Source organism: Collinsella sp. CLA-ER-H3 (assembly GCF_040092425.1).
GTDB lineage: Bacteria > Actinomycetota > Coriobacteriia > Coriobacteriales > Coriobacteriaceae > Collinsella.
This window is the reverse complement of sequence record NZ_JBBNLP010000005.1, coordinates 115,344-170,961: the sequence shown is the minus strand read 5'-3', so window position 1 is coordinate 170,961 and position 55,618 is coordinate 115,344. Positions and strand designations below refer to the sequence as shown.

46 protein-coding genes, 2 tRNA genes and 2 pseudogenes (1 of these 50 running past the window's edge) are annotated in these 55,618 nt (G+C 57.9%); 45 read left to right on the top strand and 5 right to left on the bottom strand.

Annotation, left to right across the window (positions count from 1 at the left end; genetic code table 11):
• Positions 1–98, top strand: a 98-nt coding sequence (locus tag AAAX32_RS05990; RefSeq protein WP_349100292.1) for an IS3 family transposase, incomplete at its 5' end; no start/stop codon positions are given.
• A gap of 490 nt (positions 99–588) precedes the next feature.
• Here AAAX32_RS05990 and AAAX32_RS05985 read toward each other — a convergent pair.
• The 3 genes and pseudogenes from AAAX32_RS05985 to AAAX32_RS05975 all read right to left on the bottom strand — a co-directional run.
• Positions 589–966, bottom strand: a pseudogene (locus tag AAAX32_RS05985) (hypothetical protein); the annotation flags it as partial.
• Between the two features lie 985 nt (positions 967–1,951).
• A complete protein-coding gene (locus AAAX32_RS05980; protein WP_349100288.1) occupies positions 1,952–2,122 on the bottom strand; it encodes a hypothetical protein in 171 nt (56 codons plus the stop codon).
• 198 nt (positions 2,123–2,320) lie between these two features.
• On the bottom strand, positions 2,321–3,154 hold the full coding sequence (locus AAAX32_RS05975) for a hypothetical protein (RefSeq protein ID WP_349100287.1): 834 nt from the start codon (positions 3,152–3,154) through the stop codon (positions 2,321–2,323).
• 85 nt (positions 3,155–3,239) lie between these two features.
• Between AAAX32_RS05975 and AAAX32_RS05970 the strand changes: the two genes are divergently transcribed.
• The 5 genes from AAAX32_RS05970 to AAAX32_RS05950 all read left to right on the top strand — a co-directional run bounded on the left by AAAX32_RS05970 (position 3,240) and on the right by AAAX32_RS05950 (position 9,344).
• Positions 3,240–4,166, top strand: a complete 927-nt coding sequence (locus AAAX32_RS05970) for a DUF4238 domain-containing protein (protein ID WP_349100286.1) — start codon at positions 3,240–3,242, stop codon at positions 4,164–4,166.
• A 168-nt stretch (positions 4,167–4,334) separates the two neighbouring features.
• The gene (locus AAAX32_RS05965) at positions 4,335–5,285 is read left to right on the top strand and encodes an Abi family protein (RefSeq protein WP_349100285.1); all 951 of its coding nucleotides are present in this window, start codon (positions 4,335–4,337) and stop codon (positions 5,283–5,285) included.
• Between the two features lie 356 nt (positions 5,286–5,641).
• Complete coding sequence (locus AAAX32_RS05960) at positions 5,642–6,574, top strand: restriction endonuclease (RefSeq protein WP_349100284.1); 933 nt, start codon at positions 5,642–5,644, stop codon at positions 6,572–6,574.
• Between the two features lie 232 nt (positions 6,575–6,806).
• Positions 6,807–8,129 (top strand): hypothetical protein, encoded by a 1,323-nt coding sequence (locus AAAX32_RS05955; protein WP_349100283.1) that lies wholly within the window; start codon positions 6,807–6,809, stop codon positions 8,127–8,129.
• Between the two features lie 282 nt (positions 8,130–8,411).
• Entirely contained in the window at positions 8,412–9,344 is a 933-nt protein-coding gene (locus AAAX32_RS05950; protein ID WP_349100282.1) for an Abi family protein, read from the top strand.
• Positions 9,345–9,364: 20 nt separating this feature from the next.
• Here AAAX32_RS05950 and AAAX32_RS05945 read toward each other — a convergent pair.
• Positions 9,365–9,577 (bottom strand): annotated as a pseudogene (locus tag AAAX32_RS05945) (transposase); the annotation flags it as partial.
• Between the two features lie 223 nt (positions 9,578–9,800).
• Here AAAX32_RS05945 and AAAX32_RS05940 point away from each other — a divergent pair.
• The 14 genes from AAAX32_RS05940 (at position 9,801) to AAAX32_RS05875 (ending at position 28,539) form a co-directional block, all read left to right on the top strand.
• Complete coding sequence (locus tag AAAX32_RS05940; RefSeq protein WP_118098464.1) at positions 9,801–10,973, top strand: DUF262 domain-containing protein; 1,173 nt, start codon at positions 9,801–9,803, stop codon at positions 10,971–10,973.
• Positions 10,963–11,550, top strand: a complete 588-nt coding sequence (locus tag AAAX32_RS05935; RefSeq protein ID WP_118098466.1) for a HEPN domain-containing protein — start codon at positions 10,963–10,965, stop codon at positions 11,548–11,550. Before AAAX32_RS05940 ends, AAAX32_RS05935 begins: the two co-directional genes overlap by 11 nt.
• Before the next feature lie 843 nt (positions 11,551–12,393).
• A complete protein-coding gene (locus tag AAAX32_RS05930) occupies positions 12,394–13,281 on the top strand; it encodes an Abi family protein (RefSeq protein ID WP_349100281.1) in 888 nt (295 codons plus the stop codon).
• Positions 13,282–14,183: 902 nt separating this feature from the next.
• The gene (locus tag AAAX32_RS05925; RefSeq protein ID WP_349100280.1) at positions 14,184–15,401 is read left to right on the top strand and encodes an ATP-binding protein; all 1,218 of its coding nucleotides are present in this window, start codon (positions 14,184–14,186) and stop codon (positions 15,399–15,401) included.
• 1 nt (position 15,402) lies between these two features.
• The gene (locus tag AAAX32_RS05920) at positions 15,403–16,071 is read left to right on the top strand and encodes an RloB family protein (RefSeq protein ID WP_349100279.1); all 669 of its coding nucleotides are present in this window, start codon (positions 15,403–15,405) and stop codon (positions 16,069–16,071) included.
• 346 nt (positions 16,072–16,417) lie between these two features.
• The gene (locus AAAX32_RS05915; RefSeq protein ID WP_349100278.1) at positions 16,418–18,556 is read left to right on the top strand and encodes a DUF4118 domain-containing protein; all 2,139 of its coding nucleotides are present in this window, start codon (positions 16,418–16,420) and stop codon (positions 18,554–18,556) included.
• Positions 18,553–19,458, top strand: a complete 906-nt coding sequence (locus AAAX32_RS05910; RefSeq protein ID WP_349100277.1) for a hypothetical protein — start codon at positions 18,553–18,555, stop codon at positions 19,456–19,458. Before AAAX32_RS05915 ends, AAAX32_RS05910 begins: the two co-directional genes overlap by 4 nt.
• Complete coding sequence (locus AAAX32_RS05905; RefSeq protein WP_349100276.1) at positions 19,455–21,335, top strand: DUF2194 domain-containing protein; 1,881 nt, start codon at positions 19,455–19,457, stop codon at positions 21,333–21,335. Before AAAX32_RS05910 ends, AAAX32_RS05905 begins: the two co-directional genes overlap by 4 nt.
• Positions 21,332–22,759, top strand: coding sequence for a GT4 family glycosyltransferase PelF (gene pelF / locus AAAX32_RS05900; protein ID WP_349100275.1), 1,428 nt, complete (start codon positions 21,332–21,334; stop codon positions 22,757–22,759). The genes AAAX32_RS05905 and pelF overlap by 4 nt, the downstream gene beginning before the upstream one ends.
• 3 nt (positions 22,760–22,762) lie before the next feature.
• Positions 22,763–24,307 carry an exopolysaccharide Pel transporter PelG gene (pelG, locus tag AAAX32_RS05895; protein WP_349100274.1) on the top strand — a complete coding sequence of 515 codons (1,545 nt, stop codon included), beginning with the start codon at positions 22,763–22,765 and terminating at the stop codon, positions 24,305–24,307.
• Positions 24,297–26,066, top strand: coding sequence for a CotH kinase family protein (locus AAAX32_RS05890; protein WP_349100273.1), 1,770 nt, complete (start codon positions 24,297–24,299; stop codon positions 26,064–26,066). Before pelG ends, AAAX32_RS05890 begins: the two co-directional genes overlap by 11 nt.
• Positions 26,053–26,844 carry a polyphosphate polymerase domain-containing protein gene (locus AAAX32_RS05885; protein WP_349100272.1) on the top strand — a complete coding sequence of 264 codons (792 nt, stop codon included), beginning with the start codon at positions 26,053–26,055 and terminating at the stop codon, positions 26,842–26,844. The genes AAAX32_RS05890 and AAAX32_RS05885 overlap by 14 nt, the downstream gene beginning before the upstream one ends.
• A 3-nt stretch (positions 26,845–26,847) precedes the next feature.
• Positions 26,848–27,513: a DUF4956 domain-containing protein gene (locus AAAX32_RS05880; protein ID WP_349100271.1), complete on the top strand. Its 666-nt coding sequence runs from the start codon at positions 26,848–26,850 to the stop codon at positions 27,511–27,513.
• A 33-nt stretch (positions 27,514–27,546) separates the two neighbouring features.
• Entirely contained in the window at positions 27,547–28,539 is a 993-nt protein-coding gene (locus tag AAAX32_RS05875) for a PLP-dependent transferase (protein ID WP_349100270.1), read from the top strand.
• A 288-nt stretch (positions 28,540–28,827) separates the two neighbouring features.
• Here AAAX32_RS05875 and AAAX32_RS05870 read toward each other — a convergent pair whose 3' ends face one another.
• Positions 28,828–29,175: a LysR family transcriptional regulator gene (locus AAAX32_RS05870; RefSeq protein ID WP_349100269.1), complete on the bottom strand. Its 348-nt coding sequence runs from the start codon at positions 29,173–29,175 to the stop codon at positions 28,828–28,830.
• Positions 29,176–29,367: 192 nt separating this feature from the next.
• On the opposite strand from AAAX32_RS05870, the gene AAAX32_RS05865 reads away from it, so the two are divergent.
• From AAAX32_RS05865 to smc, 25 genes are all read left to right on the top strand, one after another.
• A complete protein-coding gene (locus AAAX32_RS05865; RefSeq protein WP_089571691.1) occupies positions 29,368–30,879 on the top strand; it encodes an IMP dehydrogenase in 1,512 nt (503 codons plus the stop codon).
• 370 nt (positions 30,880–31,249) lie between these two features.
• Entirely contained in the window at positions 31,250–33,826 is a 2,577-nt protein-coding gene (gene leuS / locus AAAX32_RS05860) for a leucine--tRNA ligase (protein ID WP_349100268.1), read from the top strand.
• A gap of 258 nt (positions 33,827–34,084) precedes the next feature.
• Positions 34,085–34,579: a ribosome maturation factor RimP gene (gene rimP, locus AAAX32_RS05855; RefSeq protein WP_128620602.1), complete on the top strand. Its 495-nt coding sequence runs from the start codon at positions 34,085–34,087 to the stop codon at positions 34,577–34,579.
• A 1-nt stretch (position 34,580) separates the two neighbouring features.
• The gene (nusA, locus tag AAAX32_RS05850) at positions 34,581–35,828 is read left to right on the top strand and encodes a transcription termination factor NusA (protein WP_006234042.1); all 1,248 of its coding nucleotides are present in this window, start codon (positions 34,581–34,583) and stop codon (positions 35,826–35,828) included.
• Between the two features lie 91 nt (positions 35,829–35,919).
• Entirely contained in the window at positions 35,920–38,634 is a 2,715-nt protein-coding gene (gene infB / locus AAAX32_RS05845; RefSeq protein ID WP_349100267.1) for a translation initiation factor IF-2, read from the top strand.
• Positions 38,635–38,645: 11 nt separating this feature from the next.
• Entirely contained in the window at positions 38,646–39,056 is a 411-nt protein-coding gene (gene rbfA, locus AAAX32_RS05840; RefSeq protein ID WP_196025342.1) for a 30S ribosome-binding factor RbfA, read from the top strand.
• The gene (locus AAAX32_RS05835; RefSeq protein WP_099431635.1) at positions 39,049–40,092 is read left to right on the top strand and encodes a DHH family phosphoesterase; all 1,044 of its coding nucleotides are present in this window, start codon (positions 39,049–39,051) and stop codon (positions 40,090–40,092) included. The genes rbfA and AAAX32_RS05835 overlap by 8 nt, the downstream gene beginning before the upstream one ends.
• A gap of 15 nt (positions 40,093–40,107) precedes the next feature.
• Complete coding sequence (gene truB, locus AAAX32_RS05830) at positions 40,108–41,040, top strand: tRNA pseudouridine(55) synthase TruB (RefSeq protein ID WP_349100266.1); 933 nt, start codon at positions 40,108–40,110, stop codon at positions 41,038–41,040.
• Positions 41,037–42,044: a riboflavin biosynthesis protein RibF gene (ribF, locus tag AAAX32_RS05825; RefSeq protein ID WP_349100265.1), complete on the top strand. Its 1,008-nt coding sequence runs from the start codon at positions 41,037–41,039 to the stop codon at positions 42,042–42,044. The genes truB and ribF overlap by 4 nt, the downstream gene beginning before the upstream one ends.
• Entirely contained in the window at positions 42,037–44,145 is a 2,109-nt protein-coding gene (gene dnaG / locus AAAX32_RS05820) for a DNA primase (RefSeq protein WP_349100264.1), read from the top strand. Before ribF ends, dnaG begins: the two co-directional genes overlap by 8 nt.
• A gap of 110 nt (positions 44,146–44,255) precedes the next feature.
• Positions 44,256–45,605 (top strand): RNA polymerase sigma factor RpoD, encoded by a 1,350-nt coding sequence (gene rpoD / locus AAAX32_RS05815; RefSeq protein ID WP_349100263.1) that lies wholly within the window; start codon positions 44,256–44,258, stop codon positions 45,603–45,605.
• A 164-nt stretch (positions 45,606–45,769) separates the two neighbouring features.
• Positions 45,770–45,844 (top strand) — tRNA-Asn (locus AAAX32_RS05810).
• Positions 45,845–45,878: 34 nt separating this feature from the next.
• Positions 45,879–45,953, top strand: a tRNA-Asn gene (locus AAAX32_RS05805).
• 161 nt (positions 45,954–46,114) lie between these two features.
• Entirely contained in the window at positions 46,115–46,504 is a 390-nt protein-coding gene (locus tag AAAX32_RS05800) for an Asp23/Gls24 family envelope stress response protein (RefSeq protein WP_187361832.1), read from the top strand.
• 27 nt (positions 46,505–46,531) lie between these two features.
• Positions 46,532–48,193, top strand: a complete 1,662-nt coding sequence (locus AAAX32_RS05795; protein ID WP_117765715.1) for a DAK2 domain-containing protein — start codon at positions 46,532–46,534, stop codon at positions 48,191–48,193.
• Positions 48,194–48,203: 10 nt separating this feature from the next.
• The gene (gene recG / locus AAAX32_RS05790) at positions 48,204–50,381 is read left to right on the top strand and encodes an ATP-dependent DNA helicase RecG (protein WP_349100262.1); all 2,178 of its coding nucleotides are present in this window, start codon (positions 48,204–48,206) and stop codon (positions 50,379–50,381) included.
• Positions 50,378–51,022: a 16S rRNA (guanine(966)-N(2))-methyltransferase RsmD gene (gene rsmD / locus AAAX32_RS05785; protein ID WP_349100261.1), complete on the top strand. Its 645-nt coding sequence runs from the start codon at positions 50,378–50,380 to the stop codon at positions 51,020–51,022. Before recG ends, rsmD begins: the two co-directional genes overlap by 4 nt.
• Complete coding sequence (coaD, locus tag AAAX32_RS05780) at positions 51,015–51,512, top strand: pantetheine-phosphate adenylyltransferase (protein ID WP_349100260.1); 498 nt, start codon at positions 51,015–51,017, stop codon at positions 51,510–51,512. Before rsmD ends, coaD begins: the two co-directional genes overlap by 8 nt.
• A 68-nt stretch (positions 51,513–51,580) precedes the next feature.
• Positions 51,581–52,078 carry a hypothetical protein gene (locus AAAX32_RS05775; RefSeq protein WP_022094019.1) on the top strand — a complete coding sequence of 166 codons (498 nt, stop codon included), beginning with the start codon at positions 51,581–51,583 and terminating at the stop codon, positions 52,076–52,078.
• Positions 52,078–52,632: a YceD family protein gene (locus AAAX32_RS05770; protein WP_349100259.1), complete on the top strand. Its 555-nt coding sequence runs from the start codon at positions 52,078–52,080 to the stop codon at positions 52,630–52,632. Before AAAX32_RS05775 ends, AAAX32_RS05770 begins: the two co-directional genes overlap by 1 nt.
• 64 nt (positions 52,633–52,696) lie before the next feature.
• The gene (rpmF, locus tag AAAX32_RS05765; protein WP_022094017.1) at positions 52,697–52,876 is read left to right on the top strand and encodes a 50S ribosomal protein L32; all 180 of its coding nucleotides are present in this window, start codon (positions 52,697–52,699) and stop codon (positions 52,874–52,876) included.
• A gap of 87 nt (positions 52,877–52,963) precedes the next feature.
• Positions 52,964–53,983, top strand: a complete 1,020-nt coding sequence (gene plsX, locus AAAX32_RS05760; protein ID WP_349100258.1) for a phosphate acyltransferase PlsX — start codon at positions 52,964–52,966, stop codon at positions 53,981–53,983.
• Between the two features lie 124 nt (positions 53,984–54,107).
• Entirely contained in the window at positions 54,108–54,350 is a 243-nt protein-coding gene (locus tag AAAX32_RS05755) for an acyl carrier protein (RefSeq protein WP_349100257.1), read from the top strand.
• A gap of 3 nt (positions 54,351–54,353) precedes the next feature.
• Positions 54,354–55,079 carry a ribonuclease III gene (rnc, locus tag AAAX32_RS05750; RefSeq protein ID WP_349100256.1) on the top strand — a complete coding sequence of 242 codons (726 nt, stop codon included), beginning with the start codon at positions 54,354–54,356 and terminating at the stop codon, positions 55,077–55,079.
• A gap of 10 nt (positions 55,080–55,089) precedes the next feature.
• Positions 55,090–55,618, top strand: partial view of a chromosome segregation protein SMC gene (gene smc / locus AAAX32_RS05745; protein ID WP_349100255.1) — the 5' end (the start) only. The gene runs 3,008 nt beyond the window's last position; the window shows 529 of its 3,537 coding nt (coding positions 1–529); its start codon is at positions 55,090–55,092; the stop codon falls past the right edge of the window.

Genomic DNA, 55,618 nt, shown 5'->3' with positions numbered 1-55,618 from the left:
TCGAGGCCTACCTCGTGTACTATCGTGAGGAGCGGATCAAGAAGTCCCTCGGGTGGCTGAGCCCGATGGAGTACCGCAGGAAGCTTGGATACGCCTAGGCGCGGTCCAAGAAATCGTCCGCACCCCCATTTGTAAGAATTTTACCGTGAATTTGAATGTTGCAATCCAAGTAGTGCTGGTTTGTGTGGTGACTATTGATGCCGATTTTAGCTTTGCTTGTTCAATTTCGGTCTTCCACTCCCTCTGGTTCATCGCATGCGCAACAATTCCGTTCTGAATCCCCGAAATACTCGGCGGGAAGGACTGGTTGTCGGCAGTAATGGAAAAGCTCTCTTCCCTGGCGTCAAGGTGCTGCTGAATTCGGTCGGCATACTTCTCGGCCCATTCATCGGCCTTGCCATTCCGCACAAAGTAATTATTTGACAGGTCGGTCGAGCGGTAGGCGTAGCCGGCCTTTTGATAGTTTGCCGTGTGGTCGGAGTGGGCGATTGCCATGAGCTCGTCGGTCAGGCCAAAGTACAGATGGCGCTGGTCCAGGTCTCCGTACCAGTTGTCGCTGGTGTCGTCCCAGGTTAGGTCCATCTGGCACCATTTGCCGTCGATCTTTACGGCGTTCCAGGTGTGGCCGTTGCCTGTGATGCGGCCGTTGGCGATGCCCGCGGCGTCAAAGAGCTTGGAGTAGATGCGCTGATAGCTCTCGCAGGTGCCCTGGTGGCGCGTGAGGCCGCTTTCGGCCGAGCACCAGTTGAGGCTGTGGTCGTACTCCAGCTGGTCGAGCGTCCAGTCGTGGAGCCACAGCGCCATATCGTATTCCGAGCCGTTTGTCTCTTGCCTGCACTGGGCCACAGCGCTGTTGACGATCTGCGTGACGCTTGGGCGGGCGGCGTCGTTTACGGTCACCTCCGCCGTGGTGCGCAGGTAGTAGACCCCCTTGTCGTTTTGGGGGTCGTTTCTGTCGTTGTCCATAAAGTAGAAGTAGATGCGGTACGTGCCCGATGCCGTGAAGTCAAAGGTAAAGTCGTGGCCCGTGGTGCCCAGACTGTAGTAGCTGGCCCATGCCGGGCGCGACGGGTCGCAGACGCTCTCATGGCTACCGTCGTCCCAATAGGTGGGCACGTCCATGCGCGCCTTGGCCTGGGACGAGCCGTTGGTCTGGGTTACGTGGAAGGTCGTCGTGGTGTCCGCGGGGGCGTAGTTCCACGAAACGGTGAAGGTGACGCCGTTTTGGGTTGCCGTGGCGGAGTGGACGTAGGTGGTTTGTGACGCGGCGGAGATTGCGGCGGGCGTGGGGGTGGCTTGGGCGCGGAGGGATGGGGCGGTGGTGCCGGCTGCGGCGGGGGTGCCGTCAGCGCTTTCCGTGTTGACAGCGCTGGTGCTGGTGAATGTTGCAGTGCCGTCCTCTACGGTATCTGCTGTCGCATTTGTGTTGGTGCCGTCTTCCGCCTTGCCTGTGTCGTTGCTCGTGGCGTCGGCTTGCTCCTGCTGCTCTGCGGTTGCCCGAGGCTGCACGGCTTCTGCGATGGCTGACATAGGCAACCTCGCGCTGACCATGGACGTGCACGCGATCGCGCAGAGCAGGTAGTAAAGGGGTCGTTTCATAGCGGAGCCTCTCGGTGAGCGGCCAATAGGGTCCGAAGGCAGCTCCAGGCCAGCACTCCGCACATATTTTGTTGGGTTTATTTTACGGGAACCCCAGTCAGCACCAGCGAACTTTCTGGGAAATGTTGGGGAGGGGGGTGCTATGGGAGACGGCTTTGTGGGCGGAAACAGCATTAATAAAAAGCGCGTCCCATTTAGCATCTGCTCGAAGCGGTCGTACCGCGCGATGCCGGTCCAGCCGTCGGCGCACCTGAACCCATCGATCAATCACCCGGTAATCATGATGGTGTTGTCAACGTTGTCACCCCTTTCACAGCATGGACATGCAATAGATCGGCATGAGCCAGTTGGCCTAGATGTCTATCCCATGCGATAAAGACGCTTCCAATAGATCGCTCTGCTCGTTGGGTAGATTATGGTGGCGGCCGGCCGCGTTTATATAGAGTCGCCCGTCCATCGGGTTTTCGATGCGCGCCTCTTTGGGTGCGAACTTCAGAAGGTAGGGGATGTCGTCGTTAGGCATAGTGTGTTCTCATTTGGGCGATGACGGCTCGGACCGCTTCGTGTGCCCGGGATGCTTGCTGTCGAAGCGGGGGCTCACGGAGCCTTCGTGTTGGATTGGCGTGGCGTTCGTGGCTGTCTTGTCCGTGTCTCTGGAATGTACGTTTGGCTTGCCGATGTCCCGCAATTGCTCTAGGTTTTTGTGCGATCTGCCTTCGCTTTAATGTCGCTGTTTTGCACCAATCAAAAACAGCATGATGCTTGCCTGAATCTCAATTAGTTCGGGGTCGGGTTCCATACTGCCGAGGTCCATTAAGTTATAAAGATGCGCCCCGTAGCCAACAACGGTTAAGGTGCTGGGGTTAATACCGCCAGCATCCAAGATTACTTGCGAAGAGCCGAGGATGCTCATGCGATACAGGTCAAATATCTCAGCTGCGATTGCTACATTTTCTGTGCCGGAAACTGATTCGTATGCGCTTTTCTTCAACGGATTTATCGGAGGGTTCAGCGTTCTTGCGAATTGCATAGCAGCAATATTGTTCAAGATGGCAATCTGTCGGTAGGTAAGCTGTTCGGCGAGTTTGATGAGGTGGTTTGCAGTCGGCCTGCTGATCTCTGGATGAAAGAGAATATTTGCATACAGTCTTGCAAGGTAAACTGTCTTTTTCTCCTCGTGCTCTCTTTGTGCGGCCAACAATGTGCCCTCAAGGAGCTCCTCGCTTGCCGGTCGGCTGTTACTGTCTTTAACGAAGAAATTATCGTTTCGGGGGGTCTTTCCCTGGGCGATCTTTTCCTCAATGAGCTCCTTCGCCTTGGCGTATACGGTTCCAACCCTTTGCTCTTCCAATGGCGCGAGGGTACGTTTCTTTATCTCGCTTCCCATGTTTTGAAACATGTGCTCTATGGCTGTTGCCGCGACGCTTCCCGCAGCCGCTCCTTCTGGACCACCAATTGCTGCGCCTATGAGTCCTCCGGCAACTGCGCCTGCGGCGCTGCCGGCATATTCGCCAACGTTGTCAATGAGGGTCTTTTTAATTTCATCTTGTTTCATGGTTTCTTCTCTCTGAAGGGGTGAGGTCACATTTAGGATTTGGGCTATTGTCTAATTGGGGTTCGCAAGGTTTCAAGGATGATGGATGCATGCGTTCTTGGGTATCGATTATCTCGGAAGTGATGACATGTCTGACGTTAAGAAGCAACACTATGTTCCGCAGTTTTATCTTAGGTCGTTTACCGATGATGATGGTTTTCTTTATGCTGTGAGGCGCGGTACGAATGGGGTTGGATCTGTCTTTAAAACCAGGACCGACGGTGTCTGCGCCGAGAGGTACCTGTACGAGGTCAGGAGACGGGTTCCAAAAGCTGAAGACGCATTTGTTAAAAAAGGTGCAGCAGAACACACGCTCGGTAAGAACGAAAAAATATTAGCGTCGAAGTACGAGTCACTGCTTGGTTGCTTGGATGTCCGAAAGTTTCCGAACCGAGATGTTACGTGTGAGATTCTGGATCATTTGATTTGCTTAATTTCGATGCTGATTGTGAGAAACCCCGTCTATCTAAATGCTGAGAGGGGCAGTGCGGATGACTTTGCCAATCAATTAAAGGCGTCCGGCTTCCTCACTGAGGAGGATCGGACTGCGCTCAAAGCGGAAGGATTTGAGGGCGAATTCAATTCGCTTGTTGAGTTCGTTTTGCAAGGTATTGTTCTTTTTAACTTAACCGATGACACGCCGCTGCTTTCGCTTGTTTCTTTGATGCGTGGGATGGATTGCTGTTTTTGCGTGGCACCTGATGGGTCAGAATTTATAACCTCTTCGTATCCCGTTTTTGCCGAGTGGGCGGATCTGAAAGATGCCGATCCCTATAGCATTTACTTTCCGTTAAGCCCTCGCTATGGCGCGGTTTTTAAGCGTAAATCAGATAGCGAACGCTTGGTAAGAATCTCCTCGATCAATAGCTCCATGGTGGATACGCTCAACGATGCGCTCGTTAATGGTAACGATGCGTGGGACTGTCTCATTTCAAGAGACCGCGAGCGTTTGGAGGCAATTACGGTGCTATGAGGTAGTGGCCCATTGTTGACCAGATAACTTCCATTAGCGTTCCGATATGTTATTGATTACCTAATAACGCAGCTGGTCTTTAACCTAACGGGGCATTTGCCTTACAAATTTTTACTGCCAGTTGTTTGATATTCTGTTCTTTAATAAAGAATGACCGTTGGGGGCGTTATGCACGATAAGCCATGGCTTACTCCTGAACAACAGATTGAGCATTTGGAACGTAAAGGCGTAGCGTTCAAATTGATGAACAGACAAGAAGCTCTAAGTTATTTAAAACATAACAATAATTATTTTAGGCTCCGCTCGTATCGGTGCGGTTTTGATAAGGTTGTTGGTGGAGTAAATGATGGCAAGTATATTGGTCTCGATTTTGCCATGCTCCAGGATCTGTCTGTTATCGACTATGAATTGCGGCAAGTCTTACTGCCCATGACAATCGATATTGAGCACTTTGCAAAAGTCGAGCTGTTTGAGAGGCTTGGGCGCGACTCAGTTGATCCTTATGAGATTGTGGAGTACTACCTCAGAAGCAAGAAGGGTTCGCAAAATGATTGCATGTCTGGCGGAAGCGTGACACGTGAGATTGATTCAAGGTTAAACAGCTGCTATATCAATGGTCTTATTTCAGCCTATAGGGAAACTGGCTATCCGGTCTGGGTTTTTACAGAATTAATTACCTTCGGAACCTTTATCGATTTTTGGTTCGCGGTTTCTCACTATCTTCATGATGTGGAATTTAGAACACGCGCCTATGAACTGCAGGCTGTGAAGGGCCTTAGGAATGCCTGCGCGCACAACAACTGCATTATTAATGATCTGAAGTCGGGCAAGCCCAGGTATAACGTTTCGTATGACGTAAGAAATGCTGTGACGGGACTTAAGCTCCAAGATGTGAATGTTAAGGCTAAGCTATCAAACGAACGTCTACAGCATATTGCGACTACGTTGTACCTTCACAGCACTATGGCTTCAACCGGGGTAAGGGCTAATAAAGGAAAACAGCTGCGCAGGCTAGTTGAAAGAATGTACCGCAATGAGAGCTACTATCTTCGTAATGATCAGATAAGAACCGGTTTCGCATTTATCAGCGGCTTGATTAATGGCTGGTTTGTGAATTAGAAAAAAGTTCTTTTATGGGGACGTGTACATAACTATACTATACGCTCACAATACAAAGAAGGCTGGTTGTCTTCTTATCGGGGACGCATCCTCTGGGTGTGTCCCCGTTTTTCTTTTCATTGAGTAAGACGGACTGTCTGAATGAGACGGGGAACTCCTCATGAGTTCGGTGCTTATCGTTGCGACCCGATTATTCAATATCCACGTTGGTAGGCTTTTTTGGACATGATTGCTATTACGCGTGGGCACTAGGGCCAGTGTGGGCCCCTGTAAAACCCGATGACTATTATTTCTTAAGTTCTCTTATCCTTAATATGTTGTTTCATCGCGTTGACGTTGATTGAAGGTTGTTGCATATGGTCTTTCAAGGATTTCCTGTTTCCGATCCTCCGGAAAACTGGAAGGAGATGGAGAAGTCCGTTGCGCAGATTCTGTCAGCTTCTGGAATGGATGCTGAGATTCAGAAAACTATTAACTTGGCGCGAGGAGCTGTAACCGTTGACGTTTATGCTCAGCCCAAAAAGAGCCTGTATGGGCCAATTATATGCGAATGTAAATATTGGAACACAGCTGTTCCTCAGGAAAAGGTGTTTGCATTTAGTCGGGTAGTTGGTGATAGTGGCGCTTCTCTTGGGTTGTTGATTTCGCGATTTGGATTTCAAGAGGGAGCTATTAATGCTGCGCGATATAGCAATATTAAATTGCTTTCATGGCCTGAGTTCATTGAGTATATAAAGCCCTTTTGGCTCTGTGAGACAACAAGGCGTTGTTTGGGCTTTGGGCAGATTTTGCTGAGATATTCGGATCCCCTGGATGTTCCGACTCATCTTATTGGCGATCAAGGGCGTGCGGAATATAAAAAGCTCCTTTCGAAATATCGCGGGCTTGTTCAATTGCTGTCTTTGCTGAATATCGAGGTTATTTCTCAGGTAGAGTATCCTGCAATGTTGCGAGATGGTGACATTGTGTGCGCTGCTGATGCTTTTGTAAGCAACTATGCGGACGTGCTTGCGGCAAGGACTGCGGATCAATTGTTCACTTTCCTTGTCGATACTTGCGATCAGGCAATTAATGAATTTGATAATGTTTTTAACGGATTCGATTTGGATGATACTCCCTATGAAGAAGTTGCTAAATATGCGGACGATTTGATCGAAGCGCTTTTCCCAGAAGAACATTCTTCATCCAGAGAATATGGCGAAAACGAAGTCTCGCGTATTAAATTTGAACATCAAAATGCAACGACGGATTTAATTAGATGGATAAGGAAGACGGTAAGGACAACGTGACGCGTAATTTCATTCGCAAATTAACAACCGCATAGCGGAGCACGGCCCGCGCCCCGCTATATAATTTCTAGCCGCTAAACAATTAATTAATAGCGCAGGGGGCGCGGGCCGTGTCCGCGATCGCCGCATCAGTCGACGAGGAGGCGTCCGAACTCGTCGGGGCAGAGTCTGGATTCAACATGGCTAAGGAGGGGCTTTATTGATCTTCAGTAGAGTCCAATGGGTGGTTGCAATGCTCATCGGACAAATGGATAACCGTGAATATGCGTCAATAATATTGATAGGTCTTTTTGCGATTTACCTTCTGGCTAAGGGTAAGTTGTTAAGTGTTGTTAAATCGTTTGCCGATGTTGCCAAACTTGTGCTAAATCCTAAAATTCTGATTCCTGCGCTTATGCTTGTAGCGTACTCCTTGCTTTTGATATATGGTGCGCTTGTTTGCGGGTTTTGGAATACAAGCATCTTGCTCGACACGATTCTTGAGGTTGTATTTGTCGGGTTTCCCTCCATGCTAATTGCGTCCAAGGCCACATCGGTTACTTCTATTAAAAATGAATTGATTGTTCCCGAGGTCGGTTATGGCGCGCTAACGTCTTTCTATATCAACTTGGTTTGTTTCCCGATTCTGGTTGAGGTTGTTCTTCAACTAGTCATTTTGTTTTTGGGTATTGGTTATGCTCTATTTTCATCCAAGCGTGATCTATCCAATCTACGCCTATTTGAAAACGCGAGAGCTGTTTTGGGCATCATAATTTTTGTTGCAGCAACGCTTCTGCTCTCAAATACTTGGTTTTCTATGGACTGGGGCGTTGAATTAAGTTCGCTATTTCTTTCAATTTGGTACCCGGTATTTATCATGCCTTATGTTCTTGCCCTTGCTTATTATGCCTCGCTTGAATCGATGGCCATGCGGATTAAAGTTTCGGAAGAGAACCTGCCTACAAAGGAGTTTATTAAGATTGCAATGGCGTTGCTTCCAAACTTTCGATATATCAGGCATTTCAACGGATGGAATGCCCATGAGTATCTAGAGTGTTTAAACCCGTCTGAAAAAGCTTGCTACTTGGGTACTTTTAAGCGCGAGATCGACACGGCCGCCGCTAACGCCAACGCTAAGGTTAAACGGTTTGAATCGGGTAAGGGGAGTAGCGGGTTTGATGAAGATGGGATATGGCTTGACTGGACACATCTGGAAGAGATGAAGTCCTTTCTTTGGACAATTGCAAGCTTGGAGAATCGGAGTTGGATGGAATCCGGTGCTTATTCGTCTTTGGATGAGGCGTTTAACTGCTTCTTGCCTAAAGGCTGCAATGGATCGTTGTTGCTTTCTCGCGGAGAGGATACATACGTCTGTTGGGTAATCAATTCATCAGGTTTTGTGTTTGCTGCCGGTTCTAGAGATGGTGCTTTTCCTTTTATGAAATACGAGGGCGATCGCTGCCCAATTACTGACGGGTCGGATATGCTCTCTGAGTTTGTTGATGACAGCGGGGATGCTGATACGCGACTTAAAAACTGGCACTTCAGCTTTTATGTTGATAAATCTTACTTGTGATTACGCTTGAGACTGGATGATTTAACGATGCTTCTCTCTGCGGACCTCGGTGCTCTTTTGTTGCGGCGTCTGATTGACCTGCACCTATTTCGGTGCCTATTTGTTGCTATCGGCCGACCTCGCAGCGCTGGCGTATGTCGGTCTCGCTCAGATTGGTGATATCGGATTGACGGACCCCGAGTTTTCCCTTAAAGTAATCGTTGTGATGAGGCCTTGCGACGGTACGTCCGGCTTGGTCCGTGGGAACCGCCGAAAGGCGGTTTTCGCGTTTAAGGGGTCCAAATGGATAAACCATTTAAATCTATTGATGAGCAGATTGCTATTCTTGAAAGCCGTGGACTCGAATGCGATAACAATACTCGTTTAGTTTTGGAGCGCGAGGGATACTATCCGGTTATTAACGGTTACAAGGATTTATTTCTCGACCAGCGCGGAGATTCTTGCCACGAGCTATTCGTAAAAGGTACGAAGTTTTCTGATATATATCGTTTATTCGAATTTGACCGTTCATTGCGTCTGCTCATGTTTGAGTACTTTAACAAGGCGGAAGCGATTCTTAAAACCGTCTGTTCTTATCGTTTCGCAATGGCCCATAAAGATAGCCCGGAAGCATACCTGGATAGAAGATCTTACCGTGTCGATGCTGGTTATCGAAAAAAGATCGACACGCTCATTGATGATTTCGAGAAGGTGCTATGTAGGTCTCAAAAATGGAAAAGCGATTATAAAAGGGACTATATTCGGCATTATGAGAATAATCACGATAATACGCCGGTATGGATTCTTATGAATTATTTGATGCTTGGTCAGGCATTCAAGTTCTACGAGTTTCAGCCAGAAAGCATGAGAAATTCCATTGCCAAGTCGTTTTCCGATCTCTATTCCGAGACGCATGAAGTCGATAAGCGCATCAGCCCCCGAAGGCTAAGGCTCGCATACGATCACATCAAAGATTTTCGAAACATCTGCGCGCATGACGAGCGTCTGTTCTGCGCGAGGGTGTCTCCGTCTCGCGATGTCAATCTAGTAGGGGTTTTAAGCGATCTTGAGCTAGTGCTGACTGAGGATGACTATAAGATGTTACGCCGAAACATACTGCTTGATGCACTTAAGTTGAGTGACGAGCTCAGCAACGATGCCAGCGCAAAAGTGCTTTTCGCTATGGGCGTTAACGATTTGCCGAGCGTGTTTCCTAAGGAAATATTGGGGTCGTAATCGACGCGAGCGATGAATTTACGGTAGCGCTCGATCACGTCGTCCGGGAAGAAGCTGCCGGAACGGAGCTTCGGGATGCGCAGCGTCAGCGTGCCGAAGCAGGTGGCGAGCGGCCTCTCGCGGTAGCCGTTTCGGCTGTTCGCCCTGCCTCCGCACAGCTGGTCAGCCTCGGCGTCCATCACTGCGTTCGCGACCTGTTCTGGCGCCTTGTCGAGTAGGTCGTGAACGCCGATGTGGAAGTAGAGGCCGACAGGCTGTGCGGCGAGGTCGCCAACAATGTTGCGCTGAGTCCCGAGACTGTTGCAATGAAAATGAGAATTAAGAGTCTGAAACAAACGCCGGTTCACATGTCCATGAGCTTCATGTTTATTGGGCATACAATCATAATTACTTAATAATGGGATTATTAGAATAAACGTTGTTGATTGACGTGGAGGGCTTGGCAAGTTGGACGTAATGGCTGTTATAGACGATAATTTTAACATTGAAGATGAGGATGATTTTTTCTCCTCTATTTCGGACTATCGTGATTTATCCCTTTCTTCTTCTGACTGGACAGTTGAAACTTTATTTGGTCAAATGAAAAAGGGAAATATTGATGTCTCACCAGAGTTTCAGCGAAGGCAAGTTTGGGACGCGAAAAAACAAACCGCTTTTATTGAGTCTTTAATTCTTGGTATTCCAGTTCCTCAAATTGTGATTGCTCAGAACAAACAAGAGCGGGGTAAATATATTGTCCTTGATGGCAAACAGCGCCTTTTGAGCATAATGCGTTTTTATGATGGCGATCTCCGTTTGGGAAAGCCTGAGCTACTTGAGGAATTAAAGGGGCTCACTCGCGGTGAGATGGATGACGTTTACCGTGATGCCATCGATAACGCTACGATTAGAGCCGTTAGGATATCCGGATGGAATAACGAGTCGGTTCTATACACTATATTCCATCGATTGAACAGCGGAAGCGTTTCTCTGAATACGCAAGAGTTGCGATTTGCATTAATGCCTGGTCCATTCACTAGGTTTGCTTCGTCTTTTACAGACTTTGACTTTGAATTTGCCCGTCTGTTTAGCGAATCAGCCGATGGCCCTGATTTCCGAATGCGCGACATTGAATTACTTACGCGTTATTGTGGGATAGTGCATAGGCCCGATTTGTACATGGGCAACCTCAAGGAGTTTCTCGATCAAACCACGGCATGGCTAAATGACTTAGACTCTGAGCTCACTTACCAATCGTATGCTGGTGATGCGGTTAAAGCTATATCCCTCTATAGGGATGTTTACGGCTTGATTGAAGCGAGCTACGGTGAAAAGATGGCTCCCTTTACACTTTTGCAAGGTGGAAAGAAGCCGCGTTTTAACCGTGCGGTTTTCGACGCTCTCTGTTTTGTAGCGCAGGACGTAAATATACGAGCGGCAATTGCCTCTAACAAGAAGAATGTGGCGGCTGAGCTTGGGCGAGTACTTTCCTCTCCCGGGTTTATAGAGGCATGCTCTGTTTCCACTAAAACCAAGAGGTCTCTGATCGCAAGGATTGAGATCTGGAGCGATGCGCTATCTGCGCTTTTGGAAATACCGGTTAAGAAATTGGCTCTTGATAAGGATGGGAAAGTAATCGTTGACCGCTAGATTTGATCGTCTGCATTCAAGGACCATTTCTCTTAGAGATCGATATCTGCCCGAGAAGCCAAATAAAATCGGTGACTATAGCGAGGAACAGCAGGATGATGCGCGTGCTTGCATTTTGCTTGTTCATGCTGAAGTTGAGTCTTATCTAGAGGGACTGGCAGAGGAGCTTTGCGCCCATGTCCGGGAGCTCATTGCTAAAGAGCACTACGATTCATTCACAAGTTCTTTCTTGTTTTTTTATGGGGCCAAGGCTAATGAGCTTAAAGGAGCTGGGTCTTTAGAAGACGTTGCAAAGGGGGCCGTTTCCCTGCACTTAAAGGTGCTACATGGCAACAACGGAATCAAAGGCAAAGATATTTCTAAAATGTTCGACCCTTTTTTTGTTGGCGGTATCGATTTGGATTTGCTGTTGGAGCAGGCTCTTGATTCATTTGGGACATTACGCGGAAAATGTGCCCATTCTTCTTTTATCGGCATTAGCGAGGAGATAAATTGTTATGAAATTCGCGAGCAGGTGATTTCCTTGCTAGGGCTTTTGGATCAATTTGATTCCCAGTTTAATGATTTCGCGCGGTAGCGATACGTTTTTACGGATCGGCAGTTCGAAGGCGATTGACATTGGTGCCTTCATGGCTCTTTCCCAATTTGATATAACCGTCCTCGTGCCCGCGCTGGCATATTCCTCTGCCTTCTTGATCAGCTCGTTCATCTCTTCCAGTTTATATATGTCGAAGCGCCTCCTTATGCCTGTTCATGCCCCACTATGCCCCATATGTACTCCATCGTCGTTTTCAGTGTGGGTGACTGAGTTGCCGCCTGGGAGGGTTTCGATGGCTCTTGTCCTTATCCCGGCGATCGCGTCGGAAGCGTTGGTGTAAGGGTGACGCCCTGGAACACGTTTAGCGACGAACATCCTTCGTCCTAGAATTTGAAATCACCACAACAACTGGTTCTGGGAAAGGGTGAAGACTCCATGAAAACTTAATCAGGCCTGACGCCGGACATGATCGCCATGCCCCGGTTCGACGTCAACGCCATCAACATGCTGGGATGCTTTGATATCGCGCCGAGCTGGTCGCAAACGCCTCGATGGACGCCGATGCCGACCGGCATTGCGGCGGCGCGGCGAACAGCCGAAACGTCTGCCGGGAACGCAGCCTGATTGCGCGTTTGCGATGCGACGCGACAGAATTGGCGTTGCTTCATATATGAATAAGGACAGTCCATTGGCACGCTTTTGTGGCCGGAGAACATATTGGTCCGTCTTTCCATGTTCTACTGGTTGCTATGCTGCGGCGGATATGAGCATGTTCAATTTCAGCTCCGCACCTAAGGATTCATGATGAAAACTCTCAATGGCCTCATGAAGCATCTTAGGGATAAAGAAATAGAGATACACGGCCCTATCCATAAAAGATAGATGAAGAATTACGGCTATTACCATGGCTACAAGGGGCACCGTTTTGTGGGCAACTCTTCCAACTGCTTGGATTTAACGAGCTTCGATGAAGCAATTGCCTTAAATGAGTTTGATATGGCGGTCAAGGCGCTCTTATATCCAAGCGTAATGTTTATTGAAACTGCGCTAAAGAACTATACGCTAGAAGCCGTGCTTGAAGATTCTCACTCGTTCGTGCTGGAGGATATTTTCTCTCAAACGCTCGTGGCGTACCGTGATTACCCTAGAAAAAGTAAAGACTATAGCGCTGCTATGAAAAAGCGCCTGGGTCTGCGCGCGGAAATCAATAGATTGATTCAGTACAATTATTCCAAGAACCCTGTTGTTAGACATTTTTATGACAGCGATAAACCCTTGCCTATTTGGGCGCTATTCGAGGTCATGACTCTAGGAAACTTCGATGTTTTCTATTCGTGCTTAAAGGGCTCGGTTAGACAGAGCATATCCGATGACCTAAAGCTTCCGAACAATTACGACGGCCCCGGGCTTCTCGAACGTACTATCTTTGTGCTCAAGGATCTCCGTAACGCGATTGCTCATAACAGTGCCGTTTATGACGTTAGGTTTAAGAGGGCAAAAGTGGGAAATCAGCTTTGCCAGATGCTGTCATCCGAGGTTGGCGTTCCTTCGATAGACTTTTCAACTATTACTGACTATGTCGTCCTAATTGTCTATCTGCTCAGAAAGATGATGGTTTCCAAAACTGTGTGCTATCAGTTAATTCGGAACTACTCTAGCGTGCTGGAAGACTTGCACGGCTCTCCGTCTTCCTCAGATTGTCACAAAATAGTAAAGACTGGGGCCAGGAGCAAGATGGATGCACTTCGTGGCCATATTGCTGCAACTTAAAAATCGGCGCCTAAAGATGAAGATAGTTTTCACTTGTGGCAGGGCCCGTAGACAAACATAGGATATCGACTAAAATATAGTCAATTGCGGTGGAAGCCTTCGGGCGACACCTGAAGAGGGTTGATGCGTCGGCCCTCTTTTTTTGACGATTTTTACAGCATGCTTGATATGGCTGCACGGGGCCGTGCGGGAGCATTCGTGCAGGGAACGTCGCCTCCAGAATTGATCTTGCGATTCAACTGCCGCTCGACGTGGTCATATCGCAAGATACCGATCTGGCGTCGGTGCTCCTGTACCCATCGTTTTTTCGCGCGGTAATCACGACGCTATTGTTTGCGATCTTGCCCTCTTGCTCCGTGAACATGCAGTAGATCGGCAAGATCTATTGTCCATCGTCGCGACGGAAGAATCCGCGCAAGGGATTCCCATGGCCACGACCCCTTCCCACCGAGGGGATGAGGATTCGGCTCCATAGCGATAACGGCCCGTAATGGTGTGCCCACTGTCGCTAAATGATTTCTTCATTGTGGTGAAGGTTGCAATCGATACTGTCGATTCGATATTCGCATTGGAACGCATATTTGGCCGTTTTGAAAACGAGGTTGTCCGGTATGGCGCTTCACTTCATTGAGGTGTATAGAATATAGCTAAATACAACAGCTCTTCGGGAGCTTTAAAGGCGACGCTTTCTGTTAGAGAGTGTTGCCCTTTTTTCATGCATGTAATGTGCGACGTGCTTGCTAAACGCCATTCCGGCAATGGGATGGTCGAGTATGGGCGGTTTGCACCTTGCGCCTGCTGTCATTGGTGTAGCAAGAACTTGATTTAGCCTACTTAAAGTCTATAATCAAAGAAAAACACTGATATACCTTTCTAAAACAATGAAAGGAATGTTGAGTACCATGCTTTGCCAGTTCACCTTCAGGAACTATAGATCCTATCGCGACGAGACCGAGCTTTCCATGCAGGCAACATCGATGAGGGAGTTCGAGCGCTCCCTCATAGAGTGCCCTGACGGGCAGAGTTTTCTTCCGGTGGCTGCGGTGTACGGGCCTAACGCTGGCGGCAAGTCTAACCTGCTCGAGGCGCTTGACTACATTCGTTCGGCGGTGGCCAGGCCGATCAGATTGCTCTCTGCCAGCACTGATGCGCCAGAGGGTAACCGTCCTTCGATACCCCGTTGCTCTGCGTTTGAGTTCGATGAAGTGTCGGCTGCTGAGCCCGCCGAATTCGAGCTCTATTATCGCGCGGCTGAGCACGAGTACCGCTATGCCCTGTCCGTGCATGCTGACGAGATCGTGTCCGAAGGCCTGTGGCGGCGAAAATTGGGAGCGTCACGCACGGCGATGCTGTTCGAGCGTGAGGGCGCAGAGGTTGAGCTCGGTCCCACGCTGCGTAAGCTCGTGACGGCTGCGAGATTCAACCCGAGGCTGCCGTACCTGTCGTTTCTCTGCATCAACTTTGACGCGCCGGTGGTCAAGGAGGCTGCCAGCTGGTTTCTTGACGGGGTGTTCCTGAACTATAACAGCTCCTATCTGGAGCAGATGCTCGAACAATTGCTCGATGAGGATGACTCACCCGAGGTCACGCGTTTTTTGCGCGCCGTTGATGTACGTATTGATGGCTTCAGAGTGGAGAGGGCGCCGGAGTGGCGCGGCCAGCGCGTCTTCGTGAGGCACGAGGTGGGCGGCAAGGCGTACGAGCTGCGTTTATCCGAGGAATCTGCCGGAACCCAGAAGCTCATGGGGTTGGCTGCGTATCTGATGACAGCGCTTGAGCGTGGTGGCACCGTTGTGGTAGACGAGCTCGACGCCAAACTGCACCCGAAGCTTCTTCGCTATGTGATTCTGCTGTTTAAGGATCCTGGGGTCAACAAGAGTGGCGCGCAGCTCATCTTCTCGTCCCAGGATGTGTCAACCATGCGAAACGATGTGTTCCGCCGTGACGAGATATGGTTCGCTGCGCGCGGCGAGGGGGAGGCGAGCCAACTGTGGTCTCTCGCCGACATCCACGAGGCAAACGGTAATCTGGTAAGCAAGAACGCGGCTTTCGACAAGCAATACCTGTCCGGTCGCTACGGCGCCGATCCGTATCTCACCCGCATCGAGGAGTGGGATTAGCATGGTGGCGAAGAAGTCGAAGGGCTGGCGTAGCGGCAAACGAGAGGGCCGCTCGCGCATGGTTCAGATGACGCGTCATCTTGTAGTGAGCGAGGGCAAGGAGACCGAGCCTCGCTACTTTGAGGGTGTGCGTGCGGCGTTGGGTGCGGCGAACGAGCGTAAGGTTGCCATTGTCGTTAAGGGGACCGGCAAACACACACTTGACCTACTTGACTTTGCCGTCGAACACTGCCGCTATGCGCCCGAGACATTCGACCATGTGTGGCTCGTGTATGACAAGGATGACTTTCCTGCGTCCGACTTTGACGCGATGGAGCGCAAATGCGACGAGCTCTCCGATGGTTCGAGGACCTTCCATGCGTTGTGGTCGAACCCCTGCTTCGAGCTGTGGCCTCTTCTGCACTTTCGCTACACGACCGCGCATATGTCCGCGTCCGACTGCCAGCATGCCCTCGCGCAGGAGATGTCGAGAGACCTGAGCATCGAGTACCGCAAGAACTTGGACGGGCTGTTCGAGGTGGTGGACGGCAAACGAGGCGAGGCATTGCAGCGTGTTGGGCGCCTCGTCACATACCATAGGGGGCTGGGTAACGTTAAGCCATCTGCGCAAAACCCTGCAACTAAGGTGGGCGAAGTTTTCGATGTAATCGGGCCGTATCTGGTTGGCTAGTCGAGTCTGTGGATTGGCTTTTCGGTTAGGGCGATTGGCGGATTGTGATGCGCTCTTGCAAATCCGGTGCGTAGGAGAAGTGCGGAGAAAAATCGAAACTCGCCGAGCATAGCCCGATTTCAGGCAACAAAACCGCAGGTCGCGGGTGCCCAAAACTAGGGTCTGGTCGACAGGTCTCGGTTTTTCACCCCACTTCCGAATTGGTCGCTCATTTAGCACTCTCGATGTCCCCACATCCTCTAAAAAAGTTCTTAAAACAGCCTTAAAGGCGTTCCAACTCGCGTTGACAGCGTAAAATACGCATGTTTGACTATGACAGAAGTGGATTTTAGGGGAGGAGTACGCCATGGAGGTGCTGGTTGTTGGCAACACCGCATATGTTGACGATGACTTTTGCGCCAAGGCATTCCCCGGGGACCACGTTAAGGTTGTAGCCGCGCAGGAAGCGCGCCGCGATGAGTCGTCGCCCCATGCTTCGTGGAAAGAGCTCCTCCAGCACCTGGATCAGGCCTACGAGTTCGACCGCGTGGTTTACCTGTCTAATTACCTTACACCGCATACCGATTCCGTGGGCGATATCGAGCTGCTGCGCTCGGTCTTTCGTACGTGCGCGGGTCGCCGGGTCCAACTACTGTATGTAGCGGGGCCCGCGGGTGCCGAGGGTGCCGCCGATGCCGTGGGGCGAACGGGCAAGGGCATTATCGCGCACGCAGCCAACGACCTGTGCCGCTACTACGCTGCTCGCGAGGGCGTTCAGACCAAGATCCTGCGCGTGCCGTTCCTGTATACCGCGTCTGCCGCGCTGGAGGACCCGTTTTTGGTGCCGATGTTCGACGCATGCTCAACCGGATCGGCCGCTCTGCAGGGCGCGCAGGATGCGGCGTTTCCCCTGCTGTGTGCCGAGGAGCTTTCGGTGCTGGTACGCTGTATCTTCGACAGCTGGAATGGTAACTTTGAGACGCTCGACGTAGCCGATACCTTCCATCACACGGTGGGTGAGGTGGGCGAGGCCCTTCAGGCGCTGTTCCCAGGGCTCTCAGTTGCCTATGGCGAATCTGCCGGCTACGCCCTGCCCGCCAGCGACGTCGCTCGCGTGCGCTATGGCTGGTTTCAGCGCTACGACTTGCTACGTGACCTCTCGACCATTCAGGCTCGCTGGGATGCTGGTCGCGCAAAGAAGGTCAACCCCTTGCGCGCGGCCATCGACCGCATCCAAATGCACACGCTGCCTATAAAATGCCTGGAGACGGGCGTTGCCTGGGTTCTGTTCGAGATGCTGGAGCGCTTGTTCTCCCAATCGGCCCAGCTCAACGTGCTCGATTATCGCCTGCTCTACGTGGTGCTGATCGGCACGCTGTATGGCTTGGACTTTGGCCTGGTTGCGGCGCTGCTGGCGTCGGTGGGTTTGGCCGCGAGCTACTTTACTCAGTACGGCTATACCTTCCAGGGCCTTTTCTACGAGCCGTCCAACTGGCTGCCGTTTATTGCGTACTTTGTTGTGGGTGCCGTGTGCGGCTATGTGCAGCTGCGCAACAGCGAAGCCATTAGGGCGGAGCGCGATCAAAACGAGCTCGTGCGCAACCGCAATACGTTCCTTACGCAGCTCTACCACGACGCGATCGAGGACAAGCGCGCGTACAGGCGCCAGATCGTGGGTCGCCACGACAGCTTTGGCAAGATCTTTGCCGTGACGCAGGAGCTCGACGTGTTCAACCCACGCGACATCTATCGCAAGTGCTGCGAGCTTCTGGGCGAGATCCTCGAGAACGATTCGGTGGCGATCTACCATGTTTCGGGCGGGGCATTTGCACGCCTGGTGGCAGCAAGTCCCGCGATTGCCGAAGATGCCGCACGCTCGCTCACGCTTGAGCAGCTTGCACCTCTTCTGGGCGACAGGGATCGTTCGAACCTGTGGGTGAACCGCGAGCTGACGCCGGGGCTTCCCATGTTTGGATACACGATCGAGCGCGATGGGGCACCCGCCGTGTTGATCTTTGTGCGTCGTGCGGCCGAAAACCAAATGACGCTCTATTACCAAAACCTGTTCCGCATCTTGTGCGGCCTGGTCGAAAGCGCGCTGGGCCGTGCCTTTGACTATGAGGCGGTTGCGCAGGATAAGCGCTGCGTTGAAGGTACTTGCGTGCTCAAGCAGGCTGCCTTTGGCCAAGAGCTCGCGGCGGAGCAGGCGCTGGCAGATGGCAAGATGGGGAGTTTTTTGCTCCTGCGCGTGGTACCGGGCATGGAGCCTGTCGGCGAGCTGGTGGGCGCAATTGGGTCGGCAATCCGCGAGAGCGACGCGGCGGGCTTGGTCGATGGCGACGTGCTCTACCTGCTTATGCGCCAGGCAAAGGCGTGCGATCTGCCCATTATCCGCGAGCGCCTGAGCGCAAAGCAGATTGCGGTGGAGCCCGTCGACGGCGAGGACATCGTGGCGTTACTGCAGCACATCGCTTGCACCGGTGACGGTGAGGGGGGTGCCGCTTGATCTCGCTTGTCGTTGCCGCCGTCTTGTTGCTGATTCATGCTCTGGTTTGTCTGATGCTGTGGACGCTCATGAAGTTGGGCCTGCTGCCGGTGCGCGGGCATATGCTGGCTGTGATAGTGCTGGTGCCGCTGTGGGGCCCGTTGCTGGTGGTTCTGCTATCGGTCCGCGGCGCGGTGTTTGGCGAGGGGCTGAAAGAGTCTGCGCTGGAGTCGCTGCGCTTCAACGACGACCTGCATCGCAGCATCCTAGTGCACGAACGTGATGCCGATGCAGGCGTAGTGCCGCTCGAGGAGGCGCTCATCGTCAATGACCCGGCAGAACGGCGCCGCCTAATGCTCTCCATGCTCACCGAGGAGCCCGACGCGTACCTGGCGCAGCTGCAGGCGGCTAAGCTTAACGACGACGTTGAGGTGGCTCACTATGCCGCGACGGCGGTGGCGCAGATCTCCAAGGAGTCCGACCTTAAACTGCAGCAGCTGGAGCGTGCCTTTAAGACGGACCCGAGCGCGCAAAACCTCAACGAATACTGCGATTTTCTTGGTGAATACTTGGGCTCGGGCTTGGCCGAGGGGCGCGTGGCTCAGATTCAGCGCCAACAGTACGCGCGCCTGCTTGCGCGTCGCTGCGAGCGCGAGGACACCCTTGAGCTTCGCATTCGATACGCGACGGCGCTGGCCGATGCCGGACAGATCGACGAGGCGCAGGCCGTGACCGACCAGCTGGTGCTCGACGTGCCCGAGGGGCAGGAGGTTTGGATGCTTTGCCTGCGCCTGGCGGTGATGCGCCGCGACGGTGACGAGGTCCACCGCGTGATCGATGCGATTGACAAACAGCATGTATACTTGAGCGCCGCCAACCGCGAGGAACTGGCGTTTTGGCGCAACGGAGAGGAGGCCCGATGAGCGTGGTACAGCATATCCGCGACCGTGCGGGCCATTTTCGCTGGATGGGGCTGCTTGTGGTGTGGGCGGTCTTTATTGCCATGGCGGCCGTGCTGCTGGTGGAGCGCGCCGGCGTACAGTACAGTGCGGGCCAGCATAAGCTGGGGATGCTTGCCGCCAACGATGCGCTGCCGGCTTCCTCGGCAATATTTGGCCAAAAGCCCACGTGCCTGGTCATTACCGATTCCGATCAAGCTGGCGTCGAGGATGTAAAGGAGCAGTTCGACCAGATTCTGCTCGACATGAAGATCGCGCACCGCGACGTGGACCTTGCCCTGGACGGCGCGGATGCCATTCCCTCGCTGACCTCCTACGATCGCGTGATTTTGCTCATGCCGTCGCTCGATGGGCTCGGTACGCACCTGAGCGACATTATGAGTTGGGTGAGTGCCGGCGGTTCGCTTATGCTCGCCATGCCGCCGGATAACTCGGGCTATCTGCAAGTGATTGCTCCCAAGCTTGGCATTGAATCTGCCGGATATGACTATGTAAAAGCCGAAAGCATTGTGCCGAGTGAAGACTTTATGCTGGGCGGGGGAGAGCGCTACGAGCTCTCGGACCCCTTTGATTCGTCGCTTTCGGTTTCGCTGTGCGAGACGGCTCGTGTGTGGGCTAAGACCGGCGATGCGGGCGCCCCGCTCATTTGGTCGAATGACTGCGGTAGCGGTCGCACCGTGGTGTGCAATATCGGTATCTATGACAAGGTCATGCGCGGCTTTTACGCCGCGGCGATCAGCCTGCTGGGCGATGCCACGGCCTATCCGGTCATCAACAGCGCTGTCTTCTATCTGGATGACTTTCCCAGCCCCGTGCCCTCGGGCGACGGCACCTACATCAAGCGCGACTACGGGCTTTCCATTGCCGACTTTTATACCAAGGTCTGGTGGCCCGATCTGCAAAAGCTCGCGCAAAAATACGGCATTCGCTATACCGGCGTGATGATCGAAAACTACGAGGACACGGTCAACCAGACCGAGCCCGCGCGCCAGGCCGATACCACGCAGTTCCGCTACTTTGGCGGCATGCTGCTGCAGATGGGCGGAGAGCTGGGCTTTCACGGCTACAACCATCAGCCGCTGGCGCTCTGGGACACCGACTATGGCACGCTGTACGACTACAAGACGTGGAAGAACAAGGAGACGCTCGTCGCATCGCTCAACGAGCTTATAGCCTTCCAGGACGAGGTGCTGCCCAACGCGCACGGCTCGGTCTATGTGCCACCGTCGAATATCCTTTCGGCCCGTGCGCGCAAGCTTATCGGCACCGACGTGCCGCGCATTAAGACCATTGCCAGTACGTACTTTGAGGACGGAACCGACCTGCCCTACGTGCAGGAATTTGGCGTGGCGAGCGATGGCATTGTGGAGCAGCCGCGTATTGTCTCGGGCGGCATGGTCGACGATTCCTATATGCGCCTAGCCGCCGTGTCCGAGCTCAACATGCACTACGTGAGCACGCACTTTATGCATCCGGACGATCTGCTGGATCCCGATCGCGGCGCTAAGGAGGGCTGGGAGGTCTACAAGGGCGGCCTGACCGACTACCTGGACTGGCTAACCAAGTCTGCGCCCGACCTGCGGCGCCAGACCGGTTCGGAATGCTCGGGCGCCATCCAGCGTTTTTCGTCCGTGACGGTGGGCGTGGACACAGGCGCGGATGCCTGGACGATCAGCCTGGGCAATTTCCACGACGAGGCGTGGCTCATGTTCCGCGCCAACAACGGCGAGCCGGGTGCAGTCACGGGTGGCGAGATTAAGCATCTGACGGGCGATCTGTACCTGGTTAAAGCCACGGACAAGACGGTGACCATTGCACGCAAGGAGGGTGGCGACAAATGAGAATCTGTTTGGTACTCGAGGGTTGTTACCCCTATGTGCACGGCGGCGTATCTACCTGGATGCATGGCTATATCCAGGCCATGCCCGAGCACGAGTTTGTGCTGTGGGTGATCGGCGCGCATGCTGCCGACCGCGGCAAGTTTGTCTACGAGCTGCCCGGCAACGTGGTCGAGGTGCACGAGGTGTTCTTGGACGATGCCCTGCGGCTTTCGGGCGAGCAACATGAAGCCAGTTTTGACGACCGCGAGCGCGAGGCGCTACGCCGCCTGGTGTCGCTCTCCAATCCGGACTGGGACGTGTTGTTCGATATCTTCCAGCGCCGTCGCGTGCATCCGCTCTCGTTTTTGCAGAGCCGCACGTTTATGGATATCTTTCGCGACGTGTGCCTGGCCGAGTACCCCTACACGCCTTTTGCCGACGCATTCCACACCATGCGCTCCATGTTGCTGCCCGTGCTCTACCTGCTGGGCAGCGAGGTGCCGGTGGCCGATGTGTATCACGCCATCTCGACCGGCTACGGCGGCCTGCTCGCCTGCCTGGGCTCAAGCGTTCACCAGGCTCCGGTGCTGCTGACCGAGCACGGCATTTATACCCGCGAGCGCGAGGAAGAGATCATTCGCGCCGACTGGGTCGTGCCGTCGTTTAAGGACCGCTGGATTCGCTTTTTCTACCTGCTTTCGGAGGAAATCTACCGCCGCGCCTTCCGCGTGACAAGTCTGTTCCACAACGCCCGTAAGACGCAGATCGATATGGGCTGCGATGCGGACAAATGCCTGGTTATCCCCAACGGCATTCAGTTCGACCGCTTTAAGGACATTCCCTTAAAGCCCGATGACGGCTGGGTGGACATTGGCGCGGTGGTGCGTCTGGCGCCCATCAAGGACGTTAAGACCATGATCTATGCCTTCTTTGAACTGCACGAGCGCCTGCCCAAGGTGCGCCTGCATATTATGGGCGGCGTGGACGATGAGGAGTACAGCGGCGAGTGTCATGCGCTGGTGGAGACATTGGGCGTGCGTGACTTGATCTTTACCGGCCGCGTCAACGTGGTCGAGTACATGGAGAAGCTCGACTTCACCATTTTGACGAGCATCTCCGAGGGCCAGCCGCTCAGCGTGCTGGAGTCGCTTGCCGCGCGCCGTCCCTGCGTGACGACCGAGGTAGGCTGCTGTCGCGAGCTGCTCGAAGGCGCTCCGGGCGATGACTTTGGCGTGGCAGGTTTTGTGACGCCGCCCATGTATCGCAAGGGCTTGGCCGATGCCATGGAGCGCATGTGCACAAGCCGCGCCCGCCGCATTGAGATGGGAGAGCGCGGCCAGCGTCGCGTCGCCACGTACTTTTTGCACGAGCAGATGCTCACCAACTATCGCGCGCTGTACGACGAGACGGCGCGTGCGTTTGACCTGCCCAGAGAGGGGGAGTAGCCGGTGGCCGGAATCGGTTTTGAGCTCAAACGCCTGTTTAGGCGCAAGGGTCTGTTTGCCACGATGCGCGCCTATGGCTACGCCGGCATTGTGTGCACGGGCCCCATGCTGCTGGGCGTGCTGCTCCAGGTGGGTATCTTGGTGCTGTGCGGTCTGTGGGGTGTGGGGCGCGCCAACCAGGATCTGCTGGTGTGCATGGTGACCTATACGCTGCTGGCATCGCTCACGCTCACAAGCTTTTTCTCCATGCCGGTCACGCGCTTTTTGGCCGACATGCTCTTTGCCGAGTGCGAGGATGAGATCCTGCCTTCGTTTTGGGGATCTAATGCCATCATGCTCGTTGCGGGCACGGTGCTCTACGGCGTCTTTTTGCTGTTCTCGGGCGCCACGCTGCTGCAGGGGCTGCTGTGCCTGTGGCTGTTCAACATTATGATTGTCAACTGGAATGGCATGAGCTACCTCACGGCCATCAAAGATTACCGCGGTATCCTGTGCAGCTTTGCGGCTGCCATTGGTGTGGCATGTCTGTGCGCCCTGGCCGCGCTGGCACTTGGGCTGCCGCCGGTCGAGGGCCTGTTGGCGTCAATCGCCCTAGGCTACGGCGTCATGCTCGCCTGGGATGTGGTACTGCTGTACCGGTATTTTCCACGGAGTGACCGGAGTCCCTGGCGTTTTTTGCGCTGGCTCGACCAATTTATGCCGCTTGCGCTTACGGGGCTGTTTACCAACTTGGGGCTTTTCGCACACCTGGTTATTATCTGGGCGGGTCCTATTGGCGTGCAGATCAAAGGCCTGTTTTACGGGGCTCCTTACCATGACGTGCCCGCACTCATTGCGTTTTTGACCACACTCGTCACGACCGTCAACTTTGTGGTGTCGGTCGAGGTCAATTTCTATCCGCGCTACCGTGACTACTACAGCCTGTTTAACGACGGCGGCGTGGTGGGCGATATTGTGGTGGCCGAGGAGGAGATGCTCTCCACGCTCAACAGCGAACTGCGCTTTTGCGCGCTCAAGCAGCTGTTTGTGACCGCGGCGGTCATCTCGCTCGAGACCACAGTGCTCTCGGCCCTGCCGCCGGGCTTTAACAATCTTATGCACGGGTATTTTCGCACGCTATGCGTGGGCTACGGCCTGTATGCCGTGGGCAACACGATCCTGCTTATCTTGCTGTACTTTACCGACTACAAGGGAGCCGTTCTGGCCTCGGGCCTGTTTGCCGGTGTGGCAGGGCTGGCGACCGCCGTGTCGTTGCTTTTGCCGCAGCAGTTTTACGGCTTTGGCTTTTTGTTGGGTGCGGTGGTGTTTTTTATCGTGGCCCTGCTGCGACTCGATACCTATACCGCCAACTTGCCGTATCGTATCCTGAGCCAGCAGCCCATTGTGGCGACCGACAAAACGGGTCGCTTTACACAGCTGGGCCGCTTGCTCGACTGTGCCGAGCAGCGCTATGAGGAGTGCCGCCGCAAGGGCGTGCCGCACGGCGCGTTTCAGCGCGCAGTAGTTCGCGTGTATCGCAACCATTGGGGAGGTTCTGATGATCGATAAGTTGATGTCTCGCCGCTGTCTGATCGAGGCGGCTGCCGGCGCGCTGCTGCTTTCGGGCTGCTCATCTCAGGACGAATCCTCGACAAATAAGGTAAAAAAGCAGGGCAAGATTAAAAAGGCCGAGGCCTCCGACCAGTCCAAGCATCTGCGCGATAAGGACGAGCTGTACGAGGTCTATGATGACTCGGGCATTGTGACCATGTATCTGACGGTCTCTCGCGGCAACAGCTCCGAGAACACGGACCATAGCTGGGCCGAGATCAACACGTACTCTGTGTATGACTATGCCGACATGGGCGTGACGCGCTATCAGGTTATGGGCCTGCTGCAGGCGGGCGACGAAGACGGCCCGGTGGCCGGCGAGGTTGGCTATGGCGAGGAAGCGCCCAATGCCACCGTGCAGGTGCGCGGCCAGACGTCGAGCTCCTACACGCAAAAGAATTACAAGGTGGAGCTCAAAAAAGGCAAGGGCACCTGGCGCCAACAGCGCGCGATTGCGCTCAACAAGCACATGGGCGAGGGTATGCGTTTTCGCAACAAGATGGCCTACGACCTTATCCGCGGGATTCCCCAGATGATGGGCCTGCGCACGCAGTTTGTGCATCTGTGGGTGTGCGACCAGACCGAAAAGTCCAACGATACCTTTGAGGACTACGGCCTGTTTACGCAGGTGGAGCAGCTCAACAAGACGGCGCTTAAGGCACATGGCCTGGATAAGAGCGGGCACCTGTATAAGGTGAACAGCTTTGATTTCCATCGCTACGAGGACACCATTAAACTTGCCGACGATCCCGACTACAACCAGGCAAGCTTTGAGGGCATGCTCGAGATTAAGGGCGATTCGGACCACACCAAGCTCATCGAGATGCTCGACGCCCTCAACGACGAATCGCAAAAGATCGATGACGTGCTCGACACCTACTTTGATACCGAGAACCTGGTCTATTGGCTGGCGTTTCAGATTCTGACGGGCAACTGCGATACGCAGAACCGTAACTGCTATCTGTATAGCCCGCTCAACTCCAAGGTCTGGTACATCCTGGATTGGGATAACGACGGCATGCTGCGCAAGCTGGAGCTTTCTCTTGCCGGGTTCTCGGACTATGCGAGCTGGGAGCGCGGCGTAAGCAACTACTGGGGCAACGTGCTATTCAATCGCGCGTTGCGCAGTAAGGCGTTTCGTAGTGAGCTCGACCGCGCCGTCAAGGACCTGCGCTCGTATTTGACCGAGGCGCGCCTGACAAAGATGATCAAGCACTATCGCGAGGTGACCGAGTCGCTCGTCTTTGCCGCCCCCGATATCGATAACCTGCCCGTGACAAAGGACCAATACGAGCAGATCGCCGCGGCGATTCCCTCCGAGATCGAGGAGAACTACAAGAGCTTTCGCGAGAGCTATAAAAAGCCCATGCCGTTCTACATTGGCGTGCCGCAGATCGATAACGGTAAGCTGCGCATTAACTGGGATGCGTCCTACGACTTTAAGGCGCGTGACATTCGCTATACCGTGGAGCTGGCGCGCGACTATGCCATAAGCGACGTGCTTTTTAAGGCCGAGGACGTGCTACTTCCCGAGGTGACCTGTGATGCGCCCGATGCCGGCCAGTATTTTGTGCGCGTGCGCGCCACCAACTCCGACGGCTATACGCAAGATGCGTTTGACTACTATGTGACCGATGACGGCAAGCACTACGGCATGAAGTGTTTTTACGTGCAGGATGGCGGTAAGGTCGTGGAGGACACGTATGAGGAGGGCTAGCGCGCTGCTTGAGCGCTTGGCGGCTCCGCCTGTGCGTGCCACGCAGGAGCGTTACCGCCATGAGCTCAAATATCTTATTAACGAGGGCGAGCACGCCGCGCTTGCCTGCCGCATGGCGCCGGTTTTTAAACTGGACAAGCATGCGCGGGCGGGCGGCTATACCATTCGCAGCCTATACTTTGACGACTATTGCAACTCGGCCTACGAGGAAAAAGACGCCGGCATTCTCATGCGCAAAAAGTATCGCGTGCGCATCTATAACGGCGGCGACAAGGTGATTAAGCTCGAGCGCAAAAAGAAGTACGGCAGCTGGATCTACAAGGAGGACGCGCCGCTCACGCGTGGCGAGTTTGAGCAGATTCTGGCCGGTGACTACGACTTTTTGCTGAGGAGCCCCTATCCGCTCTGTCGCGAATTCTACATCGAGTGCATCTGCAATATGATGCGCCCGCGGACCATCGTGGACTACGAGCGCGAGCCGTGGGTGATGGACGAAGGTACCGTGCGCATTACCTTTGATAGCAACGTGCGTGCGGCGGTGGGAAGCTTTGACATCTTTGACGCGACGTTGCCCGCGTTGCCCGTGCTGGAGCCCGGCAAGCTGGTGATGGAGGTCAAGTTTACCGAGTTTTGCCCGCAGCTGGTGCGCGATATGGTGCCGCCAGGTGCGGCCGAACTCACGGCGGTCTCTAAGTACTGCCTGTGTTATGACAAGACCGCCTACCTGCGCGGTTTTAACTACTGGGAATCGGATTTTGGGAACCGAGGGGATATTTAGACCATGAGCACTAGGGACTTTTTTAAGAACTCCGTCTTGGAGGCGTTTGGTCAGGTCGACCCCGCCAAGATTGGCCTGTCGCTGCTCGTGGCGCTCGCCATGGGCATCCTGATCTACTACGTGTACAAGCGCTATTTTACTGGCGTGGTCTATTCGCGCAGTTTTGCCGTGACGCTTGTAGGCATGTGCGTGCTCACCTGCATGGTCACGCTCGCGATCTCGACAAACGTGGTCATCTCGCTCGGTATGGTCGGTGCTCTGTCCATCGTTCGTTACCGTACGGCGGTCAAGGACCCGCTCGACCTGCTGTATCTGTTTTGGGCCATTACGACGGGCATTACGGCCGGCGCCGGCATGTATGCGCTCGTGGGGCTCACGGCCGTGGTGATCGTGGTGATGATCGCCGGCTTTGCGAGCCACCAGGACAAGGCGCGCGTGTACATGATGGTCATCCACTACACGGGGCAGACCACCGGCGATGATATCGTGCGTGCATTTGGGCGCACCAAGTTTTCCGTCAAGTCCAAGACGATGCGCGACGACAAGGTGGAGATGGCCGTCGAGGTGTTCTCGGACGGTGTGGATATGCCCTATGCCGATGCCATCCGCGCGCTCGATGGCGTGGAAGATCTAACGCTCATCCAGTACAACGGTGAATATCACGGCTAGTTTGGTTCAGTTTTATTTAAGGGGCGGTGTCGCGTGGACGTGCAGCAGCTTGAAGAGACCTGGGCCGTAAGGGCCGGCGCACGTGAAACGTGTCTTGTTGTGGCCTCGCATGTGCCGGCGGCGCTGTCGATGCTGGGGATTGTGCAGCCCGGCGATCGCTTGGTGGCCTTTGCGGACGACTTTGCCGATGCGTTTGCCTGCGGCTTTGATGGCCGCGATGTTGCGCTGGTGGGGGAGCCCGCGGCTGCGGCGTTTGCTGCTACGTCCGAGGGCTTTGATGCTTCGTTTGATGCCGAGGGGCCGCACCTGTGGTGGTTCGTCAACTCTATTGGCGGGTTTGGACTGCGCGTGCCCGATCTGCGTGCGTTAGGACTCGCCGCACGTGAGGCTCATGCGCTGCTGGTTGTGGACAACACCGTGGCATGCGTCTTTGGGTGCGATCCGTTGCGCTTTGGTGCGGTGCTGTCGCTCGAGGCGCTCGATCGCGTGTGCGCCGGTAAGGCTCCGCGCAAGCTCGTTGCCGCTTCGGTGGCGCGCTCGCAGCTTAAACGCCATCGTGTGGATGCCGCTGCCGAGTGCACGCATGCCCTGCTTGAGGGCTGTGGCTTGGCCAAGCTTGATTTGCCTGCTGACGAGGCCGGTATGCTGGAGCGCGGGCTGGACTCGCTCGATACCCGCATGCAGGCGCATTTCGACCGCGCCCGTGCGCTGGCCGAGTATCTGGCTGCCAACGAGATGGTGCGCAACGTGCGCTATCCCGGGCTGAGCTCGCATCCCGACCATGCGGTTGCAACGGGAATCCTCGAGCACGGCTTTGGCCCGGCAGTTGAGTTTGACCTTATCGAGCGAAGTGCGGGTGAGCTGTTCGACACATTGCCGGGTGAGTTCCGCACGTTGCCCGCCGGCGGCGCAACGACACGCCTTTCGGCCCCGCGCGGTAAGCAGGGGAGCGCCATCCGCCTCTTCGCCGGCACCGACGACCCCCTAACCGTAGCCGGCGCCCTAGACAACGCCCTCCGCAACTAGCTATTTTGGGGCTTGTCTCGGGGTAGTCTTTTTGGGACGGGCTTTTTAGCTACTTTGGGACTGGGCCGTGGGGGACTGTGCCACGAAAACGGCCTATCTACTACGTTTAACCCTTAGGGGTCGACCATACCTGCCTTTTTTGAAAACTGGCAAGCTGTCTACCAGCGGTTTTGTTTTCAAGAAATCTGGGGTGGTCGAGGGTGTTCAACTAAACGTAGTAGATAGGCCCATTTTATGGCGCGCGTCTTAATTAGTTCGTGCGGCGGATCAATAATCAGACCAAATAGACTACTTTGCGTTGATGCTGGCGATGAGGGCGTCGGCTTTGGTGACGATGACGTTGTTGATGTCGGTCTGCAGCTCCTCGTAGACCGCTATGGCTCGCTCGCCGGCGGGGGTAAGCGTGGATCCGCGGGCGCCGTCGCGCTCGATGAGCTTGCAGCCCAGCTGGCCTTCGGCCTCGTTCACGATGCGCCAGGCCTTGGAATACGCCATGCCCATGCTTTTGGCAGCGCGGTTGAGTGAGTGCTCGCGGGCAATACCCTGCAGCAGCAAGACACAGCCGTGACCGAACACGCCCGGCAGGTCTTTGTCGCACGCTTGAATGACCAACTTTGCCGTCGTCTTGTACTTCATACGCCCACGTCTCCCCGCTAAAGTGTTTGCTGGGCAAACGCAAAGCCTGCGTCAAACCCTCGTGTGCTCTTCTTAAATCATGCATTGTAGCAGTCAAAGTGCGTTAAGATACTTCCCCAGTATTGGGCGCCCAAGGTTGGGCTGGGTCCTACGAGGCCTGCAGCCGACCGGTCGCATGGAAAAAGGAGAAACATGGCTACGTTCTTTCCCGGTGAGTCCCACACGTTTTCGGAGTATCTGCTGGTCCCTGGCTACTCGTCCTCGCAGTGCATCCCCAACAACGTCTCTCTTAAGACGCCGCTAACCCGCTTCAAGCGCGGTGAGAAGCCGGCAATCACCCTGAACATCCCCATGGTTTCCGCCATCATGCAGTCCGTCTCGGGCGTCGACATGGGTGTCGCGCTCGCTACCGAGGGTGGCCTGTCCTTCATTTACGGTTCCCAGACCCCCGAGTCCGAGGCCGCTATGGTCAAGGCCGTCAAGGATCACAAGGCCGGCTTTGTTCAGTCCGATTCCACGCTGACCCCCGACATGACCATGGAGCAGGTCATCGAGCTCAAGGAGAAGACCGGTCACTCCACCATGCCGGTCACCGACGACGGCACTCCCAAGGGCAAGCTCCTGGGTATCGTCACCAGCCGTGACTATCGCCCCAGCCGCGATGACCACCAGAAGAAGGTCTCCGAGTTCATGACCCCGCGCGAGCAGCTCATCGTGGGCGACAAGAACATCAGCCTCAAGGTTGCCAACGACGTCATCTGGGACAACAAGCTCAACGCTCTGCCTATCGTCGACGACAACGATCATCTTATGGGCATCGTCTTCCGCAAGGACTACGACAGCCATAAGACCAACCCCAACGAGCTTCTCGATAACGACAAGCGCTACATGGTCGGCGCCGGTATCAACACCCGCGACTATGCCGAGCGCGTGCCGCTGCTCATCGAGGCCGGTGCCGACGTTCTGTGCATCGACTCCTCCGAGGGCTTCAGCGAGTGGCAGAAGCGCACCATCGAGTGGATTCGCGCCAACTACGGCGAGGACGTCAAGGTCGGTGCCGGTAACGTCGTCGACGCCGAGGGCTTCCGCTTCTTGGCCGACTGCGGTGCCGACTTCATCAAGGTCGGTATCGGCGGCGGTTCCATCTGCATCACTCGCGAGACCAAGGGTATCGGTCGTGGCCAGGCCACCGCGCTGATCGACGTCTGCCGCGCCCGTGACGAGTACTACGAGGAGACCGGTGTTTACGTGCCCGTGTGCTCCGACGGCGGTATCGTATACGACTACCACATGACGCTCGCCCTTGCTATGGGTGCCGACTTTATGATGCTGGGTCGCTACTTCGCCCGCTTCGATGAGAGCCCGACCGAGCGTGTCAACGTCAACGGCCAGTACATGAAGGAGTACTGGGGCGAGGGTTCTGCGCGTGCCCGCAACTGGCAGCGCTACGACCTGGGCGGCGCGGCGAAGCTCAGCTTCGTCGAGGGCGTCGACTCCTACGTTCCCTATGCCGGTTCCCTCAAGGACGGCGTGGGCGGCACGCTCTACAAGGTCAAGTCCACGATGTGCAACTGCGGCGCCCTCTCGATCCCCGAGCTCCAGGAAAAGGCACGCCTGACACTGGTAAGCTCGACCTCGATCGTCGAAGGCGGCGCCCACGACGTTGTCGTAAAGGATTCCCAGCAGAGCGTCAGCTACCGCTAAGCGGCTTTCCCAAGCACCGCACCTTGCCGTTCAAACCGTCGCTCGCGTACCAAAGTACGCGTCGCTCCTCTTTCACGGCAATCTGCGGCACTTGGAAAACCCGACCATGCTTGGGCGGGTAACAATTAGTGGTTGATTCACAACCACGTTATTTAGATAAAGCGAGATGCCTGCAAGTCGCAGGCATCTCGCTTGTCGTATTTGCTATCATCATGCGAGTCAACCTTAGGGTCGGGCGGCTTAGCTTTGTTCGCTACAAGTTCCGCACGCAAAGAAGAGCACTTAATGTGCTCTTCGTCTTGCGCAGGACTGTCCGCAGTAGCGAATAAAGCTAAGCCGACCGACCCCAGCTAAGATTAAAGGAGCTGATATGTGCGATTGCACAGATCATAAGGACGAGATCCCTGCCTACGACGCACAGGCCATTGAGTCCAAGTGGGTGAAGGCGTGGGAGGACTCCAACCTCTTTGCCGTCGACACCGACGCCAGCAAGCCCAAGAAGTACGTGCTCGAGATGTTCCCGTATCCGTCGGGCGACCTGCACATGGGTCACGCGCGCAACTACACCATCGGCGATGCCATGGCCCGTCAGGCCCGTATGCGCGGCTACGACGTGCTTCACCCCATCGGCTTCGATGCCTTTGGCCTGCCGGCCGAGAATGCCGCCATCAAGCACAACACGCAGGCTGCCGCCTGGACGTATAAGAACATGGACCAGGCGCTCGCCACGATGAAGCGCATGGGCTTCTCCTACGATCTGGATCGCATGGTCAAGACCTGTAGCCCCGATTATTACCGTTGGGGTCAGTGGATCTTTGAGAAGTTGTGGGAAAAGGGCCTGGTCTACCGCAAGAAGAACCCGGTCAACTGGTGCCCCACCTGCAAGACCGTTCTGGCCAACGAGCAGGTCACCGAGGGCAAGTGCTGGCGCTGCGGCACCGAGCCCGAGAAGCGCGACCTGGAGCAGTGGTACTTCAAGATTACCGAGTACTCCCAAGAGCTGCTCGACGATCTGGAGAAGCTCCCCGGCTGGCCCGAGCGCGTCAAGCAGATGCAGGCCAACTGGATCGGTCGTTCCGAGGGCGCCGAGGTCGACTTTACCCTGTGCGACAAGGATGGCGAGCCCATCGAGGGCGACGAGGGTAAGATCACCGTCTTCACCACGCGAGCCGACACGCTCTTCGGTGTCTCCTTCTTTGTCCTGGCTCCCGAGTACGCTCGTCTGCATGAGCTCGTCGAGGGCACGGAGTACGAGGAGGCCGTGACCAAGATCGTCGAGGACTCCAAGCATATCTCCGCCGTCGAGCGTGCTCAGGGCACCCTCGAGAAGCACGGTGCCTTTACCGGCCGCTACGTGGTGAACCCGGTCAACGGCGAGAAGGTCCCCGTGTGGGTTGCCGATTATGTCGTTGCCGACTACGGCACCGGCGCCGTCATGGCCGTTCCCTGCGGCGACCAGCGCGACTTTGAGTTCGCCCGCAAGTACGACCTGCCGATCGTGCCGATCATCCTGGACGATGACGACCGCGCAGCCGTCGAGGCTAACGGTGAGACCATCGATACCTTCCATGCCGAGACCGTCGACTGGGATTGCGCCCACGCTGCCGAGGGCACGCTCGTCCAGTCCGGCAAGTACACCGGCATGCGCGGCGGCAAGCACTCCGAGGGCGAGGCTGCGATCGTGGCCGACCTCGAGGCCATGGGCTGCGGTCGTCGCAAGGTCGAGTTCCGTCTGCGCGATTGGCTCATTTCCCGTCAGCGCTATTGGGGCAACCCCATCCCGGCCATCCACTGCGAGCACTGCGGCATCGTCCCCGTACCCGAGGACCAGCTGCCGGTGACGCTGCCCGAGAACCTGGACCTGGGCGCCGGCGAGACCCTCGCCGAGTGCAAGGAGTTCTACGAGACCACCTGCCCGGTCTGCGGCCGCCCGGCCAAGCGCGAGACCGATACCATGGACACCTTCACCTGCTCCAGCTGGTATTACCTGCGCTATACCGACCCGCACAACACCGATCTGCCCTTCTCCCGCGAGGCTGCCGACCGTTGGATGCCCGTCGATAACTACATCGGTGGCATCGAGCACGCCATTCTGCACCTGCTCTACAGCCGATTCTTTACCAAGGCCCTGCGCGACCTGGGCCTGCTGAGCGTGGACGAGCCCTTCACCAACCTGCTGTGCCAGGGCATGGTCAAGGACGAGAACGGCGACACCATGTCCAAGTCCAAGGGCAACGTCGTGCCCCCGAGCTCGGTCATCGAACCCTACGGCGCCGACACCATGCGTTTGGCGATCCTGTTTATCGCCCCGCCCGAGAAGGACTTCGACTGGGATCCCAAGGCCGTTGAGGGCGCCAACCGCTTCATCAAGCGCGCCTGGCGCATCGTTTGGCAGCTCGTCCAGTCCGGCGACGCCAACGTGGCCTTCGACAAGTCCGCGCTCGACGAGGTCGCGATGAAGCTCTATCGCGAGCGTCACCGCACCATCGCCAAGTGCACCGAGGACTTCGATCGCGGCCAGTTCAACACCGCCATCTCGGCCGTCATGGAGCTCGTCAACGCGGCGAGCGCGTACCTCAACGCCACCGAGGGTACCGCCCGCGACAAGGCGCTGTGCTACGGCGTGGCTAAGGATATCGTGAGCGTCCTTGCCCCCATCTGCCCGTTCTGGGCCGACGAGCTGTGGCACGAGGCACTCGGCTGCGAGGGCAACGCCTACACCGCCGCCTGGCCCGAGTTCGACCTGGCCGAGTCCGTTGAGGACACGGTGCAGATCGTGGTCCAGGTGCTCGGCAAGGTCCGCGGCCGCGTCGACGTTGCCCGCGATGCCTCCAATGAGGATATGCAGGCTGCCGCCGAGGCCGCCGTCGCCAAGTGGCTCGAGGGCAAGACGGTCGTCAAGGCCATCTGCGTGCCCGGCAAGCTGGTCAACCTGGTGGTCAAGTAAGCGCTGCGCGCAAAGCTGACGCATAAAAGACGAGGGGCGATTCGGTTGGGTCGTCCCTCGTTTTTCATGTACCTGTCCTGATGTCTGCGGTCAATTGTCCTATTCTTGTGGAGAAGCTGTGCGCACGCTGACCTGCAGATTCGTACTGTGCTTGCGCGTTTCCGCAGCTATTGGTATAGTTTGCTTGCAAATGAAGTTGTAATTGAAAGAAGTGGGGTTTCGGCCCCGCTTCTTTTTTGTATGGATGGAGGTGCCGCAATGGTCAAGACCAAGACCGAGCAGGCGATCATCGACGCGCTCGAGGCCGTCGCTCCCCAGCACGATGTCGACATCGTCGACGTCGAGCTCGTGGGTGCCACCAAGGCCCCCTGCGTGCGCGTGCGTATCGAGGGTGCCGAGGGTCAGAGCCTGTCGCTCAACGACGTCACGGCCAACACCAAGTGGGTCGGCGATGTGATTGAGGAGCTCGACCCCATCTCTTCGAGCTATACGCTTGAGGTGTCGAGCCCGGGCATGGCGCGCCCGCTGCGCCGCCCGTGCGACTTTGCCCGCTTTGTTGGCGAGAACTGTGAGCTCACCTCCACCGCTACCGAGGGCCGTCGCAAGTACGCCGGCAAGATTGCCGCCGCCACCGAGACGAACGTGACCCTCGAGCTCGAGGACGGCGAGTCCGTCACCCTCGATTTCTCTGATGTTAAAAAGTGCAAGTTGAAGCCCACCTACGACTTCAAGCCCGCGAAGGAAGGAAAGTAAGATGGCAGCATCCGACATGATGTCCGCCTTGATGGAGCTTTGCCAGGAGAAGCACATCGACCAGCTCTACCTGATCGACCGCCTGGAGCAGTCGCTCGCCAAGAGCTATGCCGAGATCCTGCATCTTGAGTGGGGCGCCAAGGTGACCATCGACCGCACCACCGGCAAGATCTACGTCTACCGCCTGGAGCCGATCGACGATTCCATGGACGAGGAGGGCAACTTCACCGAGTTCGAGGAGATCGACGTTACCCCCAAGAACACGAGCCGCATCGCTGCCCAGCACGCCAAGGCCGAGATCAACGCCATCGTGCGCAACTCCGCCCGCGAGCAGATCTACGAGGAGTTCTCCGGCCGCATCGGTGACCTCATCAGCGGTACCGTGCTGCAGTCCACGCCCGACTTCACGATCGTCAAGATTCGCGAAGGCGTCGAGGCCGAGCTTCCGCACTTCGATCAGCGCCGTTACGAGAACGAGCGCAACGAACGTCCGATGGGCGAGCGCTACCTGCACAACCAGCATATCAAGGCCGTGATCATTGACGTTCGCGACCCCAACTCCAACCTGCAGCCGGTTCGTGGCGAGCACAGCCGTCCGCCGATTGTCATCTCCCGTACCCACCCCGAGCTCATGCGCCGTCTGTTTGAGCAGGAGGTGCCCGAGATCTATGAGGGCACCGTCCAGATCAAGTCGATCGCCCGCGAGCCCGGCCAGCGTTCCAAGGTCGCTGTCCACTCGCTCGACGACCGTCTGGATCCCGTGGGTGCCTGCGTCGGCCCCAAGGGCAGCCGTGTTCGCGCTGTCGTGGGCGAGCTCCGTGGCGAGCGCGTCGATGTCATCCTGTGGGATGCCGATCCTGCCGTCTACGTCGCCAACGCCCTGTCGCCCGCTAAGGTCACCCGCGTCCTCATCGACGAGGAGAAGGCCTACGCCGGCGTCATCGTGCCCGACGACCAGCTGTCCCTCGCCATCGGCAAGGAGGGCCAGAACGCCCGCCTCGCCGCGCGCCTGACCGGCTGGCACATCGACATCAAGTCCGAGACGCTTGCCGCCGACATCCTCAAGAACGTTCCCGTTCACGAGGAGCCCGCCGCCGACCTGATCGGTGACGAGGAGGACGAGGACGTCCGCCGCTGCGAGTACGTGTCCGAGGACGGCATCCAGTGCCGCAACCAGGCTCGTCCCGGCTCCCGTTTCTGCGGTGTCCACGACACCGACGCCTTCGATGATGCGGAGGACCTGATCTAGCGCGCGGTCGCGCCGGGCGGGTCCCGGCGCGTCTCCCACGCTCGTTCAGTCTCTAGGCACCCAAGGTGCCAGAAAGGGTAGGTGAAGTCATATGGCAAAAGTCCGTGTGTCCACCCTGGCCAAAGAGTTCGGCATGACCTCCAAGGAACTGATGGGTCATCTCGCCGATATGAAGATTCCCGCTAAGTCCGCTTCCTCCACCTTGGAGGACGCTTATGTCGCCATGGTCCGCAAGCAGCTCGCCTCGGTGATCGAGGCCCGCGCTCAGGAAGTCGAGGCCGCCAAGCAGGCCGAGGAGCAGGCAGCTGCCGCCGAGGAGGCCGCACGCGCTGCCGAGGCCGAGCGCGAGCGCATCGCCGCCGAGAAGGCCCGCGAGGAGGAGCGCCGCCAGTTTGCCGCAGCCCAGGCTGCCGAGGAGGCTGCCCGCGCCGAGGCCGAGGCCAAGAAGAAGGCCGAGCAGGAGCGCCTTGCCCGCGAGAAGGAGGAGGCTGCCCGCGAGGCCCAGCGCCGCGCCGTTCCCGCTTCCGACTCCGGTTCGCGCTTCCGTTCGCTGCTCGACCAGATCGCCGCACAGGAGACCGTGCTCAAGGAGAAGAAGGACGCCGAGGACAAGGCCAAGGCCGAGCGCGCCGCCGAGCGCGGTAACCGTCGTGGCGGCAACAACGACCGCCGCGGTGGCCGTCGTAACGATCGCAACGCTTCCGACAACAACTCCGAGCGCAACGCCTCCGAGAGCCGTCCGCACAGCCATCGCACCAACGCCAGCAACAACGTCGCTGCCGGCATGGACTTCCCCAACCCCGATAAGCAGGGTAAGGGCAAGAAGCGCAAGGGCGGTCACAACAACGAAGAGGACCACTACAGCCGCATGGCTCGTGAGGCCGAGGAGTACAGCCGCGAGAAGGTGCTCGAGGAGGCTCGTGCCGCCGTCGAGGAGGCCTCTCGTGAGTCCACCGGTCGCCGCAAGAAGCGCAAGGAGAAGCGTGAGCGCGAGGCTGCCAAGGCTCAGGAGGAGCGCAAGATAGAGGAGGCATTGGCCCAGGGCGTGAACCCCGAGGAACTCGATGCCATCAAGGTCTCCCAGGGTGTTACGGTCCAGGAGCTCGCTGAGGCGCTCGACGTTCCGGCCAACGACATCATCAAGCGCCTGTTCCTGCTGGGTACGCCGCTCACCATGACACAGTCCATGTCCGACGACCTCGTCGAGCTCGTTGCCGACGACCTGGGCCGTCAGATCAAGATCATCACCCCCGAGGAGGAGAACACCTTCTCGTTCTACGACGATCCCGCCGACCTTAAGCCGCGCGCACCGGTCGTCACCGTCATGGGCCATGTCGACCACGGCAAGACGAGCCTCCTCGACGCCATCCGTCACACCGGCGTCGCTGCCGGCGAGGCGGGCGGCATCACGCAGGCCATCGGTGCTTCGCAGGTCATGATTAATGACCGCAAGATCACCTTCATCGATACCCCGGGTCATGCCACCTTTACGGCTATGCGTGCCCGTGGTGCCAAGGTGACCGACATCGTTATTCTGATCGTGGCTGCCGACGACGGCGTCATGCCCCAGACGGTCGAGTCGATCAACCACGCCAAGGCCGCCGGCGTACCCATCGTCGTCGCCGTCAACAAGATCGATAAGCCGGGTGCCAACCCCGACCGCGTGCGCCAGGAGCTCACCGAGTACGGCGTCATCCCCGAGGAGTGGGGCGGACAGAACATGTTCGTCAACATCTCGGCCAAGCAGAAGATCGGTATCGACGACCTTCTGGAGACCGTGCTGCTCCAGGCAGACGTGCTCGAGCTCAAGGCCAACCCGGACACCTTTGCCTCCGGCAACGTCCTCGAGGCCAAGCTCGACAAGGGCCGCGGCTCGGTCGCTACCGTGCTCGTGACCCGCGGTACCTTGCACGTGGGCGATACGCTGGTCGCCGGCCTTACCTACGGCCGCGTCCGTGCTATGCTCGACCCCAAGGGTCGCGCCGTCACCGAGGCCGGTCCCTCCGACGCCGTCGAGATCCTGGGTCTGCAGTCCGTGCCCAACGCCGGTGACGAGTTCCGCGTGTTCGAGGACGAGCGCGAGGCTCGCGCCCTTGCCGACGAGCGTTCGCTCAAGGCCCGTATCGAGGAGCAGAGCCGCGTCAAGCACGTCACGCTCGAGAACCTCTTCGAGACCATTGCAGACGCCGAGGTCAAGGAGCTCAACCTGATCATCAAGGCCGACGTCCAGGGTTCCATCGAGGCCCTTCAGGATTCGCTCGACAAGATGGATCAGTCCGAGGTTCGTATCAACACGATCCACTCCGCCGTTGGTGCCATCAACGAGACCGACGTCGTCCTGGCCGACGCCTCCAACGCCATCATCATCGGCTTTGGTGTCCGTCCCGACGGTAAGGCCCGCTCCGCTGCCGAGCGCGAGGGCGTCGAGATCCGTTGCTACGACGTTATCTACAAGTGCCTCGAGGAACTTGACGCTGCCCGTATCGGCATGCTTAAGCCCACCGAGGTCGAGGTCTCCACGGGTACCGCGACCGTCCTGGACACCTTCAAGGTGCCCAAAGTCGGTATCGCCGCCGGTATCCGTGTCGAAGAGGGCGAGATCGCCGCGACCGATTCCGTGCGTCTGGTGCGCGACGGCATCGTGGTCTTCAACGGCAAGATCGCCTCGATGCGCCACTACAAGGACGAGGCCAAGAGCCTCAAGAGCGGTTCCGAGGGCGGCATTGGCCTGGAGAACTTCCAGGACATCAAGCCCGGCGACCAGATCGAGGGTTACCGCATCGACCAGGTTGCCCGTACCGAGTAGGGGGTAGCGCTATGAAGCAAACGCAGGCAACCCGCCGTCTGGGCGAGCAGCTTCGCGAGAAGCTTGGTTATATCCTGCTCTTTGAGGTTTCCGATCCGCGTCTCAACCTGGTTACTTTGACCGCGGTTGAGGTCGCGGTGGACCGTTCGTTCGCGCGTGTGTACGTGTCGTGCGATGCGAGCCGCTACGACGAGGTCATGGAGGCGCTCGCTAGCGCCAAGGGCCGTATTCGCAGCCTGTTGGCTCGCTCGCTCGATTGGCGTGTTACGCCCGAGCTCGATTTTCGCATCGATCGCTCGACCGATGAGGCCGAGCGCATCACGCGTGCGCTGGAAAACGTTCCCGCCACGCTTGCGATCGAAAAGGACGAGGACGGCTATCCGATAGCGGATGCCGCCCAGGAGGCAGCTTTAGATGACTAATTCCGCCGACCTCGCCTCGTGCGAGTCTGCAGATATTCAGCGGCGCATCCTCGAGCTTATCGAGGGTGCGTCCTCCATTGCGATTTCGGGACATACTTCTCCCGATGGCGATGCCTTGGGCTCCGTGTTGGGTCTGGGCCTTTCGCTCATGAAGTTTTTTCCCAACAAGGACATTGCGCTGCTGTTGGCAGACGATGACCCGGTTCCGCGTATCTACCGCTTTATGGAAGGCTCCGATCGCCTGGTGCCGGCATCTGCGTACACCGGCAATCCTGACCTGTTCATCTCGGTGGACGTACCGGTCGTAGAGCGCCTGAACAACTCCGCCGAGGTGCTTCGTCGCTCCAAGCATGTGGTGTGCTTCGATCACCATCCGGCGCGCGAGGAGTTTGCCGAGCTCAGCCTGAGGCGCGTCGAAGCTGCAGCCTGCGCCATGATCATCGACCGCTTCTTGGACAATTGCGGCATTGTCGCACGTGATGGCGTTGCGACCTGCCTGCTGTGTGGCTTGGTTACCGATACCGGCCGTTTTCAGTATCAAAATGCCGATGCAGCCGCGTTCCATGCAGCCTCGCGTCTGGTTGCCCACGGTGCCGATCCGGCGCGTGTGGCGCTCGAGGTTTACCAGAGCATGCGCGTTGAGTTTTTGCACCTCAAGTCCATCGTTATGGGCCGTATCAAGACGGTGGCCCACGGGCGCGTCGCGTATAGCTACGCGTACCAGAGTGACCTTGAGGCCTGCGGTGTCACCTCGGATGAGTGCGACGGTCTGGTTGACGTGGTGCGCTCGGTGATGGGCGTCGAGGTCTGCCTGTTCCTGAAGGGCATTGAGGGCGATACCAAGGTGCGCGGCAACCTGCGCTCCAAGGGTGACCTCAACGTGTCCGAGATCGCTGCTGCCTTTGGCGGAGGCGGACATCCCGCTGCCGCCGGTTTCTCCAATAACGGAACGATTCTCGAGACGCTCACCGTGGCACTTCCCATGCTGGCCGAACTGGTAGGGGAGGATCCCGCTTCGGTGACCGTCGAGCTTTAACTTTTTGGATGGTACATGGCTCGTCGTACGCCTTCTCAACTGAATATGCTGCTCGCCGTCGATAAGCCGGTGGGCTGCACGTCCCACGATGTGGTTTCGAAATGCCGGCGCGCCCTCCATGAGCGGCGCGTCGGCCATGCCGGCACGCTCGACCCCATGGCATCGGGTGTCATGGTGGTGGGTGTGGGCCAGGCCACCCGTCTGCTGGGCATGCTAACCCTCGATACCAAAAGCTATGTCGCCGACATTTCGTTTGGCGCCGAGACCAATACCGATGATGCGGAGGGCGAGGCTGTCCGCACGGTGGCTGTTGCCAACGAGCTCCGCGATCCTGCCTATGCCCGTGAGCGCTTGGCCGCCATGCTGGGTCCGCAGATGCAGGTGCCGCCGGCGTTTTCGGCTATCTCGGTCAATGGCGTTCGCGCCTACAAGTCTGCTCGCGAGGGCAATGCGGTGGACCTACCTCCGCGCCCCGTCGAGGTCTATGCCGCCGACCTGATCGCCGTGGGAGGCGAAGGTGATACGTGTGTGTGGACCGTGGCGTTCTCTGTGAGCAAGGGTACCTATATCCGTGCGCTCGCTCGCGATTTGGGCCGCGCCTGCGAGAGCGCCGCGCACATTTCCGCGCTGCGCCGCACGGCTTCCGGTGTTGTTTCCATTGGCGCTTGTCATGCGGTCGAGGAGCTTTCTCCCGAGTCCGCGGCTGGCTTTGCCCTGGATCCCATTGCGGCCCTGGGCGCCTCGCGTGTTGACTTGCCGGGCAATCTTGCCGACGATCTGCTCTGCGGCCGACGCATTCCCGTTGAGCGTGCGCTTGCCGATTTCGATGCTTCGAAAGCGCCGTTTGCGCTGGTGCTCGATGGGGGACTCAAGGCGCTCGCCCGCATCGAAAGTGGCCGCTTTGTCATGGAGCACGTGTTTCCGCAGGCAATCGGCGGTGTTCGATGATGTTGTCCGCTCGCGAGCTTGCGCGTATCTTTTTTGAAGGCGAGTCGGACGAGGCTCGCATCGTCACTGCCGATGCGTTTGATGAGTGCGAGCACTTGGGTGCTGCCTCGATCGCCATCGGCGTGTTCGACGGCGTTCACCGTGGTCACCAGGAGCTCATTGCGGCGCTTGTTAGCGATGCGCGCGCCCATGGCTGCAAGGCGGTCGTGGTCACTTTCGATCCCGATCCGGACGTTGTGGTGAGTCCTTCGCCCGCTCAAAAATTGATGACGACGGCCGACCGTCTACATGCCTTGGCTCAGACCGGGGTCGATGCAGTGGTGGCCGTTCCCTTTACGCCTGAGGTTGCGGCACTCGACCATGTCGGTTTTCTCACACTGTTGTCACGCGTGGTCGACATTCGTTCGATTCGCGTTGGCAGCGATTTTAGGCTGGGTCGTGGCGGTGCTTCTGGTGTTGCCGAGATGCGCGTCTGGGGTTCCGAGCACGGCGTTGACGTGTATGGTCACGATCTGCTTTGCGAGGGCGGTGAGGCCATTTGCGCCACCCGCATCCGTCATGAGCTGGGACAGGGCCATGTGGAGCTGGCTGCTGGGCTACTTGGCCGCCCGTATATGGTGCGCGGCGGTGTTATTCGCGGCCGTCACGAGGGTTCTGGCATGGGCTTTCCCACGGCAAACCTGCAGGTTCCCGATGGCATTCAGGTGCCTGCCGATGGCGTGTATGAGGGTCTGGTGCTGGTCGATGACACCGCGTGGCCCGCTGCTGTCAACGTCGGACTGCCGCCGACGTATGCCGACGATGCCGCATCTGCGCATCTCGAGGCCAACTTAATTGGTTATACGGGCGACCTGTACGGCACTTCCGTTTCGCTGGCGTTTACGCGCTGGCTGCGTCCCTCGCGTGTGTTCGAATCGCTGGATGAGTTGATCTCGACCGTCGAGGGTAATATCGAGGATATTCGTCATAACTTGGGTGAGCAGGGGGTGAGCATCCGTGATTAGCGATGAGGAAAAAGACCAGGTACGCGCTGCGTCTGACCTGGTTGCCATCGTGCAGGAAACGGTTGAGCTCAAGCCCCGCGGCCATGAGTTTTGGGGTTGCTGCCCCTTCCATGGCGAAAAGACGCCGTCCTTCCACATTATCCCCGCCACGCAGGTCTGGCACTGCTTTGGCTGCGGCGAAGGCGGCGACGTCTTCACCTATATCATGAAGCGCGAGAACCTGAGCTTTCCCGAGTCAATCCGTTATTTGGCCGATCGTGCGGGTATTGAGCTGCATGACACCGGAGATCGCCGTGAGCGCGGTACCAAGCGTGCCCGCATCTACGATCTGTGCGCCGAGACCGCCCAGTTCTACCACACCATGCTTATGCGCGGTAAGGATGGCCGTCCACGCGAGTACTTTGCCAGCCGTGGTATGGGTGGCGACGTCTGCCGCCGCTACTGCCTGGGCTTTGCACCGGGCCGCAACGCGCTGGTGTCGCACCTGTCCCAGGCGGGTTTTACCCCGCAGGAGATGATCGACGCCAACGTTGCCGTGAGCCGCGGGCGCGGGCAGCTTGCCGACCGCTTCTACGACCGCGTGATGTTTCCCATCTTTGACGAACAGGGTCACAACATTGCCTTTGGCGGGCGCATCATGGGTGACGACCAACCCAAGTACCTCAACACCGCCGAGACGAGCGTGTTCCATAAAAAGCGAAACCTCTACGGCTTTAACTGGGCCAAGGAGTTTATCGTCGCGCAGGATACGGCCATCGTGGTGGAGGGCTATACCGACTGCATCGCCTGCTGGGAGGCGGGGATTAAAAACGTTGTCGCTACGCTGGGCACCGCACTCACGGAGCATCACGTCAAGACGCTCACCCGCTTTGCCAAGCGCATCGTGTATATGTTCGATGGCGATGCCGCGGGCCAGAAGGCCGCCCGTCGCGCGATTCAATTTATCGAGCAGGATTCGATGGACCTGCGCTGCGTGGTGCTGCCCGACGGCAACGACCCCATGGAGTTCATCACGGCGCATGGTGGACAGGAGCTTCAGGCGCGCATCGACGCTGCCGAGCCGCTCATGGACTTCGTGTACCGTTCGCTGCAGGAGTCGAGCGACATCACCACGCCGGGTGGTCGCGCCAAGGCGCTGGAAGATGCGCTGACGCTCATCTATCCGCTGCGCGATAGCTACATGATCGACACTTACTTTATCCAGATTGCCGACCTGCTTGGCTTGGATCTGGAGACAGTGCGTGCGAGCTCGGGCCGTGTGTTTCGCGATGTCGCCAAGCGCGAGGATGCGGAACGACGTCGTGAGCAGAACTATGAACGCCAGCGGGCGCAACTCGAGCGCTCTGGTAGCGCGGGCGGTCGGACGTCTGGTTCGCAGGGGGCATCTCGCGGTGCTTGGGCATCGGGCGCGACGCCGCCGGTGTCCGTGCCGGTCGAAGAAGAGCCGTATGACTATGTCCCGCTCGATGCCTACGGTGCCGCGCCCGTGGAGGTCGTCGACGATCTTCCGCCGATCGACGTGCCTGATGGTATGGGTGCTGTGCCTGTGGCTGACGGTTCGGGCGCTCCGGCTGCGGCGGCGCCGATGGTTCTTACTGATCTTGAGCGCAAGTCCTTGGCAGGGGAGCGCGAGCTGTTGACGATGCTCACGAGCTACCCCGACCTGTTCCGCACGTATGCCGACCGCATCTGCTCTATCGAGTGGGTTGACCCTCGTCACGAGTCCATCGCATGGGCCGTTCTGGCAACGCCGCCGGGAACCGATCCTGCGGCCTGCATGGATGCGGCGCGCTCGGTGTGTCCCGAGGCGGCAACGCTTGTGAGTGCCGGGCGCATCTCGGCGACGAGCAAGCACCCCACCGAGACGAACATCGTGTTTATGCTCGATACGCTCGAGCTCTACACCATCAAGCGCCGCATGCGTGCCGCACAGGCCAAGCTGCGCCAGGACCGTTCGCTCGATGATGAGGCCCGTCGCGCGCTGACCGTGCAAGCCGCGCAGGATTCGCAGCGTCAACGCGAGCTGCAAAAGTCGATCGGCGGCGTGGCGGACCCGTTCCGTTTGATTGGTCTGGAGGCCGCAGGCACCGAACAGGCCTAGATGTTGTGGTCAAGCAGCGTATTCTCGCCTATATCCAGTCCTCTTTTTGGGTATAGACGTCAATGTGTGTGCTAAAGTAATGAGTCCTGTGGACTATGAAGGGAGAATCTGTGCCAAAAAAGACTGAGAGCACGGGTGCTGGGCTGGAATCCTACGTTGCAAAGCTCATGGGCAACGGCTCAAACAGGACTTCGGTAACCGAGGACGAGATTCAGGTCGCCCTGAAGGATATCGATGTTTCTGACGAGCAGCTCACCGCGGTGTATTCCGCGCTGCGCAATAGTGGCATCCAGATTATCTCCGCGAGCGGAAACGACGACGCCCCCATGGACGTCGACGATGACGATACCGATAACGATACTGACGATTTCGATGACGACGACGAGCACGATTCCGGCTCGCTCGACGATCACGAGCTCAAGATGGCCCGTCAGGCCGACGCCGAGATGGGTTCTTCTAAGAGCAAGAAGAAGCGCACCGTGCGCACGTCCCGTTCACGCTCCCGCGTGCGTGGCATCGATGCCTCCACGGTGATGCTGACCGGCGATCCAGTTCGTATGTACCTCAAGGAGATCGGCAAGGTCGACCTGCTGACCGCTTCCGAAGAGGTCGATCTGGCCATGAAGATCGAGGCCGGTCTCGAGGCCACCGAGAAGCTCGAGGCTGCCGATGCCGGTGAGCTCGAGCTCACGCGTGCCGAGATGCGTCGTCTTACGCGCATTGAGAACGTCGGCCTCGAAGCCAAGCAGGCACTCATCAGCGCAAACCTGCGTCTGGTCGTCTCCATCGCCAAGCGCTATGTCGGCCGCGGCATGCTGTTCCTTGACCTGATCCAGGAGGGCAACCTCGGTCTGATTCGCGCCGTCGAGAAGTTCGACTACCAGAAGGGCTTCAAGTTCTCCACGTACGCCACGTGGTGGATCCGTCAGGCCATTACGCGCGCTATCGCCGACCAGGCCCGTACCATCCGTATTCCCGTGCATATGGTCGAGACCATCAACAAGCTCGTCCGCGTGCAGCGCCAGCTCCTTCAGGACCTGGGTCGCGACCCGACCCCCGAGGAGATCGGTGCCGAGATGGACATGAGCGCCGACCGCGTCCGCGAGATCCAGAAGATCTCGCAGGAGCCCGTGTCTCTCGAGACCCCCATCGGCGAGGAAGAGGATTCCCAGCTGGGCGACTTCATCGAGGACTCCCAGGCCATCGTTCCGCCCGATGCCGCCAGCTTCTCCATGCTGCAGGAGCAGCTTACTCAGGTGCTCGACTCGCTTGCCGATCGTGAGCGCAAGGTTATCGAGCTGCGCTTTGGCCTTGTCGACGGGCATCCCCGCACGCTCGAGGAAGTCGGTCGCGAGTTTGGCGTCACGCGCGAGCGTATCCGCCAGATCGAGTCCAAGACCCTGGCCAAGCTTCGCCACCCGAGCCGCAGCAGCAAGTTGAAGGACTACATCGAGTCATAACCTCGCAAACAAGAAGCGCCCTCAAGCACATCCGCTTGGGGGCGCTTTCATGTGGTCATTGGGGACGTCCCCAATGACTAGGTCGGAAAAATTCTAAAAAAAGTTCTTGCCCTGAGCTGATTCGTCCGTATAATAAACTTCGTTGCTTGAGAGCACGCACCTATTCCTCGGTAGCTCAATGGTAGAGCACGCGGCTGTTAACCGCGCTGTTGTAGGTTCGAGTCCTACCCGGGGAGCCAGAATTTCTCAGCCCATTCCGCTGGGCTTTTTAATTCCTCGGTAGCTCAATGGTAGAGCACGCGGCTGTTAACCGCGCTGTTGTAGGTTCGAGTCCTACCCGGGGAGCCAGGTTGTAAAACCCGTCGCTTATGCGGCGGGTTTTTTCATGCCGCGACCACTTGACTCGAACGTTGCCATATCAACATTTCGTGTCGAGGATGTAATCCCGCGACCCACCACCTCAACATGGCGCGGTCGTTGTAGAATATTGCAATGATTGCTCCCACGACATGGTGCCGCGAGCACCAGATAAGGAGATTCTTGTGTCTGAGACCATTAACGGCAGCCTGAGCGTCTCGAACGACGTTATTGCCGATATTGCCGGTTATGCCGCGATGACGTGCTATGGCGTCGTCGGTATGGCTGAGCAGCTCCAGGGCGCCGAGAGCGTGCGCCTGCTTGCCGGTCAGCGCCTCCGCAAGGGCGTGCTTGTCTCCGCCGACGAGAACGGCCTTACGGTCGATCTTCACGTCGTGCTCGAGAACGGCGTCAACATGAAGTCCGTCTGCCACAATCTTTCGAGCTCCGTTGCCTTCACCCTGCAGGAGATCGCCCAGATCGATCCCGCCAGCCTTAAGATCGGCATCCATATCGACGCGCTCAAGAGCCGTCTGAACTAGCATCCGAAAACGGAGATTCAAATACCCATGATTGCAAAGACCATTCGCACCTGTTTTCCGATCGCTGCGGCTGCCGTTTCCGACAAGGCCGAGGAGATCAATAAGCTCAATGTCTTCCCCGTGCCCGACGGTGACACCGGCACCAACATGTCGCTCACGCTCGCCTCGGTGACCAAGGAGCTTTCCGCCCTTCCCGCCGACGCCGACATGGAGGCCATCGCCGGCGCCATCACCCACGGTTCCCTGATGGGCGCCCGCGGCAACTCCGGTGTCATCACCTCGCAGATCCTGCGCGGTGTGGCCGAGGGTCTCGTTTCTGCCGATGAGCCCATTACGTCCGCCAACATCGCCTATGCGTTCCGCCGAGCCGTCAAGGTCGCCTTCCAGGCCGTCCGCAAGCCCATCGAGGGCACGATCCTCACGGTGCTGCGCGATGTCTCGACCAAGGCCGACGAGTGCGAGAAGAAGAAGTTCTCGGCCGAGGACGCGCTCGACGCTATCGTCGTCGAGGCATATCAGTCTGTCGCCCGCACGCCCGACCTGCTGCCCGTTCTGAAGGAGAACGGCGTGGTCGACTCCGGCGCCTTTGGCTTTGCTATTTTCCTTGAGAACTTTGTAGCCGCCGCTCTTGGCCGCAGCACCGTTGTCGAGGATTTCTCCGCCACGTTTGATTCCGCTGGCTCTGCCCGCGACGCGGCCCTTGGTCGTGTTGAGATCGAGGCCAACGACGATTGGGAGGGCTCGGAGTTCCGCTACTGCAACGAGTTCCTCTTTAAGGCCGACGCTCCCTTTGACGAGGACGAGTGCCTTAAGTTCCTGGGCTCCATGGGCGACTGCGAGCTGCTCGTGGGTGCCTACCCCGACTACAAGATTCACGTGCACTCCAACACCCCCAACCTGGTGCTCGAGCACATGCTTCAGCTTGGTCAGATCTATGAGGTCTTTATCCACAACATGGAGATGGAGGCCCACGACCGTACCGCCAAGATCCACGAGGATCAGGAGAAGGCCGCCGAGCCCGCGAAGGCCCTGGGCTTTGTCGCCGTTGCCGCCGGTTCCGGCGAGGCCGACATCCTCAAGTCCCTCGGCGTCGACGTGATCGTGTCGGGTGGTCAGACCATGAACCCCTCGACTGCAGATCTGCTGGGCGCCGTCGACCAGGTCAACGCGACCTCGGTCATCATCCTGCCCAATAACGGCAACATCCGCATGGCCGCCGAGGCCGCTGCCTCTGCCTGCACCGACAAGAAGGTCGCCGTCGTTCCCACCAAGACCGTTCCGCAGGCCTTCTCCGCGCTGTTCGCGGTCCTGCCCGATTCCGAGCTCGAGGATGCCGTCGCCGCTATGGTCGACGCCATCAGTGAGGTTCGCGATGGCGAGGTCACCCGTGCCGTGCGCGATTCCAGCGCCTCCGACGGCTCTCCGATTCACTCCGGTGACGTCATGGGTATCATTGCCGGCTCCATCGATGTGGTCGGCTCCGACGTGAAGCAGGTCACGCTCGATTGCATCAACCGAATGCAGGAGGAAGAGGAGGGCGACGCGCTGACGATTCTGGCCGGCGAGGAGCTGTCCGATGAGGCCTTCCAGGAGATTGTCGACGCCATTGAGGAGGCCCAGCCCGATCTGGAGATTGACGCCCATCGTGGCGAGCAGCCGCTCTATCCCGTGATCTTCTCGATCGAGTAGGCAACTGCCTATGTCCGAACTGTGCTCCGTGCCGCGCGTCTCGGAGCGCTTTGCCCAGAGCAATGCGCTCGACGAGGATATCGCGCGACTCAAATATGTTTCGGGTAAACGTGAGGAGGCCCTTCGCCGTCTGGGAATTCGGACGGTGGGGGACCTCCTTCTCCATATCCCTCATCGATACCTCGACTTTACGCGCTCCTGGTCCATCGAGATGGCGCCCATCGGTACCGTGTGCACCATCATCGCCACGGTCGACCGTATCGTCCAAAAGCAGCCGCGTCCGCGCATGCAGGTGACCGAGGTCTCACTCGTTGACGAGACGGGTGTACTGCAGGTCGCCTTTTTCCGCCAGCCCTGGATTGCCCAGCAGCTTAAGCAAGGCGACCGCCTGGCCGTGATGGGCAAGGTCGAGTTTGCCTACGGCTTTAAGCAGATGGCCTCGCCGCGCTTTGAAAAGCTTGAGGAAGGGCGCGCCGCGGGCACTATCCTGCCGGTCCATTACGTGAGTGATGGCGTGAGCCAAGCGTGGATGCGCCGCATCGTAAGTGGCGCGCTCGAGGTCGTCGGCAATCCCTTTGATCCCATTCCGGCACGCTTACGCGTTAAACGTCGCCTGATGAGCAATGCTCGTGCGCTTCGATCGATCCACTTTCCCTCGAGCATGGCTGAGCGCGATATCGCGCGCGCACGGCTTGCCTACGAGGAGTGCCTCTACCTGCAGCTGGCGCTGCGCCTGCGCAACGACGGCGGCCTGGTCGATGTGGTGCCCTATGCCCACACCGCGGGCGAGCACCTGGCCGCGCTCAAGCAGGCCCTGCCGTTTTCGCTGAGCGACGAGCAGGAGGCCGCGTTCCAAGATATCCTGCTCGATATGTGCGATGGCGGGCGCGTGATGAACCGCCTGCTGCTGGGCGATGTCGGTACCGGCAAGACCGCCGTTGCCGCCTGCGCGCTGGCTGTGGCTGCCGATAGCGGCACGCAGGCCTGCGTTATGGCGCCCACGGGCGTGCTGGCGCGTCAATATGCCGATAAGACCGGCCCTCTGCTCTCGCAGGCTGGCATGACCTGGGCGCTCCTGACGGGCGCCACGCCGGCGGCCGAGCGCGAGCAGATCCATTCCCAGCTGGAATCGGGCGAGCTCGATGTCCTCTTTGGCACCCACGCGGTGCTTTCGGATAACGTGGCGTTTAAGCATCTGTCGCTCGTGGTCATCGATGAGCAGCACCGGTTTGGCGTCGGCCAACGTAACGCCCTGCGCGCTAAGGGCCCGGGTGCCGATCTGCTCGTTATGACGGCAACGCCCATCCCGCGTACGCTGGCGCTTTCGGTCTACGGCGATCTGGACACGAGCATCATCCGCCATCGGCCCGTCCCTGGCGCTGGCGTGACGACACGCGTACTCACCGAGTCGAGCCGCGACCTTGCCTATGGCGCCATCCGCGAGGCGCATGAAAAGGGTCAGCAAGCCTACGTGATTTGCCCGCTCGTGGAGCCGAGTGACTCGGCCGATGAGTTGGAGGACGTTCCCGGTATCGCCCGCGACGACGAGGGCCGCGTGGCGGTCCCCGTGCCGCTGCACGATACAGCGACCGAGCTCGACCGACTGCGCCTGGCGTTGCCGGGTCTTGCCATCGAGCGCCTTCACGGCCGCATGCCAGCGGGGGAGAAGGACCAGGTTATCGATGCCTTCAAGCGTGGCGAGATCGACGTTCTCGTCTCGACTACGGTGGTCGAGGTGGGCGTCGACGTGCCCAACGCCACCGTCATGGTCATCGAGAATGGCGAGCGCTTTGGGTTGGCGGCCTTGCACCAGCTGCGCGGGCGCGTGGGCCGCGGCAGCGTGTCGGGTACGTGCCTGGTCATGACGCACTCCAAGGGCAATGGCGGCGCGTCGGCGGCACAAGACCGCCTCCAGTCACTCGAGAAGACCTCGGACGGCTTTACGCTCGCCCAGATGGATCTGCGTTTGCGCCACGAGGGCGAGATTCTTGGCTACCGTCAGCATGGCGGCGCGACCCTGCGCTTTGTGGACCTGGACGCCGACGAGGAATTGATCGAATGGGCCCATTTGGACGCGGTCGAGCTCTTGCGGTATGCTTGCAACCTTGACTCTGTGGCGACGCGCCCCCTACGCGATGCGGTCGCCATGCGGTATCGACATATCTTTAAGGAGGTCAGCGGAGGATGAGAATCATCGGCGGCGAATGGCGCGGTCGTAAGATCGAGGAGCCCCGTGGTCGCGATGTCACCCGCCCCACGACCGATCGTGTGCGCGAGGCATGCGCATCTATGGTCATGTCGGCATTCGACTTCGATCTTGACGAGGTCTGCGTGCTGGACGCCTTTGGCGGCTCCGGCGCTTTGGGTATCGAGATGCTCTCACGTGGTGCCCGCTCGCTCACGACGTTCGAGATCGATCGGAATGCCGCGCGGCTCATTACCAAGAATATCGAGTCGCTCTGCCGTGACCGTGCGCGTTGGCGCGTGGTAACGGGCGACATGCTGGCGAGTGCCTCGCGCGGTCGTGTGCCGGGCGGCCCCTTTGATCTGGTCCTGCTCGATCCGCCCTATGCTTTTGGCGCCGAGCCGGTCGAGGAGCTGCTGCAAAACCTAGCTCAGCAAGGCTTGCTGGTGCAGGGCGCCTACGCGCTCTTTGAGCACGCCGCGGCCGATACGGGCGCTCATCCAGCTGGTTTTGAGACCGTGCGGGAGAAGCGCTATGGCATTACTTCGGTTGACTTGCTGCGCTGGGCGGCCGAGGACGAGAACGACCATGCTGACGAGAACGAAAATGACGAGGATGTGCCATCGGAGGACGTCCATGAGTGACACCATTAACCGCGTAATCGTCCCGGGCACCTTCGATCCCATCACGTTTGGCCATATCGACGTCATCCGCCGCGCCCGCCGCATTTTTCCCAGCGTGATCGTGGCCGTTGCCGAGTCGCAGGGCAAAAACGGCGTCGGCACCACGTTTAGGCTCGACGAGCGCGTGGCGCTGGCCCGTGAAGCGCTCGGTGATATTGACGGCGTCGAGGTACTGCCCTTCACCGGCCTCTTGGTCGATTTTGCCCGCGAACAGGGAGCAGGAGCCGTGGTCAAGGGCCTGCGTGCCATGACCGACTTTGAGTATGAGCTGCAGCAGGCCGACCTCAACTACCGCCTGGATAACGAGCTGGAGTCCATCTTTGTCATGAGTGCGCCGCAGTACGGCTATATTTCGAGCTCGGTGGTTCGCCAGATTGCCTCGCTCGGTAGCGACGTCTCTAATTTTGTTCCGTCCAGTGTGGTCAAGGCGCTCAAACATCGCTTTTCGTGACGTTTTTTAATGCCTGGTGGCATGTGGTAAACTAACACGATGATATGTTACCTATGAAAGGAGACCGGATGCCGGGCGAGAATTTTCCTGGCGACAGGATCGTGAGTCTTGTCGACGAGCTCGAGGGGCTCATCGAAGAGGCTAAGACGCCGTTCGGCAAGAACGCCCAGATGAAGGTTATCGACGCCGACGTCTTCTTTAACATCCTCGACGAGATTCGCATGAGCTATCCCGAGGAATGGCAGAAGTCCCGCCGTATCCTCAAGGAGCGCGAGGAGCTTATGGCTTCCGCCGCCGCTCAGGCCGATTCCATCATCGCCGATGCTCAGCAGCAGGCCCTCACCATTGCCGGTGAGCAGGAGATCGTCCGCTTAGCGCAGCAGCAGGCCGACGATATCCGCGACCGCGCCCAGCAGTATGAGCGTGAGACGCGCTATGCCGCCGAGGACTACGCCGAGCAGGTCTTTACGCACCTCGAGGAGAACCTCAAGAGCCTGACCGGCACCGTCACCCGTTGTCGCCAGCAGCTCAACGAGGGTGCCGCCCAGCAGAATGGTCAGTGGTAATGGCTGAGTTCCCGAGCGTCACCGTCAATCTTTCCGAGCAGCTCGAGTTTCCCGGAGACTCGTATCCGCTGACCGGCAAGGTCGATGTCGTCACCTATACGGTGGGCGAGAAGGAGTACCAGCTGCAGGACGGCATTGACTACGACGTGGTCTTTACCAATGCCGGCACCGGTGTTCTGCTTACGGGCATGGTCCGCGCGCACGCCACCGGTGAGTGCGACCGTTGCCTGGAGCCCGCTTCGTTTGATATCGCCGGTGAGATTGAGGAATTCTATCTCTTTAACGAGCCCGAGGATCCCGAGGCCTACGAAGACGGCTACGAGTTGCTGGGCGAGGACCGCATCGTCGATCTGGGTGAGCCCATCAACGACGCGGTCGTCATGGACACGCCGTTCGTTGTCCTGTGCAAGCCCGATTGTCGCGGCCTTTGCCCCACTTGCGGTTGCAATCTCAACGTCGAGCAATGCGATTGCGCCGCTCAAGCAGAGGCCGAATGGGCCGCTGCCACGGAAAATCCATTTGCAGCATTGAAGAATCTCAAGCTTGACGAGTAAAACTGTGGTAGTATCGCTACTTGCGCGTAATCGCCACACTGGATAGTTCATAAGGAAGGTCACTATGCCCGTACCTAAACAAAAGCAGGGTCGTATCCGCACTCACACCCGCCGTTCCGCCAACATGAAGATCTCGGCTGCGGCTCAGTCCACGTGCCCCCGTTGCGGTGCTGTCAAGCTCCCGCACCACGTGTGCCCCAGCTGCGGTTTCTACAAGGACCGCGAGGTTATCGTTACCGAGTAACGGTATACTCTGGATGCGATGCCGTTCCAACTGGAACCACAATGGCCGGCTCAATGAGTCGGCCATTTTTGTATAAGGAGCATGTATATGAGTAACGTTCGCGTTTGTGTAGACGTTGTGGGCGGAGACGAGAAGCCTCAGGTTGTCCTCGACGGTATCGAGGCGGCGCTTGCGGCGGATCCCGATATCGAGGTCTTGGCCGTCGGTCCCGCAGAGATCGTGAACCCCTTTGCCGCGGCTCACGCTCGTGTTGAGGCCTTGGAGGCGCCCGATGTCATCGCCATGGATGACGATCCCATTCGAGCCGTGATGACTAAGCGCAAGTCCTCGATCGTGCTTGCCTGCCGCGCTATCAAGAAGGGTAACGCGGACGCGTTCTTCTCTGCCGGCTCCACCGGCGCCATGACCGCTGCCGCTACCGCCTATGTGACGCCATTTAGGTATCAGGCCGAAGGCAAGAAGCAGCCGGTGCGTCCGTGCCTCACCAATGCATTGCCCAACCGCGCCGGCGGCCTGACGGTCCTGTGCGACATGGGCGCCAACCCCGATGTCGAGGTCGACGACATGGTGCGTTTTGCCCAGATGGGTAGCGCCTATGCGCGCGTCGTCCTGGGCATTGAGCATCCCCGCGTCGGTTTGCTCGGCAACGGCACCGAGGATGAGAAGGGCTCCAACTTTACCAAGGCGTGCTTCCCTGCCATGAAGGCCGCCGTTCCCGGCTTTGTGGGCAACTGCGAGGGCACCGACCTGACCTCGGGTAACTTTGACGTCGTCGTTGCCGATGGCCTGTCGGGTAACATCGCGCTTAAGGCAACCGAGGGCGCCGCTAAGTTTTTGCTGCAAGAGCTCAAGGGTGCCTTTATGGCTTCGCTGGGCACCAAGATCGCCGCGTTGCTCATCAAAAAGCAGATGCGCGAGATCAAGGCAAAGCTCTCGGGCGATGCTAAGGGCGGCGCCATTCTGCTGGGCCTGCGTGGCGTGGTCCTGATCGGCCACGGTGCCACCTCGGTCGAGGCCGTCAAAAACGGTACGCTCGCCGCGGCGGAGGCCGTGCGCGCCGGGCTGGTCGAGAACGTCGCCAACTCTATGGACGGCATCGTTTTGTAGGAGCGAGTTAGAGCTCTGTTATGTGCCTCGTGGCCTTCGTCGTGGGGTAGAATCAAAACCGTGTCTTGGCGCTGCGCTTGCGGCGCCAGCGCGTTGATGTTCACGCAATACGAGAGGAAGCGCTATGGACCGCTCCGAAATCTTCGATAAGATCGCCGAAGTTGCCGCTGACGTTCTGGGCGTCGATGTCGCCGACATTAGCGACGAGACTACCTTTGACGATCTCGATGCCGATTCGCTCGAGCGTCTGCAGCTGGTGACGGCCATCGAGGACGAGTTCGACCTCGAGATCGATGACGAGACCCTGCTGTCGCTCAACTCTGTCGCCGACGCTGTCGACGCTATTGAAAACGCCAAGGAGGACTAAGTCTTGGCTTTATCTCAACGACTCGCGCGCGCCCAGGAGATCCTGGGCCACGTGTTCAATAACAAGGTGCTGCTGCGCGCGGCGCTCACGCACCCCTCTGCCGTGGAGGGGCAGCCCGTTTCGGCGAGCTATGAGCGCCTTGAGTTTTTGGGCGATTCCATTTTGGGCGCCGTGGTTGCCCGTTCGCTCTTTGAGTCCTATCCCGAGTTTGACGAGGGCAAGCTTACGCGCCTGAAGGTGTCCCTTGTCTCGGGTGCCACGCTGTCCGAGGTGTCTCACGAGCTGGGCATCGACGACATCATCATCTTTGGTGCCTCCGAGACCGGCACGGGTGCGCGCGGCCTGCATTCGGCGCTCGAGAACGTCTACGAGTCGCTCGTGGGCGCCCTGTACCTGGATGCCGGCTGGGATGCGGCGGCGGAGTTCATCCACCGTACGCTTAAGCCGCACCTGGCCTCCGAGCGTGCTGAGCACCCCGCGAACCCTAAGTCGTTCTTACAGGAGTGCGTGCAGGCAGACGGCCACGAGCCTCCTGCGTATAAGCTGGTCGGCTCCGAGGGCCCCGCGCATGCGCCCACCTTTACCGCCGTGGTGCTCATCGACGGTATCCGCCAGGGCCGCGGCACCGGTTCCTCTAAGAAGGAGGCCGAGGGAGCCGCTGCGCTCGAGGCACTCGACCGCATGGGCTACACCACCAACGGCGTGATTCTGAACAAGAAGCCTGTTTAAGCGAGGAGCCGTGTATCTCAAGTCCCTCACGCTCAAAGGGTTCAAGTCGTTTGCCGACCGCGCCCATATGACGTTTGAGCCGGGCCTGACCGTCATCGTCGGTCCCAACGGCTCGGGAAAATCGAACATCTCCGACTCGATTCTGTGGGTCCTGGGCGAGCAGAGCGCCAAGCAGCTGCGCGGCCAGGCCATGGAGGACGTCATCTTCTCGGGCTCGTCGGCGCGCAAGCCGGTGGGTGTGGCCGAGGTCACGCTGGTGCTCGATAACTCGGACCATATGCTGCCTGTCGACTTTGACGAGGTCGCCATCACCCGTCGTATGTACCGCTCGGGCGAAAGCGAGTACCTCATCAACTCGAGCCCGTGCCGCCTGATGGACATCCAGGATATCCTGCACGATTCGGGACTGGGCAAGGATACGCATTCCATCATCAGCCAGGGCAAGCTCGATGCCATTTTGCAGAGCCGCCCCGAGGAGCGCCGTGCCCTCATTGAGGAGGCCGCCGGCATCTCCAAGCACAAGCGTCGCAAGGAACGTG

Bases quoted from the DNA above. Each gene is read 5' to 3' on its own strand.
- AAAX32_RS05980 (WP_349100288.1), bottom strand. From the start codon at position 2,122: ATGCCTAACGACGACATCCCCTACCTTCTGAAGTTCGCACCCAAAGAG.
- AAAX32_RS05975 (WP_349100287.1), bottom strand. From the start codon at position 3,154: ATGAAACAAGATGAAATTAAAAAGACCCTCATTGACAACGTTGGCGAA.
- AAAX32_RS05970 (WP_349100286.1), top strand. From the start codon at position 3,240: ATGCATGCGTTCTTGGGTATCGATTATCTCGGAAGTGATGACATGTCT.
- AAAX32_RS05965 (WP_349100285.1), top strand. From the start codon at position 4,335: ATGCACGATAAGCCATGGCTTACTCCTGAACAACAGATTGAGCATTTG.
- AAAX32_RS05960 (WP_349100284.1), top strand. From the start codon at position 5,642: ATGGTCTTTCAAGGATTTCCTGTTTCCGATCCTCCGGAAAACTGGAAG.
- AAAX32_RS05955 (WP_349100283.1), top strand. From the start codon at position 6,807: ATGCTCATCGGACAAATGGATAACCGTGAATATGCGTCAATAATATTG.
- AAAX32_RS05950 (WP_349100282.1), top strand. From the start codon at position 8,412: ATGGATAAACCATTTAAATCTATTGATGAGCAGATTGCTATTCTTGAA.
- AAAX32_RS05940 (WP_118098464.1), top strand. From the start codon at position 9,801: ATGGCTGTTATAGACGATAATTTTAACATTGAAGATGAGGATGATTTT.
- AAAX32_RS05930 (WP_349100281.1), top strand. From the start codon at position 12,394: ATGAAGAATTACGGCTATTACCATGGCTACAAGGGGCACCGTTTTGTG.
- AAAX32_RS05925 (WP_349100280.1), top strand. From the start codon at position 14,184: ATGCTTTGCCAGTTCACCTTCAGGAACTATAGATCCTATCGCGACGAG.
- AAAX32_RS05920 (WP_349100279.1), top strand. From the start codon at position 15,403: ATGGTGGCGAAGAAGTCGAAGGGCTGGCGTAGCGGCAAACGAGAGGGC.
- AAAX32_RS05915 (WP_349100278.1), top strand. From the start codon at position 16,418: ATGGAGGTGCTGGTTGTTGGCAACACCGCATATGTTGACGATGACTTT.
- AAAX32_RS05905 (WP_349100276.1), top strand. From the start codon at position 19,455: ATGAGCGTGGTACAGCATATCCGCGACCGTGCGGGCCATTTTCGCTGG.
- pelF (WP_349100275.1), top strand. From the start codon at position 21,332: ATGAGAATCTGTTTGGTACTCGAGGGTTGTTACCCCTATGTGCACGGC.
- AAAX32_RS05890 (WP_349100273.1), top strand. From the start codon at position 24,297: ATGATCGATAAGTTGATGTCTCGCCGCTGTCTGATCGAGGCGGCTGCC.
- AAAX32_RS05885 (WP_349100272.1), top strand. From the start codon at position 26,053: ATGAGGAGGGCTAGCGCGCTGCTTGAGCGCTTGGCGGCTCCGCCTGTG.
- AAAX32_RS05880 (WP_349100271.1), top strand. From the start codon at position 26,848: ATGAGCACTAGGGACTTTTTTAAGAACTCCGTCTTGGAGGCGTTTGGT.
- AAAX32_RS05870 (WP_349100269.1), bottom strand. From the start codon at position 29,175: ATGAAGTACAAGACGACGGCAAAGTTGGTCATTCAAGCGTGCGACAAA.
- AAAX32_RS05865 (WP_089571691.1), top strand. From the start codon at position 29,368: ATGGCTACGTTCTTTCCCGGTGAGTCCCACACGTTTTCGGAGTATCTG.
- leuS (WP_349100268.1), top strand. From the start codon at position 31,250: ATGTGCGATTGCACAGATCATAAGGACGAGATCCCTGCCTACGACGCA.
- rimP (WP_128620602.1), top strand. From the start codon at position 34,085: ATGGTCAAGACCAAGACCGAGCAGGCGATCATCGACGCGCTCGAGGCC.
- nusA (WP_006234042.1), top strand. From the start codon at position 34,581: ATGGCAGCATCCGACATGATGTCCGCCTTGATGGAGCTTTGCCAGGAG.
- infB (WP_349100267.1), top strand. From the start codon at position 35,920: ATGGCAAAAGTCCGTGTGTCCACCCTGGCCAAAGAGTTCGGCATGACC.
- rbfA (WP_196025342.1), top strand. From the start codon at position 38,646: ATGAAGCAAACGCAGGCAACCCGCCGTCTGGGCGAGCAGCTTCGCGAG.
- AAAX32_RS05835 (WP_099431635.1), top strand. From the start codon at position 39,049: ATGACTAATTCCGCCGACCTCGCCTCGTGCGAGTCTGCAGATATTCAG.
- truB (WP_349100266.1), top strand. From the start codon at position 40,108: ATGGCTCGTCGTACGCCTTCTCAACTGAATATGCTGCTCGCCGTCGAT.
- ribF (WP_349100265.1), top strand. From the start codon at position 41,037: ATGATGTTGTCCGCTCGCGAGCTTGCGCGTATCTTTTTTGAAGGCGAG.
- AAAX32_RS05800 (WP_187361832.1), top strand. From the start codon at position 46,115: ATGGTGCCGCGAGCACCAGATAAGGAGATTCTTGTGTCTGAGACCATT.
- AAAX32_RS05795 (WP_117765715.1), top strand. From the start codon at position 46,532: ATGATTGCAAAGACCATTCGCACCTGTTTTCCGATCGCTGCGGCTGCC.
- recG (WP_349100262.1), top strand. From the start codon at position 48,204: ATGTCCGAACTGTGCTCCGTGCCGCGCGTCTCGGAGCGCTTTGCCCAG.
- rsmD (WP_349100261.1), top strand. From the start codon at position 50,378: ATGAGAATCATCGGCGGCGAATGGCGCGGTCGTAAGATCGAGGAGCCC.
- coaD (WP_349100260.1), top strand. From the start codon at position 51,015: ATGAGTGACACCATTAACCGCGTAATCGTCCCGGGCACCTTCGATCCC.
- AAAX32_RS05775 (WP_022094019.1), top strand. From the start codon at position 51,581: ATGCCGGGCGAGAATTTTCCTGGCGACAGGATCGTGAGTCTTGTCGAC.
- AAAX32_RS05770 (WP_349100259.1), top strand. From the start codon at position 52,078: ATGGCTGAGTTCCCGAGCGTCACCGTCAATCTTTCCGAGCAGCTCGAG.
- rpmF (WP_022094017.1), top strand. From the start codon at position 52,697: ATGCCCGTACCTAAACAAAAGCAGGGTCGTATCCGCACTCACACCCGC.
- plsX (WP_349100258.1), top strand. From the start codon at position 52,964: ATGAGTAACGTTCGCGTTTGTGTAGACGTTGTGGGCGGAGACGAGAAG.
- AAAX32_RS05755 (WP_349100257.1), top strand. From the start codon at position 54,108: ATGGACCGCTCCGAAATCTTCGATAAGATCGCCGAAGTTGCCGCTGAC.